Origin of the sequence: Caballeronia pedi (assembly GCF_001544915.2) — a bacterium.
Taxonomy (GTDB): domain Bacteria; phylum Pseudomonadota; class Gammaproteobacteria; order Burkholderiales; family Burkholderiaceae; genus Caballeronia; species Caballeronia pedi.
In genome coordinates this window covers 1-55,758 of the sequence record NZ_FCOE02000020.1, presented here as the reverse complement: position 1 = coordinate 55,758, position 55,758 = coordinate 1, and the positions used below count along the sequence as shown (strand labels likewise).

The 55,758-nt window shown below is 64.8% G+C and carries 55 protein-coding genes (1 of these 55 only partly in view); 27 read left to right on the top strand and 28 right to left on the bottom strand.

Annotation, left to right across the window (positions count from 1 at the left end; all coding sequences use genetic code 11):
- Positions 1–217 carry the 3' end of a VOC family protein gene (locus AWB80_RS25855; protein ID WP_061177511.1) on the top strand. It extends 257 nt beyond the left edge of the window, so the window shows 217 of its 474 coding nt (coding positions 258–474); its start codon lies off the left edge, out of view; its stop codon occupies positions 215–217.
- A gap of 4 nt (positions 218–221) precedes the next feature.
- Here AWB80_RS25855 and AWB80_RS25850 read toward each other — a convergent pair whose 3' ends face one another.
- Positions 222–1,277 (bottom strand): substrate-binding domain-containing protein, encoded by a 1,056-nt coding sequence (locus tag AWB80_RS25850; protein ID WP_061177510.1) that lies wholly within the window; start codon positions 1,275–1,277, stop codon positions 222–224.
- A gap of 220 nt (positions 1,278–1,497) precedes the next feature.
- Here AWB80_RS25850 and AWB80_RS25845 point away from each other — a divergent pair, with 220 nt between their 5' ends.
- Genes AWB80_RS25845 through AWB80_RS25825 form a run of 5 tightly spaced genes read left to right on the top strand, consistent with a single transcriptional unit; the run spans position 1,498 to position 6,909 of the window.
- A complete protein-coding gene (locus AWB80_RS25845) occupies positions 1,498–2,490 on the top strand; it encodes a substrate-binding domain-containing protein (protein ID WP_061177509.1) in 993 nt (330 codons plus the stop codon).
- Between the two features lie 7 nt (positions 2,491–2,497).
- Complete coding sequence (locus tag AWB80_RS25840; protein ID WP_061177508.1) at positions 2,498–4,015, top strand: sugar ABC transporter ATP-binding protein; 1,518 nt, start codon at positions 2,498–2,500, stop codon at positions 4,013–4,015.
- A complete protein-coding gene (locus tag AWB80_RS25835; protein ID WP_087131604.1) occupies positions 4,008–5,021 on the top strand; it encodes an ABC transporter permease in 1,014 nt (337 codons plus the stop codon). Before AWB80_RS25840 ends, AWB80_RS25835 begins: the two co-directional genes overlap by 8 nt.
- Positions 5,018–6,037, top strand: coding sequence for an ABC transporter permease (locus tag AWB80_RS25830; RefSeq protein ID WP_061177507.1), 1,020 nt, complete (start codon positions 5,018–5,020; stop codon positions 6,035–6,037). The genes AWB80_RS25835 and AWB80_RS25830 overlap by 4 nt, the downstream gene beginning before the upstream one ends.
- Positions 6,034–6,909 (top strand): sugar phosphate isomerase/epimerase family protein, encoded by an 876-nt coding sequence (locus AWB80_RS25825; RefSeq protein WP_061177506.1) that lies wholly within the window; start codon positions 6,034–6,036, stop codon positions 6,907–6,909. Before AWB80_RS25830 ends, AWB80_RS25825 begins: the two co-directional genes overlap by 4 nt.
- Positions 6,910–6,958: 49 nt before the next feature.
- Here AWB80_RS25825 and AWB80_RS25820 read toward each other — a convergent pair whose 3' ends face one another.
- Complete coding sequence (locus AWB80_RS25820; RefSeq protein ID WP_061177505.1) at positions 6,959–8,260, bottom strand: aspartate aminotransferase family protein; 1,302 nt, start codon at positions 8,258–8,260, stop codon at positions 6,959–6,961.
- Between the two features lie 77 nt (positions 8,261–8,337).
- Between AWB80_RS25820 and AWB80_RS25815 the strand changes: the two genes are divergently transcribed.
- The 4 genes from AWB80_RS25815 (at position 8,338) to AWB80_RS25800 (ending at position 10,782) form a co-directional block, all read left to right on the top strand.
- The gene (locus tag AWB80_RS25815) at positions 8,338–9,222 is read left to right on the top strand and encodes a LysR family transcriptional regulator (protein WP_061177504.1); all 885 of its coding nucleotides are present in this window, start codon (positions 8,338–8,340) and stop codon (positions 9,220–9,222) included.
- A gap of 55 nt (positions 9,223–9,277) precedes the next feature.
- The gene (locus tag AWB80_RS25810; protein WP_061177503.1) at positions 9,278–9,775 is read left to right on the top strand and encodes a helix-turn-helix domain-containing protein; all 498 of its coding nucleotides are present in this window, start codon (positions 9,278–9,280) and stop codon (positions 9,773–9,775) included.
- Complete coding sequence (locus AWB80_RS25805) at positions 9,772–10,188, top strand: VOC family protein (RefSeq protein WP_061177502.1); 417 nt, start codon at positions 9,772–9,774, stop codon at positions 10,186–10,188. The genes AWB80_RS25810 and AWB80_RS25805 overlap by 4 nt, the downstream gene beginning before the upstream one ends.
- 75 nt (positions 10,189–10,263) lie before the next feature.
- Positions 10,264–10,782, top strand: coding sequence for an SLATT domain-containing protein (locus AWB80_RS25800; RefSeq protein ID WP_061177501.1), 519 nt, complete (start codon positions 10,264–10,266; stop codon positions 10,780–10,782).
- On the opposite strand, the gene AWB80_RS25795 is transcribed toward AWB80_RS25800, so the two are convergent.
- Complete coding sequence (locus tag AWB80_RS25795; RefSeq protein ID WP_061177500.1) at positions 10,766–11,806, bottom strand: GlxA family transcriptional regulator; 1,041 nt, start codon at positions 11,804–11,806, stop codon at positions 10,766–10,768. The genes AWB80_RS25800 and AWB80_RS25795 overlap by 17 nt on opposite strands.
- A 217-nt stretch (positions 11,807–12,023) precedes the next feature.
- Here AWB80_RS25795 and AWB80_RS25790 point away from each other — a divergent pair, with 217 nt between their 5' ends.
- Positions 12,024–12,983 carry a homocysteine S-methyltransferase family protein gene (locus AWB80_RS25790; protein ID WP_061177570.1) on the top strand — a complete coding sequence of 320 codons (960 nt, stop codon included), beginning with the start codon at positions 12,024–12,026 and terminating at the stop codon, positions 12,981–12,983.
- Positions 12,984–13,016: 33 nt separating this feature from the next.
- On the opposite strand, the gene AWB80_RS25785 is transcribed toward AWB80_RS25790, so the two are convergent.
- Complete coding sequence (locus tag AWB80_RS25785; RefSeq protein WP_061177499.1) at positions 13,017–13,217, bottom strand: hypothetical protein; 201 nt, start codon at positions 13,215–13,217, stop codon at positions 13,017–13,019.
- A 153-nt stretch (positions 13,218–13,370) separates the two neighbouring features.
- On the opposite strand from AWB80_RS25785, the gene AWB80_RS25780 reads away from it, so the two are divergent.
- Positions 13,371–14,147: a sulfite exporter TauE/SafE family protein gene (locus tag AWB80_RS25780; protein ID WP_061177498.1), complete on the top strand. Its 777-nt coding sequence runs from the start codon at positions 13,371–13,373 to the stop codon at positions 14,145–14,147.
- Positions 14,148–14,152: 5 nt separating this feature from the next.
- Here AWB80_RS25780 and AWB80_RS25775 read toward each other — a convergent pair whose 3' ends face one another.
- Genes AWB80_RS25775 through AWB80_RS25755 form a run of 5 tightly spaced genes read right to left on the bottom strand, consistent with a single transcriptional unit; the run spans position 14,153 to position 20,074 of the window.
- Positions 14,153–15,775 carry a rhodanese-like domain-containing protein gene (locus AWB80_RS25775; RefSeq protein WP_061177497.1) on the bottom strand — a complete coding sequence of 541 codons (1,623 nt, stop codon included), beginning with the start codon at positions 15,773–15,775 and terminating at the stop codon, positions 14,153–14,155.
- A gap of 16 nt (positions 15,776–15,791) precedes the next feature.
- Positions 15,792–17,408: a rhodanese-like domain-containing protein gene (locus AWB80_RS25770; protein WP_061177496.1), complete on the bottom strand. Its 1,617-nt coding sequence runs from the start codon at positions 17,406–17,408 to the stop codon at positions 15,792–15,794.
- 7 nt (positions 17,409–17,415) lie between these two features.
- Positions 17,416–18,606, bottom strand: a complete 1,191-nt coding sequence (gene metC / locus AWB80_RS25765) for a cystathionine beta-lyase (protein ID WP_061177495.1) — start codon at positions 18,604–18,606, stop codon at positions 17,416–17,418.
- Entirely contained in the window at positions 18,606–19,232 is a 627-nt protein-coding gene (locus AWB80_RS25760) for a cysteine dioxygenase family protein (RefSeq protein ID WP_061177494.1), read from the bottom strand. Before AWB80_RS25760 ends, metC begins: the two co-directional genes overlap by 1 nt.
- A complete protein-coding gene (locus tag AWB80_RS25755) occupies positions 19,226–20,074 on the bottom strand; it encodes an amino acid ABC transporter ATP-binding protein (RefSeq protein WP_425266884.1) in 849 nt (282 codons plus the stop codon). Before AWB80_RS25755 ends, AWB80_RS25760 begins: the two co-directional genes overlap by 7 nt.
- 211 nt (positions 20,075–20,285) lie before the next feature.
- On the opposite strand from AWB80_RS25755, the gene AWB80_RS25750 reads away from it, so the two are divergent.
- The 4 genes from AWB80_RS25750 to AWB80_RS25735 all read left to right on the top strand — a co-directional run bounded on the left by AWB80_RS25750 (position 20,286) and on the right by AWB80_RS25735 (position 23,694).
- On the top strand, positions 20,286–21,131 hold the full coding sequence (locus tag AWB80_RS25750; protein WP_061177493.1) for a transporter substrate-binding domain-containing protein: 846 nt from the start codon (positions 20,286–20,288) through the stop codon (positions 21,129–21,131).
- Positions 21,089–21,862, top strand: coding sequence for an ABC transporter permease subunit (locus AWB80_RS25745; RefSeq protein ID WP_061177492.1), 774 nt, complete (start codon positions 21,089–21,091; stop codon positions 21,860–21,862). Before AWB80_RS25750 ends, AWB80_RS25745 begins: the two co-directional genes overlap by 43 nt.
- Positions 21,849–22,637, top strand: a complete 789-nt coding sequence (locus AWB80_RS25740) for an amino acid ABC transporter permease (protein ID WP_061177491.1) — start codon at positions 21,849–21,851, stop codon at positions 22,635–22,637. Before AWB80_RS25745 ends, AWB80_RS25740 begins: the two co-directional genes overlap by 14 nt.
- Before the next feature lie 277 nt (positions 22,638–22,914).
- Positions 22,915–23,694: a hypothetical protein gene (locus tag AWB80_RS25735; protein ID WP_061177490.1), complete on the top strand. Its 780-nt coding sequence runs from the start codon at positions 22,915–22,917 to the stop codon at positions 23,692–23,694.
- On the opposite strand, the gene corA is transcribed toward AWB80_RS25735, so the two are convergent.
- From corA to AWB80_RS25715, 4 genes are all read right to left on the bottom strand, one after another.
- Complete coding sequence (gene corA, locus AWB80_RS25730; protein WP_061177489.1) at positions 23,695–24,672, bottom strand: magnesium/cobalt transporter CorA; 978 nt, start codon at positions 24,670–24,672, stop codon at positions 23,695–23,697.
- Between the two features lie 190 nt (positions 24,673–24,862).
- Positions 24,863–25,081 (bottom strand): hypothetical protein, encoded by a 219-nt coding sequence (locus tag AWB80_RS25725; protein ID WP_061177488.1) that lies wholly within the window; start codon positions 25,079–25,081, stop codon positions 24,863–24,865.
- A gap of 262 nt (positions 25,082–25,343) precedes the next feature.
- A complete protein-coding gene (locus AWB80_RS25720; RefSeq protein ID WP_061177487.1) occupies positions 25,344–27,236 on the bottom strand; it encodes a bifunctional diguanylate cyclase/phosphodiesterase in 1,893 nt (630 codons plus the stop codon).
- 108 nt (positions 27,237–27,344) lie between these two features.
- A complete protein-coding gene (locus AWB80_RS25715) occupies positions 27,345–28,187 on the bottom strand; it encodes a DMT family transporter (RefSeq protein ID WP_061177486.1) in 843 nt (280 codons plus the stop codon).
- A 104-nt stretch (positions 28,188–28,291) separates the two neighbouring features.
- Here AWB80_RS25715 and gcvA point away from each other — a divergent pair, with 104 nt between their 5' ends.
- The 4 genes from gcvA to AWB80_RS25695 all read left to right on the top strand — a co-directional run bounded on the left by gcvA (position 28,292) and on the right by AWB80_RS25695 (position 34,138).
- Positions 28,292–29,200: a transcriptional regulator GcvA gene (gene gcvA, locus AWB80_RS25710; protein ID WP_061177485.1), complete on the top strand. Its 909-nt coding sequence runs from the start codon at positions 28,292–28,294 to the stop codon at positions 29,198–29,200.
- A gap of 138 nt (positions 29,201–29,338) precedes the next feature.
- Complete coding sequence (locus AWB80_RS25705) at positions 29,339–31,771, top strand: glucose/quinate/shikimate family membrane-bound PQQ-dependent dehydrogenase (protein WP_061177484.1); 2,433 nt, start codon at positions 29,339–29,341, stop codon at positions 31,769–31,771.
- A gap of 150 nt (positions 31,772–31,921) precedes the next feature.
- Positions 31,922–32,905: a porin gene (locus AWB80_RS25700; protein ID WP_061177568.1), complete on the top strand. Its 984-nt coding sequence runs from the start codon at positions 31,922–31,924 to the stop codon at positions 32,903–32,905.
- 69 nt (positions 32,906–32,974) lie between these two features.
- Entirely contained in the window at positions 32,975–34,138 is a 1,164-nt protein-coding gene (locus tag AWB80_RS25695) for a phytanoyl-CoA dioxygenase family protein (RefSeq protein WP_061177483.1), read from the top strand.
- A gap of 8 nt (positions 34,139–34,146) precedes the next feature.
- Here AWB80_RS25695 and AWB80_RS25690 read toward each other — a convergent pair whose 3' ends face one another.
- Genes AWB80_RS25690 through AWB80_RS25670 form a run of 5 tightly spaced genes read right to left on the bottom strand, consistent with a single transcriptional unit; the run spans position 34,147 to position 39,440 of the window.
- Positions 34,147–34,869, bottom strand: coding sequence for a FadR/GntR family transcriptional regulator (locus AWB80_RS25690; RefSeq protein ID WP_061177482.1), 723 nt, complete (start codon positions 34,867–34,869; stop codon positions 34,147–34,149).
- A gap of 1 nt (position 34,870) precedes the next feature.
- Positions 34,871–35,893, bottom strand: coding sequence for a galactofuranose ABC transporter, permease protein YjfF (gene yjfF / locus AWB80_RS25685; RefSeq protein ID WP_096031990.1), 1,023 nt, complete (start codon positions 35,891–35,893; stop codon positions 34,871–34,873).
- Complete coding sequence (locus AWB80_RS25680; protein ID WP_061177481.1) at positions 35,890–36,948, bottom strand: ABC transporter permease; 1,059 nt, start codon at positions 36,946–36,948, stop codon at positions 35,890–35,892. The genes yjfF and AWB80_RS25680 overlap by 4 nt, the downstream gene beginning before the upstream one ends.
- On the bottom strand, positions 36,941–38,461 hold the full coding sequence (locus AWB80_RS25675) for a sugar ABC transporter ATP-binding protein (RefSeq protein ID WP_061177480.1): 1,521 nt from the start codon (positions 38,459–38,461) through the stop codon (positions 36,941–36,943). The genes AWB80_RS25680 and AWB80_RS25675 overlap by 8 nt, the downstream gene beginning before the upstream one ends.
- Positions 38,462–38,480: 19 nt before the next feature.
- Positions 38,481–39,440, bottom strand: coding sequence for an ABC transporter substrate-binding protein (locus AWB80_RS25670; protein WP_061177479.1), 960 nt, complete (start codon positions 39,438–39,440; stop codon positions 38,481–38,483).
- A 415-nt stretch (positions 39,441–39,855) separates the two neighbouring features.
- Here AWB80_RS25670 and AWB80_RS44090 point away from each other — a divergent pair, with 415 nt between their 5' ends.
- From AWB80_RS44090 to AWB80_RS25650, 4 genes are read left to right on the top strand one after another with little or no spacing between them, the layout of a single operon-like run.
- Complete coding sequence (locus tag AWB80_RS44090) at positions 39,856–40,023, top strand: hypothetical protein (protein WP_160147475.1); 168 nt, start codon at positions 39,856–39,858, stop codon at positions 40,021–40,023.
- A gap of 3 nt (positions 40,024–40,026) precedes the next feature.
- Positions 40,027–40,209, top strand: coding sequence for a DUF6726 family protein (locus tag AWB80_RS25660; protein WP_061177477.1), 183 nt, complete (start codon positions 40,027–40,029; stop codon positions 40,207–40,209).
- Between the two features lies 1 nt (position 40,210).
- Positions 40,211–40,831 (top strand): hypothetical protein, encoded by a 621-nt coding sequence (locus AWB80_RS25655; protein WP_061177476.1) that lies wholly within the window; start codon positions 40,211–40,213, stop codon positions 40,829–40,831.
- A 20-nt stretch (positions 40,832–40,851) separates the two neighbouring features.
- A complete protein-coding gene (locus tag AWB80_RS25650; protein WP_061177475.1) occupies positions 40,852–41,514 on the top strand; it encodes a flagellar basal body L-ring protein FlgH in 663 nt (220 codons plus the stop codon).
- 17 nt (positions 41,515–41,531) lie between these two features.
- Here the strand turns inward: AWB80_RS25650 and AWB80_RS25645 are convergent, their stop codons facing one another.
- The gene (locus AWB80_RS25645; protein ID WP_061177474.1) at positions 41,532–42,281 is read right to left on the bottom strand and encodes a response regulator; all 750 of its coding nucleotides are present in this window, start codon (positions 42,279–42,281) and stop codon (positions 41,532–41,534) included.
- Positions 42,282–42,526: 245 nt separating this feature from the next.
- Here AWB80_RS25645 and AWB80_RS25640 point away from each other — a divergent pair, with 245 nt between their 5' ends.
- The 3 genes from AWB80_RS25640 to AWB80_RS25630 are packed head-to-tail and all read left to right on the top strand — an operon-like array spanning position 42,527 to position 45,458.
- Positions 42,527–43,255, top strand: a complete 729-nt coding sequence (locus AWB80_RS25640; protein WP_061177473.1) for a response regulator — start codon at positions 42,527–42,529, stop codon at positions 43,253–43,255.
- A 5-nt stretch (positions 43,256–43,260) separates the two neighbouring features.
- On the top strand, positions 43,261–44,568 hold the full coding sequence (locus AWB80_RS25635; RefSeq protein ID WP_061177472.1) for an ATP-binding protein: 1,308 nt from the start codon (positions 43,261–43,263) through the stop codon (positions 44,566–44,568).
- A complete protein-coding gene (locus AWB80_RS25630; protein WP_061177471.1) occupies positions 44,565–45,458 on the top strand; it encodes a tyrosine-protein phosphatase in 894 nt (297 codons plus the stop codon). The genes AWB80_RS25635 and AWB80_RS25630 overlap by 4 nt, the downstream gene beginning before the upstream one ends.
- Before the next feature lie 8 nt (positions 45,459–45,466).
- Here the strand turns inward: AWB80_RS25630 and dld are convergent, their stop codons facing one another.
- The 9 genes from dld to AWB80_RS25585 form a co-directional block, all read right to left on the bottom strand.
- Positions 45,467–47,206, bottom strand: a complete 1,740-nt coding sequence (dld, locus tag AWB80_RS25625; protein ID WP_061177470.1) for a D-lactate dehydrogenase — start codon at positions 47,204–47,206, stop codon at positions 45,467–45,469.
- Positions 47,207–47,213: 7 nt separating this feature from the next.
- The gene (locus AWB80_RS25620) at positions 47,214–48,545 is read right to left on the bottom strand and encodes an MFS transporter (protein ID WP_061177566.1); all 1,332 of its coding nucleotides are present in this window, start codon (positions 48,543–48,545) and stop codon (positions 47,214–47,216) included.
- 206 nt (positions 48,546–48,751) lie between these two features.
- Positions 48,752–49,519, bottom strand: a complete 768-nt coding sequence (gene glcC, locus AWB80_RS25615; protein WP_061177469.1) for a transcriptional regulator GlcC — start codon at positions 49,517–49,519, stop codon at positions 48,752–48,754.
- A 209-nt stretch (positions 49,520–49,728) separates the two neighbouring features.
- On the bottom strand, positions 49,729–50,265 hold the full coding sequence (locus AWB80_RS25610; protein WP_087131601.1) for a hypothetical protein: 537 nt from the start codon (positions 50,263–50,265) through the stop codon (positions 49,729–49,731).
- A complete protein-coding gene (locus AWB80_RS25605; RefSeq protein WP_244206725.1) occupies positions 50,262–50,717 on the bottom strand; it encodes a hypothetical protein in 456 nt (151 codons plus the stop codon). The genes AWB80_RS25610 and AWB80_RS25605 overlap by 4 nt, the downstream gene beginning before the upstream one ends.
- 148 nt (positions 50,718–50,865) lie before the next feature.
- A complete protein-coding gene (locus AWB80_RS25600; RefSeq protein WP_061177467.1) occupies positions 50,866–51,129 on the bottom strand; it encodes a hypothetical protein in 264 nt (87 codons plus the stop codon).
- Positions 51,130–51,230: 101 nt separating this feature from the next.
- Positions 51,231–52,310, bottom strand: a complete 1,080-nt coding sequence (locus tag AWB80_RS25595; protein WP_061177466.1) for a lipopolysaccharide biosynthesis protein — start codon at positions 52,308–52,310, stop codon at positions 51,231–51,233.
- 431 nt (positions 52,311–52,741) lie between these two features.
- Positions 52,742–53,719 carry an alpha/beta fold hydrolase gene (locus tag AWB80_RS25590; RefSeq protein ID WP_061177465.1) on the bottom strand — a complete coding sequence of 326 codons (978 nt, stop codon included), beginning with the start codon at positions 53,717–53,719 and terminating at the stop codon, positions 52,742–52,744.
- A gap of 101 nt (positions 53,720–53,820) precedes the next feature.
- Positions 53,821–55,569 carry a tannase/feruloyl esterase family alpha/beta hydrolase gene (locus AWB80_RS25585; protein ID WP_061177464.1) on the bottom strand — a complete coding sequence of 583 codons (1,749 nt, stop codon included), beginning with the start codon at positions 55,567–55,569 and terminating at the stop codon, positions 53,821–53,823.
- Between the last annotated feature and the right edge of the window lie 189 nt (positions 55,570–55,758).

The window sequence follows — 55,758 nt, the reverse complement described above, 5'->3', positions numbered from 1 at the left end:
TCGCTACTGGAACGCGATCATCGGCAATGGCGGCGAAGAAGGGCCGTGCGGCTGGTGCAAGGACCGCTGGGGCTTTTCCTGGCAGATCACGCCGAAGCGCATGCTCCAGATCTTCAACGGCGCCGATCGCGAAGCCGCGCGCCGCGCGATGGACGCGATGATGCAGATGAAGAAAATCGACATCGCCGCGATCGAGCGCGCGGCGGCGGGCGGGTGAACGCTCAGCGGTCGAACTCCTTCGTCTGCTCGGCCTCCTCGTACATCTTGCCGAAGCCGGTCGGCACGATCACCACGGTGCGGTCGGCCGGATCGTGGTGATCGGCCAGCGCGAAAGCTTCGGAAATGATCGTCTGCACGTCCTGACGCAGCATCGTCACGTCGAAGGACAGATGCGCCGCGAACGGGTCCCAGTCGAAGCAGCCGACCACCGCCGATTTCCACGCCTCCGGCGACAGGCTCGACGTGAACTGCACGAGCCCTTCGAACGCGGTGATCGAGTTCATCAGCAAGCCCGAAGGCAGCCGTCCGAGCCTCGCATGACGCGCCGCGAGCGCGCGCTGCGCGGACGCCGCGTTGTAACCGCACGATTCGACGGCATCGGGCGCGGGCGCGATGCGCCGTGCCTCGAACGCGTCGCGAAAGCCCGCGATGCGCATCTCGGTCGCGTATTCGCCCGCTATGCCGCCGAGCAGGATCAGTTCGTCCGGCGATTCGCCGCGCGCGATCAGCTTGTCGATCAGCACGTCGGTGATCGCGCGCGCGCCGCCGCGATTGTCCGACACGACCGACGGCGCGCCGTCGCCGGGCAGATCGACGTTGATCGACGGCACGCCCGCCGCCGCGCATAGCGCATTGAGCGGCGCCGGATTGCGCACCCCGGCGATGAACAGCAACTCGACCCGTTGCGACAGCAGCGTCTCGGTGACACTCACTTCGACCGCCGGATCGCGCTGCGTGCCGACCACGATCGGACACAAGCCGCGGCTACGCGCCTGATCCTCGAAAGTCTGCGCGAGGCCCGCAAAAAAGCGGTTGCGGTAATGCGGCAGGACCATGCCGGCGAGCCCCGATCTCGACAGCCGTAAGCCGCGCGCCTTCATGTTGACGTTGTAGCCGAGCTTGCGCGCGCTCTCCAGAATCCGGTCGGCCGTGGCTTCCTTGATGCGATAACGCGCCCAGGTGCCGTTCAGCACCATGCTCACTGTGGCAGTCGATGATCCCGTCGCCTTCGCGATGTCATAGATCGTCGACTTCCGTCCGGGCTTATTGCTGGCCACCTTGTCTCCTCACTGCATTGTTTTCCCGGACGGTAGCCGTTCCGGAATCAGGAACCGAACTAGGGTTTGTCCGAGTCGACCCTGTTGCTGAATAGATTCAGCATACCCCAACCCGGCGTGCTGAATGGATTTAGCAGCGAATCGATAAAGCCGGCGCATCTGGAATTCCGATCACTCAACTGGGCGCCTGCTCGATGTGCGGACGTCCTTCGGAGGAGACATGTCCAAGCATCTGATTCGCTCGTTGTGCGCAGGCGTGGCCGCATTCGCGCTGGCAGTCGGCATGGCCTCGGCGTCGCCCGACAAGCCGGTCATCGGGGTCGTCGTGAAGATCGGCGGCATTCCCTGGTTCAACGCGATGGACGCCGGCATCAAGAAACGCGGCGAGCAGCTCGGCGTGAAGGCGTTCATGATCGGCCCGACGAGCGCCGATCCCGCGCTGCAGGTGCGCGCGATCGAAGACCTCATCGCGCAGAAGGTCGATGTGATCGGCGTCGTGCCGAACGATGCCGAAGTGCTCGAACCCGTCTTGCAGCGCGCCCGCGCGGCCGGCATCAAGGTCATCACGCACGAGTCGCCGAAGCAGAAGAACGCGGACTGGGACTTCGAACTCGCGTCGGTGAAGGGCTTCGGCGAGGCGTACGCAAAGCGGCTCGGCGAAGCGCTCGGCGGCAAGGGCGAATACGCGGTGTTCGTCGGCTCGCTGACGGTGCCGCTGCACAACGCATGGGCCGATGCGGCCATCGCGTACATCAAGGCCAACTATCCGGGCATGACGCTGGTCGGCGACCGTTACGGCGTCGCGGAAGACGTCGATGCATCGCGCAAGACCGCGCTCGACCTGATGCGCGCGCATCCGAACCTGAAGGCGATACTCGCGTTCGGCAGCCAGGGGCCGATCGGCGCCGCGCGCGCGGTGCAGGAAAAGCAGATGAAGGGCAAGGTGCTCGTGCTCGGTCCGTTCTCGCCGGGGCAAGGCCGCCGCCTCGTTCACGACGGCGTGCTGACCGGCGGCTATATGTGGAATCCCGCGCAGGCCGGCGAAGTGTTCGTGACGCTCGGCACGATGGTCGCGAAGGGCCAGCCGATCAAGGACGGCACCAATATTCCGGGTCTCGGCGTCGTGCATCCCGATGGTCATAACCTGATCGTCGATCAACTGGTCGACCTCAACGAGAAGACCGTCGACGAACTCGCGAAATCGGGCCTCTGAGCGCTCCATGATGCAAGCCGCCGCCGTTGCCCCTGAGCGCACGCCCTTGCTTCAGCTCGACAACATCTCCAAGGTGTTCGGCGGCGTGAAGGCGCTCAAGAGCGTGCAGTTCGATGTCATGCCCGGCGAAGTGCTCTGCCTCGCCGGCGAGAACGGCTGCGGCAAGAGCACGATCATCAAGATCATCAACGGCGTGTATCAGCCCGAGCCGGGCGCGGTGATGCTGATGGACGGCGTGTCGATCGAAGGCCTCGATCCGGCGAAGGCGCGCGAGCTCGGCATTCAGGTGATCTGGCAGGACCTCGCGCTCTTTCCCGAGATGACCGTGGCGGAGAACATCGCGTTCGAGCAGAACCTCGGCGGCCGTCCGCGCTTCGTCAACTACGGGAAGATGAAAGAGGCGGCGCGCAGGATTCTCGCGCGGCTCGGCGTCGGCATCGATCTGAACCGGCCGGTGCGTTCGCTGTCGATCGCGCAGAGGCAGATCGTCGCGATCGCGCGGGCGCTCGTGCGCGATGCGCGCCTCGTGTTCATGGACGAGCCGACGGCGTCGCTGAGCCATGCGGAAACCGAAGCCTTGCTCGCGATCGTGCGTCGCCTGTCGGCGGATGGTATCGCGGTGGTGTTCGTCAGTCATCGGCTCGCGGAAGTGCTCGAAGTCTGCACGCGCGTGACCGTGCTGCGCGATGGTCAGTACGTCGGCACGTTTCCGACCGAAGGGATGACGCAAACCCGTCTCACGGAACTGATGACGGGCCGCACCTTCGATTACGCGGTGCGCAAGACGGATCTCTCATCGGCGCCGGTGGTGCTGGACGTGCAGGGCTTGTCGCGCGGGCGCGAGTACGCGGACATTTCGCTCACGATCAGGAAGGGCGAGATTCTCGGCATGACGGGACGCCTCGGCGCGGGACGCACGGAGCTTGCGTTGTCGCTGTTCGGCATGACGCGCCCGCGCGCGGGCTCGATTCGCATCGAAGGCAAGGCAATCGCGCTGCGCTCGAATCGCGATGCGATCCGCAAGGGCATCGCGTATGTGTCCGAGGACCGGCTTTCGCTCGGACTGGTGCAGCCGCAGTCGATCGGCGACAACACGATCGCCGCCGTGCTCGATCATCTGCTCGACGCCACGCATCTCATTTCCTCGCGCAAGCGCCACGATCTGATCACGGACTGGATCGCGCAACTCGCCGTGAAGATCGGCAAAGCGGACGATGCCGTATCGACATTATCGGGCGGCAATCAGCAGCGCATCGTGCTCGCCAAATGGCTGGCGACCAATCCTCGGCTGCTGATTCTGGATTCGCCGACCGTCGGCGTCGATGTGGGCGCGCGCGCCGGCATCTTCGCGATCATTCACAAGCTGGCGGCGCTCGGCATGGCGATTCTGCTGATCTCCGACGAAATCCCCGAGGTCTATTTCAACTCGGACCGCATCCTGCATATGCGCGATGGCCGCATCGTCGGCGAATACGTGCCGGGCGCGACGACCATGGAACATATCGAGCGAGACGTTCATGCCTGATCTGCGCAAATTCGGGATCGGTTCGATCGAGGCGTTGCTGATCCTCGTCATCGTCGTGATGATGATCGGGCTGAGCCTCACGACATCGACCTTTCTGACGCTGTCGAATCTGTTCGATCTGCTCAATCAAAGCTCCGTCAACATCATCTTCGCGGTGGGCTTGCTGGTCGTGCTGATCGCGGGCGGCATCGATATTTCGTTCGCGGTCGGCGCGTCGGTCGTGCAGTATCTGACCGCGCTGACCGTCATGCGCCTGGGCGGCGGCAACTGGGCGCTCGGCTTCGTCGTCGCGGCGTGCTTCGGTTTTCTGCTCGGCGCGGTCAATGCGACCATCATCTATCGCTTCAAAATCGTGTCGATTGTCGTGACGATCGCCACGTTCAACGTATTCTTCGGAGGCCTGATGTTTCTCACGGGCGGCGTGTCGATCTACGACTTGCCGGACTGGTGGGTCGAGCGCGTATCGATCGTGCATTTCGATACCGCGAGCGGCGCCGCGAATCTCGCGCTGCCCGTCGCGGTGATGGTCGTGATGGTCGCGGCGACGTGGTTCCTGCTGCGCCGCACGACCACCGGCCGTCAGCTCTACGCGATGGGCGACAACCCCGAGGCGGCGCGGCGCGTGGGCGTGAATATCGGCGCGATGCATTACATCGCGTTCGGCTGGCTCGGCATGATGGCGGGCATCGCCGGACTGATGCAGGCGCACTACGTACAGGAAGTGGTGCCCAACGCCATGTACGGCCGCGAACTCGATGTGCTCGCCGCCGTCGTGCTCGGCGGCGCGCGTCTCGGCGGCGGGCGCGGCACGATTCTCGGCGCGATCCTCGGCATCCTGCTCACCGCGATCACCGCGAACGGACTGAACCTGCTCGGCATCTCGCCGTATGCGTTCAAGATGATCATCGGCGCGATCATTCTGGTCGCGATCACATTGTCGAGCGGCGGCTTCGCGAAGCTCGTCGGATCGCGATTCGCGTCGGCTGGCGCCAGGGCATCGTCATGAAAGCGCGATCTTCCGCATCGCTCGTTCCCGCCGATGTCGCCGGCCTGCTCGGCTTTCTCGTCGTCGTGATCGTCGCGATGAGTCTCGCGTCCGATCGCTTTTTCACGGCGAGCACGTTCGTATCGGTCGCGTTCCAGTTGCCCGAACTCGGCTTCTTCACGCTCGCCATGCTGATGCCGCTGATCTCAGGCGGCTTCAACCTCGCGGTCACGTTCACGGCCAATATCTCGGGTCTCGCGATGGCTTACGTGCTGCACACGCACGGCGGCGCGGACGCGGGCGCGCTCGCCGTCGTGCTCGGCATCGCGGCGGCGCTGGCGACCGGCGCGGCATCGGGCTGGGTGATGGGCGCGGTCATCGCGCGGACCGGCGCGAGCCCGATTCTCGTCTCGCTCTCGATGATGATCTTCCTGCGCGGCCTCGGCGAATTCCTCACGCGCGGCGGCGATATCTCCGGCTTTCCGCCGTTCGTGCGCGAGATGGGCAACGGCGTGTTTCTCGGCGTGCCGATTCCGTTGTGGATTTTCATCGGCTGCGCGGTGCTGTGGCATGTCGTGATGACGCGCTCGCGGCTCGGCTTCGCCACCCGCATGATCGGCAGCAATCTTGAGGCGACGCGCTATTCCGGCATTGCGACCACGCGCGCGGTCACGCGCATCTACATGCTGTCCGGGCTGATGTGCGGCGTCGCAGGCGTCGTGATGGCCGCGCAGTTCAACTCGGTGCGCGTGGGGCATGGCGAGGCGTTTCTGCTGATTTCCGTGCTGGCCTGCTTTCTCGGACGCGTCGATCCGTTCGGCGGTTTCGGGCGCGTCGTGCCGGTGGTCATCGCGCTGGTGATTCTTCAGGTGATCGCATCGGGGTTGAATCTGCTCGGCGCGAATCAGCATCTGGCCACCGCGTTGTGGGGCGTGTTCCTGCTGGCGGTGATGCTCATTCGCTGGGCGTGGGCCTACGGCATTTCCAAAACACAGGTCCGCAGGCGCGCGACCGCATCGGAGGGAGTCGCACGATGAACAAGCTTGGCGTACATGCACTGGTATGGGCGGGCGATCTGACGCCGGAATCGACGCGCAAGGTGATCAGCCAGACCAAGGCCGCCGGATTCGATCTGGTCGAGCTTTCGTTGCATGGCCCGAAGGTCATGGACCTGGCGTTCACGCGCGATCTTCTGCAGGAACACGGACTGGATATCGGCTGCTCGCGCGGCCTGACGTTCGACGCGGATGTTTCCAGTGAAGATGCGGCGACCGTCGCGCGCGGCGTCGCGTTGCTGGAGGAGGGCATCACGATTACGTCGGAACTGGGCGGCGGTTATTTTGGCGGCATTCTGTATGGCGCGATGGCGAAGTACTCCGCGCCCGTCACGAAGCAGGGCCGCCGCAATGCGGTGGATTCGCTCAAGCGTATCGCCGAATTCGCGCAGAAGAAGAACGTGACGCTCGGGCTCGAAGTGGTGAATCGCTATGAGAGCAATCTGCTGAACACGGCGTCGCAGGCGCTCGCGCTGATCGACGAAGTGGATGCGCCGAATGTCGTCGTGCATCTCGATACGTATCACATGAATATCGAGGAATCGGATTTCATGCAGCCGGTGCTGGAGTGCGGCAAGCGGCTCGGGTATGTGCATATCGGCGAAAGCAATCGCGGTTATCTCGGGTCGGGCACGATCGATTTTGCGCAGTTTTTCCATGCGCTCGCGATGGTCGGGTATCAGGGCGTGGTGACCTTCGAAAGCTTTTCGTCGACGGTGGTGAACGAACAGTTGTCGAACGCGCTCGCGATCTGGCGCAACCTGTGGGACGACGGGATGGATCTCGCGACGCATGCGCGTGAGTTCATCGCGGGGGGAATCAATGCGGCGGCGAAGGCGCGGGCGCATCATTGAGGCTTGAGGTCGGGCTCTTCCAGCGAAAGCCCGACCCGCCAATCAACCTCTATAGCGACCGCTCGATAGCCTTACCGAGCAAATCAAGCCCGAGATCGATCTCCTCCTCGCTGACAGTAAGCGGCGGCGCGATGCGAAACACGCCCCCCATCCCGGGCAACTGCACGATATTCATGCTGAGGCCCAGATTCATGCACTCGCGCGTGATCTTCGCGCCAAGCCCATCGGCGGGTTCCTTCGTGCGGCGATCCCGAACGATCTCCACGCCGAGCAGCAGACCACGTCCACGCACATCGCCGATGCAGTCGAAGCGCTCCATCAGATCGAGCAGGCCGCGTCTGAGCCGCGCGCTCATCACGTTCGCGCGCGCGACGAGCCCGTCGCGTTCGACCACGTCGAGCACGCGCAGGCCGACGGCCGCCGGCAGCGGATCCGACACGTGCGTCGTGTAGAACAGATAGCCGAGTTCGTGCGCCCGTTCCTCGATCTCCGCCGAGGTCACGACCGCCGCGAGCGGCAAGCCCGCGCCGAGCGTTTTCGATAGCGTGAGGATGTCGGGCGTGACGCCGTCGCGCTGGCACGCGAACATCGTGCCCGTGCGGCCGATGCCGGTCTGCGCTTCGTCGAGGATCAGCAGCATGCCGCGCTCCTCGCACTTGCGCTTCAACGCCGCCATGTAGCCTTCCGGCAACTCGATGATCCCGCCCGAGCTCAGAATCGGCTCCGCGATGAACGCCGCGAGATTGCCGCTCGACTGCCGGTCGATGAGATCGAACGCGTAATCCAGTTCCGCGAGCCAGTCGTACTGGCCGTTGCGCTCGAAGCGCGCGCGATACGCAAACGGCGCGGGAATCGCGAACGAGCCGACCGCCGCCGGACCGACACCCTTGCGCCCCGCGCTATACGTGGCCGACGCGGCATGGCCCGTCATGCCGTGCCACGACTGCGCGAAACCGACGACTTCGTATTTCCCCGTGACGAGCTTCGCCATGCGGATCGCGGCCTCGTTCGACTCCGCGCCGGTGCTGAGCAAAAGCGCGCGATCGAGCCCGGCGGGCGTGATATCGGCGAGACGCGTCGCGAGATCGACGACGGGACGCGACAGCATTCCGCTGAAGAGATGGTCGAGCTTGCCTGCATACTCGCTGATCACCGAGACGATGTCGGGATGGCTGTGGCCGAGCACCGCGCTCATCTGTCCCGACGTGAAATCGAGAATCGCGCGGCCATCGGCGTCGTAGACGAAGCTGCCCTGCGCGCGCTCGATGATCATCGGCTCGAAGGTGCCGCCGTAGCGAATCAGATGCTGCCTGGCGTTGTGCCAAAAAGTTGCGTCGTTGTTCAGGGACACCGTGCTTCTCCTGGCGGATGGTGAGAGGAATTTGCAGTGTAGTCGGCGCTGTGGTTTTATAGAATCGAATAGTTCTAATGCGAGATAGAAGAGGATCTAATATCTTGAGCCTTTCGCTGGAGATCGAATTGCTGCGCTCGTTCGCGGTCATCGCCGAAGTGCGGGCGCTGAGCCGCGCCGCGGAACGCATTGGCCGGACGCAATCTGCGCTCAGCCAGCAGATGAAGCGGCTGGAGGATATCGTCGATCAGCCGCTCTTTCAGCGCACCGGCCGTGGCGTCGTGCTGACGAATCCCGGCGAGCGCCTGCTGGTTCACGCGCAACGCATCCTGCGCCTGCATGACGAAGCCATGGCGGATCTCTGCGGCAAGGGTCTTTCGGGCAGCATCCGCTTCGGCTGTCCGGACGATTACGCCGCCGTTTTTCTGCCGACGTTGCTGCGGCAGTTTTCCAGCCAGCACCCGCATGCGCTGGTGGAAGTCGTGTGCGGCCCGACGCCCCGGCTCGCCGAGCAGTTGAAGAAACGCGCGCTGGATCTCGCGATGCTCTCGCTGCCCGACGACAGCCCCGGCGGCGAGGTCATCCGGCGCGAGCAACTCGTGTGGATCGGCTGCCCGGGGATGGAATCCGCGCACTACGATCCGTTGCCGCTCGCGCTCTCCGACCCGGACACGCTCGATCACATCGCCGCGTGCGAGGCGTTGCGCCGCGTGGGCAAGGCGTATCGCATCGCGTATGCGAGCAGCAGTCTCGCGGGCCTCATCGCGCTGGTGCGCTCGGGTCAGGCTTTCGCGGTCATCACGCAGACTGCGGTGCCGGCGGATCTTTGCGTGCTGAACGCGGATACCGGATTGCCCGCGTTGCCTTGCGTGGGCATATCGCTGAAGTTCGCGCGGGAGCGGCCGTCGCTGTTGACGGCGGCGTTCGCGGAACATATCAGGCTCACGCTGCCGTTGCTGTGAGGGGGGAGCGCGTCCGGATAAACTAGCCGCACACTGTTTTCGCCCTGAACCCCACATGCCGTCTCGCGACCACGCCGAGCAGGACCCCGCACTGCTGCGCCGCCTTCTGCGCGCGAAAGACCGCATGGATGCGTCGTCGCACGAGGACTGGCCGGTCAGGCGCCTCGCCGAAGTCAGCGGCGTCTCGGAAGCCCATTTCGCGCGCTCGTTCAAGCGCGCGTTCGGCCTTCCGCCGCATCGCTATCTGCTGACGCGGCGCATCGAGCAGGCCGTCACGCTGTTGCGCGATACCGATCTTCCCATCACCGACATCGCATTCGTCACCGGCTGGGAAAGCCTCGGCACTTTCGGCCGCATCTTTCGCGACATCACCGGCCGCAGCCCGAGCGCGATGCGCGCCGCATCCCGCAGCGACAACCACGCGATCGATCGCGTGCCCGCCTGCGTGCTGAAGGCCGCGCAGCGCCCCGATCTCAACATCGCAGTTTTGGAGAAGCGGCGGCGCGTCGCGAAAGGTACAGTGCGCCCATCTTCAACGAAGGAGGTCACATGAACCAGGGCATCAGCGTGGCAGGCATCTATGTCGACGATCAGGACGAAGCGCTCGCGTTTTACGTCGACAAGCTCGGCTTCAACGTTCACACCGATGTGCGCAACGGCACCTACCGATGGCTCACCGTGCAGCATCCGGATCAGCCGTCGTTCCAGCTCGGCCTGTTCGCGCCCGGCCCGCCCGTGCACGACGAAGCGACCGCGCAAACCCTGCGCGCGATGGTCGCCAAGGGCGCGATGCCGCCGCTCGTGCTCAATGTCGCCGATTGCCGCGCGAGCTACGAACGGCTGAAAAAGCTCGGCGTGGAATTCACGCAGGAGCCGGTCGATCGCTACGGCAGTGTCGATGCCGGATTCCGCGATCCCGCCGGCAACGGCTGGAAAATGATCCAGGCGGCGCGCAACGAGAGCTAAGACGCCGTCCCATCGGGACGCGATCTGTCCGCGTTCGCGGCAAAGATGAGGTCTGTTCGCACAGCGTTTAAGAACATGACCGATACGTCCCGACCACCGCAACAAACCGCTACCGCCTTGTACGATCCGCCGCGCGACACGGCCTCGCTCGTGCTGACGTGGATCCGCCGCGCGCGCGAATCGCAGATGCTCCACTACGCGATGGCCGACCGCCTGACGCGCTGCGGCCGGCGTCTGGGCCTCGCCGTCATCGGCATCACGGCGGCGACCGGCACGTCGGCGTTTCTGTCGCTGGTCGCGACGGCGATGTCGCCGGACGTGCGCATCGTCATCGGCATGACGAGTCTGAGCGCCGCCGTGCTCGCCTCCTTGCAGACGTTCTTGCGCTACAGCGAGCGCGCCGAGCTGCATCGCCGCGCGGGCGCGCAGTACGGCGCGGTGCGTCGGCGGCTCGAAGCGATCCACGCCGCCGATCCCTGCGTGCGCGACGCCTGCGTGATCGACGCGGTTCGCGACGAACTCGATCACATCGCGCAGACCGCGCCGCATTTGCCGCGCCGATCGGCGAACGCGGCCCTCAGCGAGTCTCGCTGATGCAGCCGATCGCATCGCGCATCGCGCCGAAACGGCGGCGGTATTGCGCCGGCGTGAGACTCACCTTGCGTCTGAACAGTCGGCTGAAAAAGCCCGCGTCTTCGTAGCCGACTTCATTGGCGATAGCCTCGATCGGCTGACGGTCGGTTTCGAGCATCTGCTTGGCTTCCTCCAGCCGCAGCGTATGCACGTACGCGAGCGGCGACATGCCGGTCGCCTGCTGAAAGCGGCGCTTGAACGAGCGCTCGGGCAGGCCGCTCATCTGCATCATCGCGCCGACAGGCGAGGGCTGCGCATAGTGCTCGGCGATCCACGACTGACACCGCGCGATGACCGCATCTTCTGCCTGGCGCGTGCGCGCGAGCCGCGCGAACGGTTGCTGGCCGACGTCATGCCAGTCGACGAGATTGATGCGCGCCGTCTGCATCGCGGTTTCGATGCCCGCGAGCCGCGCGATCAGATACAGCGCGAGATCGAGCCACGAGGTGCCGCCGCCCGCCATGATGAGCCGCTCACCGTCGCCCGATGCGACGAGCGCGCGATGCGCGCGCACTCTGATCGACGGATATTGCCGTGACATGAAATCGCAATACGCCCAGTGCGTGGTCGCATCGAGGCCGTCGAGCAGGCCCGCTTCCGCGAGCAGAATCGCGCCCGAGCATGCCGTCGCGAGGATCTTGCCCTTCGCGTGGCAACGTCGCAGGCACGCGATTTCATCGTCGAAACGGCCCGCGAGCGGCTCGCCGGGCGGCACCAGCAACTCGGGCACGCAGACGACATCGGCGTCATCGCAGGCGTCGAGCGGCGCGTCCGCCGTGATGCGCACGTTGTTGCCGGCGATGAACGCGCCGCCGTGACGCGACACGACCAGCGGCGCGATCGGCGCGCGCCCCGGCGTGCCCTCGACGATGAGACCCCAGTCGCGTCCCGCCGACATGAACATGTCGTACATGCCGTACACCACCGACGCCGACGTCTCAGGCAGTGCAAGGATGCAGATGCGCACGGGTGATCGCTCGTTCATGGCCGTTTTGTCCGGTTAGTTGCCGAAATGGCTTTGGTGTCGCACGCGCGCGGGTCGTATCGTGGCTCCGTCGCAATGTTATTTAAGTGTAAGGAAGGCCGTCGCGCCAGCGCGCGCCGCAGGAACGGGCGCCGCAGCGCGCGTGTTGTATCTCCTTCTTTCATTGGGCATTGCCGGCGCACTTTCTCGACGTGGACCCAGTTGACGGAGCATGACCATGAGCCAGTACCGCACGCACCTGCCGCAGCTCGACGACGCGCTTTTCATGAGCGACGGCGGCATCGAAACGACCTTGATCTTTCACGATGGCATCGAGCTGCCGTGCTTCGCCGCGTTCGATCTTCTGAAGGACGCCGCGGGCACGGCGCGCCTCGACGCCTATTTCCGGCGCTATGCCGCGCTGGCGAAAAGCGAGGGCGTCGGCCTCGTGCTCGAAGCGCCGACGTGGCGCGCGAATGCGGACTGGGGCCGCAAGCTGGGCTATTCCGATGCCGCGCTCGCGCACGCCAACCGGCAGGCGATCGATCTGCTCGTGCGGGTGCGCGCAGCGTTTGAAACGCCGGACACGCCCATCGTCATCAGCGGATGTCTGGGGCCGCGCGGCGATGCGTATCGCGTCGAGTCGCGCATGAGCCGCGAAGAGGCGCGTGCGTATCACCAGCCGCAGATCGACACGCTCGCGGCAACCGACGCGGACATGATCGCGGCCTTCACGATCACGTATCCGGAAGAGGGCATCGGCGTGATCGACGCGGCGCGTGCGCGCGGCATGCCCGTGGCGATCTCGTTCACGCTCGAAACCGATGGCCGTCTGCCTTCGGGCGATGCACTGCGCGATGTCATCGAGCGCGCGGATGCCGAAACGGACGCGTATGCCGCGTACTACATGATCAATTGCGCGCATCCGTCGCATTTCGAAACCGTGCTCGGCGATGGCGGCGCATGGCGCGACCGCGTGCAGGGCATTCGCGCCAACGCGTCACGGCGCAGTCATGCCGAACTCGACGACGCCGCCGATCTCGACGACGGCGATCCCGACGAACTCGGTGCGCAGTATCGCGCGCTGAACGCGTTGCTGCCGCGCATGAATGTGGTGGGTGGGTGTTGTGGCACGGATCATCGGCATGTGAGCGCGATCTGCGGCGCGATGAAGGGGGCGAGGGCGCAGGTCGCGTGAGGCGTTGCGTCGTGAGGCGGCCGGGCGCGGTGCTCACCGCCCACGGCCCGTCCCCTGCGTCAACCGATACCCCGCGATCAACCCCATGTCGTAGGCATTCTCCAGCGCGCGCACGATATCCAGCGGCTTCACGAGTATGCCTTTCCCAAACGCATCGCCGTGGAAATCTACGTCGAAACAATCGGCGGCGATCTCGCTCAACGTGGTCATTCTTTCATCGGTTAGCAGGCTCATTTTTTCCTCCGATCCGGCATGCGATGCATTCTGGAGGCACTGACTTAGCTCTGTGTTAACCGATTTCCTGTCCCATTTCGTGAGGACAGACAACCCACCGGCAACTCCCTAGACTGCGATCGATCGATTAATCGCTTCAGCGAAGGGAATGTCATGGCCTTCACGCCGGAAACCATCGTCATCGTCATCGTTGCGGGGCTGTTCTGCGGCTTCCTCAACACGGTCGCGTCGTCGGGGTCGGCGGTCTCGCTGCCGGTCCTGATGGCGGTCGGCCTTCATGCGGTCGCAGCCAATGCAACCAATCGCGTGCCGGTCCTCGTCGGCGCGCTCGCCGCAACGGTCGGGCTGGCGCGCGAAGGCGCGATTCCATGGAAACGCGCACTCATCGTTGCCGCTCCGCTCACGCTGGGCGCCGCCGTCGGCGCGCTGCTGAGCGAACTCATGCCGAGCCACGATCTCAGGCTGGCGATCGTGGCCGCGGTGGTCGTCGCGCTCATCCTCGTGCTGACGAAGCTCAAGAACCTGCTGACATCGGCATCCGACAGCGACGTCCGGCTGGACTGGAAACCGATGTCCCTGCTGTTCATTGTCGGTATCTGGACCGGCTTCATCGTGCTGGACTCGGGCACCTACATGTTGCTCGTGCTCGTGCTGACGTGCGGCATCACGCTCGTCGAGGCGAACGCGATCAAGAATCTGGCGACGCTCACCACGACGGTCGTGGCGATGGCGATCTTCGCCGCGCATCAGAGCATCGACTGGAAGACGGGCGGCATCATGGCGCTCGGCAGCGTCGCCGGCGGCCTGCTGGGCGCAAGGCTTGCGATCTCCGAGCAGGCGCGGCGCTGGATCGTGGGACTGCTCGTCGTGGTGATCGTCGGCGAGCTGATCCATCTGGGGATGGGGTATTACGCGACCATCGTCTCCTGATCCGCTCAGATCACGAAGAACCCATGCGTGCCGTCGCTTTCCAGTTGCGCGACGAGCCCGTATTCCCAGTCGAGATACGCCTGCATCGCCTCGCGCGCATTGTCTACGCCTTCATACGGACGGCGATAGCGATCGATGCGCGGCGACGCGAGCCTCGCTTCGCCGCTTTCGGTCGGCAAGCCGGCGCGGCTCCAGGCCGCATTGCCGCCTTCTAGGACGTGAACGGGCTGGCGCGTCAACGCCGCGACATCGGCGGCCGCGTAGGACGCGAGCGCGCTCGTGCCGCATGTGAGCACGTAGCGCTTCGCATCGGGCAGCGTGCGCAAGTCGTCATGAGCGGGCGTGAGATGCGAGCGCAGAATCCAGTGCGCAGCGGGAATGTGCGCCTTCACGTAGCTCGCGCTCGGCGCGAAGTCGAGCAGCACGACGCCGCTCGACGCATCGTCGAGCAATGCCGCGAGTTGCTGCGGCGACAGCGTCGGCGCGGTCGCGGTCGCGGGCGCGGGCCGCTGCGGCTGCCACGCGCCGTTTTCGGTGAGATCGCGCGGCGTGGCATCATCGACGACATAGGTTTCGATGTTCATCTGCGCGAGCCACGACGCCGTCATGTTCGCGCGCACGCCGTCGTCATCGAAGAGCACGACGCGCGCGCCGCGCACCGGCGCGAACATCTCCGTTTCCTGCACGAGCTGGCCGCCCGGCGCGCTGCGCAATCCGCTCGCGTGCGCGGCTTCGTATTCGTCGGGCGTGCGTACATCGAAGCGATACGTCGTGCGTGATACATCGCCGGCCCAGCGCGCGGCTTCATCGAGCGAAGTGCGGCGCACGCCTGCGCGCGTTGCGAGCGCGAGCGCCGCCTCTCGCGAAGCGTCGAGATGGTTCGCGTCGCGTCCCGCGTCCGGATCGAAGCGGCGCGCGCTGCCGTGCTCCAGCGTCTGCCCCGCGAGCGTCCAGCCGATCGTGCCGTTGCGCAGCGCGGCCACCGGATTCGGCAGCCCCGCATTGACGAGCGATTGCGCGCCGATGATGCTGCGCGTCCTGCCCGCGCAATTCACGACGACGCGCGTGGCCGGATCGGGCGCGAGCGCACGCGCGCGCAGCACGAGTTCCGCGCCCGGCACGCTGACGCTGCCGGGAATGTTCATGGTGCGATATTCGTCGAAACGGCGCGCATCGAGCACCACGAGGTCGTCGCCATTCTTCAGCAACGCATCGAGCGCTTCGGCGGAAAGCGAGGGCGTATGGCGCTTCGCTTCGACGAACTCGCCGAACGCCTTGCTCGGCACGTTGACGTCGCGGAAGACTTCGCCGCCCGCGCGAATCCAGCCGTCGAGACCGCCCGCGAGCAGCGCGACATCCGTGAAGCCGAGCTCGGCGAGCTTGTCGGCGGCGCGCGCGGCGAGGCCTTCGCCGTTATCGAGCAGGACGATCGGCGCGTTGCGGCGCGGCAGGCGCGCGTACGCATCGAGTTCGATGCGCGAGAGCGGAAAATTCGCCGCGAAAAGCGGATGACACTGTGCGTGCGGGTCTTCCTCGCGCACGTCGAGCAAGGCGATTTCGCGTTTGGCGAGCAGCGTTTCGCGCACGTCTTCGAACGTGCGCACGGGGTAAGGCTTCTTGTCGGACATGAGTGTGTGATGTTCGTTATGGCTGCGTGAGCAGCGCCGCTTCGCCGACGCGGAATGCGGCCAGTTCGTCGGCCGCGCACTGCGCGATGAGGCCGGTTTCCCACGCGAGATAGGCGCGCGCGGCATCGAGATTGCCTTCGTGACGATCATGCACGAAAAAGAGAAAGTCGATGCGTCGCGCGGGCGTGAGATGCAGTTCAGCGCGATCAACAGCGCCTTTCCACCCGTCGATTCCACTCGCCACGATCGACACATCAGCAAAGCCCGCGTCACGCAGATCATCGGCGACGAGGCGGGCGGCAGGGCGCGCGTTCGGATCGGTGAAGAGCACGATGGGCGTATCGTGCGTCGCTTGCGCATCGCGCAAGGTATCGAAGACGCGTGGACGAATCGTCCAGTGCGAACCCGCAGGCCGCGCGTGTTCATGCGCGGCGCTCGCACGCAGATCGAGCACGATGGATTCATCGGCGACATTCGGATGCGCGCTTGCATCGTCATCGCGTGCGGCCTGTGCCTGCTCGCGCGGCGTAAGGCGCGCGGCGATTTCCGCATCGACGGTGGCGGCCTCGAAGCCCAGTTGCACGAGCCAGTGCGCGACGACCGGCGCGCGAATGCCGTCGTGGTCCACGAGCAGCAGACGCGCATGCCGCACGGCCACGCTCTGATCGGTCGCCTGCACGAGCTGACCGCCGGGAGCGTGTTGCGCGAACGGCAGGCCGTCGCGCGCATATTCTGCCAGCGTGCGCACGTCGAGCAGATAGGTCGTGCGCGTGGCGTCGTCGAGCCATGCGCGCGCGGCGCGTTCATCGAGCGCAGCGACGCCGACGCGCTGCGCGAGCGCTTGCGCACGTGCGCGCGCGTCGGAGCCTGCGGGCAGCGCCTCGGCATGACCGCGCGTGCTGCCATGTTCGAGCTCGAAGCCCGCGAGCGCCCATCCTTGCGTGCCGTTCTCGAGTGCGAACACGTCACGGCGAATACCGAGATTGCGCAAGGTCTGCGCGCCGATGATGCTGCGAGTGCGTCCCGCGCAATGAATCACGATGGTCGTGTCGGGCGAGCCCGCGAATGCGTCGATATGCGCGGCGAGTTCGCCGTTGGGCACGCAGACCGCGCCCGGTATCGCCATCTTGCGGTGCTCCTCGGGCGTGCGCCCGTCGATGAGCGCGATCGGACAGCCGCCGCGTTCCGCGCGCCATCGCTGTAACTGGACGGCACTGACATGCGGCGTGCCGTACTCGCGTTCGACGAGTTCGCCGAACGTCTTCGACGGCACGTTGATGCCGCGAAAGAGCGTATAGCCCGCGCGTTGCCAGGCGCTCGCGCCGCCTTCGAGTATCGCGATGTCGTCGTAACCGCGCTGCCGCAGACGCGCGGCGGCCCGCTGCGCGACGCTCGCGCCTTGCGCGGGCGAGCCGTCGTCGAGCAGAACGATGCGCACGTTCGCACGCGGCAACAGACGCGGCGCATCGAGTTCGAGCCGGCTGAAGGGCAGGGGCGTCGCGAAGAACGGATGGCCTTCGCCGAATTGCCCGGCTTCGCGCACGTCGAGCAGCGCGATCTCGCGGCCGTCGTTGAGCCAGTGGCGCAGCGTGGATGCGTCGATGAAGCGAACAGCGTCGAGGGCTAAGGGCATGGATCGGTCAGGTACAAGTGAGACGAAAGGCGCGGCGCAGATCGTCGATGAGATCGGACGGATGTTCGAGGCCCACATGCAGACGCACGACGGGCGCATCGCTGGCGAAGTCGCTATGCGCGCGCAGCCGCGCCGCGGGTGCGACGAGCGCGAGGCTTTCGAAGCCGCCCCACGATGCGCCATGCGAAAAGAGCCGCAGCGCATCGACGAAGGCGCGTGCATGCGTTACGTCGTGACGCGGCATGAACGCAAACGACACGAGCCCGTTCGCGCCGCGAAAATCGCGCTGCCATAGCGCATGATTCGGATCGTCCGGCAATGCGGGATGAAACACGCGCGCGACCGCGTTCTCGCCTTGCAGATATTGCGCGACCGCGAGCGCATGACGCGCGTGCTGCGCGAGCCGCACGCCGATGGTCCGGATGCCGCGCAACGCGAGATACGCATCGTCCGCGCCGACCGACAAGCCGAGCGCTTCGTGCGTGTCGCGCAGGCGTTGTGCGAGCGCGGCTTCGTTCGTGCTCACCGCGCCCTGCATCAAATCGGAGTGACCGCCGGCGTACTTGGTCGTCGCCTGGATCGACACATGCGCGCCGTATGCGAGCGGCTGATGCAGCCAGCCCGCGCTCCACGTGTTGTCGGCGGCGACGATGAGTCCGTGCTCGCGCGCGAACGCGCCAAAGGCGGGCAGATCGATGATCTCGTACAGAAACGAACCCGGCGATTCGACATACACGAGCCGCGTGTTCGCGCGCAGCGCGTGACGCGGCGGGCCGTCCTGCGCAGCGAAGTAGGTCGCTTCGATGCCGAGCCGCGCGAGCAACGGTTCGATGCGTTCGCGCACCGGCCCATACACGCTGTCCTGAATCAGCACGTGATCGCCCGGCGCGAGCAGCGCCAGAAAGGTGAGCGTGATCGCGGACAAGCCCGATGGCGCGAGCAGCACATGCGCCGCGCCTTCCAGCTCGCCGATGGCCGCTTCGAGCGCACGATGCGTCGCGGTGCCGTGGCGGCCGTAGGTCGCGACATTCTCGCCGTCATGACGCAGCCGATGCAGCCGCTCGTAATCCGCGGCCGAGGCGAAGCGCACGGTGCTCGTGCGCACGACCGGCACGTTGACGGGCGCGGCGCCATCGTCGAAGGTGCCGAGGCCGGCGTGCAGAACACGCGTGGACGGGGCGTGAACGCGCTCGTCCATCAGCCGACCGCCTGCGTCTGCCGATGCAGATGCGTCTGGTTGTAGCGCACGATTCTGCCGTCCTCGAAGCCGAGCCGTCCCGACAGCGTTTCGAGCGGCCTGCCGTACAGATGGAAATGCAGCGTCGGACGCGCGCCCGTCACATGGATGCTGTGGATATCGTCGGGCAGGAAGGCGATCGGCGTGCCGGGCTCGACGAGCACTTCGCGATCGAGTTCGATGCTCGCGCGGTCCGCGTCGCTGCGATCATCGGTGCGGCGATACACGCGGTTCAGCTCGCTGCCTTCTACCGCGACGATCACGGCCCACGTATCGTGGTTATGCGGAATCGTCGTCTTGCCCGGCAACAGCGAGTTCAGATACAGCGCAATGCCGTCGCTGCCGGGATTGACGCGATAACGCGTCGATGTATCGCCGCTCGATGCATCGGGCGGCGGGAAATCGTCGCGCGAGAACAGCTCGGGCCGCGCGGCGAGCGTCTGAAGCGCGTCGGCGATATGCGCGAGCGCAGCGCGCGTGAGGCCGTCGCGTTCGAGGATCGCGTGCGTTTGCGCGATGAGCGATTCGACGCGTTCGTGTCGCTCGGTGACAGGCGTGGTCGATGAAGCGGAGATGTGGGTCACGATGGAATCGAAGCGAGTTTCAGGGATGAACGGGTGCGTCGCGCACGGCTTTGCGTGCTGTCGAGAAAGCGCCGCGTGTGTTCGTCGCGCGGCGCATGAAAGATCTGTTCGGGCGCGCCTTCCTCGACGATCACGCCGCCTTCGGTATAGGCCACGCGATCGCTGATGTCCTCGGCAAAGCGCATTTCATGCGTGACCAGCACGCACGTGAGCCCTTCGTCGACGAGTTCGCCGATAACATTGAGCACTTCGCCGACAGTCTGCGGATCGAGCGCGGAAGTCACTTCGTCGAACAGGATCAGCTCGGGTTGCATCGCCAGCGCGCGTGCGATCGCGACGCGTTGCTGCTGCCCGCCCGACAGTTCGCCGGGATACGCGCCGGCCTTGTCGGCGAGCTGCACTTTCGCGAGCAGCGCGTGCGCGGTGTGTTCGGCTTCGGCGCGACTTGCGCCGAGCACGCGCATCGGCGCGATGGTGAGGTTCTGCAGCGCGCTCAGATGCGGAAACAGGTTGTATTGCTGGAACACGAAACCAATGCGCTTGCGCAGCGCGATCTTCTCGTCATCGCGTTTCAGCGCGCCGACATCGACGCCGCCCACGCGCACTTCGCCGCGCTTGGGCGCGATGAGCCCGTTGATGCAGCGCAGGATAGTCGATTTGCCCGAGCCCGAAGGTCCGATGATCGACACGGCCTGATTGCGGCGCACGGTCAGATCGATGCCGCGCAGCACGGCGGCGTCGCCATACGACAGATGCACGTCGCGCAAGGTGACGAGCGCGGGCGCATCGTGGCCTGAAGAATGAGTGGCGGACAAGGCAGCGCGTCCATGGACGAGTGACATCATGTGGCGGATCGTTGTCGCTGCAAAAAAGGAATGCTCATTCTAGAAACGCGGCAAGCCTTTTCGAACCAAGCAATCGTCACAAGGTTATTCGCGCATGCACGATGCTTTTTTCTTCGCGCGTGCTTTGTAAAGCAGATCAGATTCGTTCCCTGTCCGAAGGCCTTTGCGTACGCTGGCGTGTCCTTTCACTACTCCAGCTTTCGAGGCTTCGATGTCATTCGCCGTTCACCTTCGCTCGCTCGTCCGAACTACTGCGCTATTGCTCGCGGGCATCGGCGCGGCCCATGCCGATGCGACGCTCGACAAGATCAATTCGCGGCATGAACTCGTCGTTGGCGTGATGATCACGGGCGGCCCGTTCGGTTCCATCGATCCGGCGACGCAGAAGCTGCGCGGCTTCAACGTGGACCTCGCGCAGGATCTGGCGAAGCGGCTCGGCGTCGGCGTGCAGCTCGTCTCGGTGCAGCCGTCCACGCGCGTGCAGTTCCTTCAGCAAGGCAAGGTCGATATTCTCGTCGCCAACATGGAGTACACGGAGCAGCGCGGCGAGATTCTCGATCATGTCGCGACGCCGTATTACCAGGTCGGCGGCACGGCGATCACCGCGAATTCGAGCGGCATCACGCGCTGGGAAGACCTGCGCGGCAAGCCCGTGTGCATCTCGCAGGGCAGCAGCTATATCAAGCCGGTCGTCGAACGCTATGGCGCGATTCCGCGTGCGTTCCCCGGCGCGGCCGAGTCATTGCTCGCGCTGAAGGGCGGCAACTGCGTGGCCGCGGTGCACGACGCCGCGCCGCTGCTTTATCCGTTGCAGGCGCGCGATCCGGAATGGCGCAACTATCGCACCTTGCAGCCGGAACTGATTCCGTCACCATCGGTGATCTGGGTGCGGCAGGGCGAGAAGGACATCGCCGCGCGGCTCGATCCGATCGTGCGTGACTGGCATCGCACGGGATGGCTCATCGACGAGGAAGCGAAGAACGGGCTGACGCCGCCTTCGCCCGCGCTCGCGCAATGGCGCACGCAGTATGCGTCGACAGCGGTGTCGTCGAAGTGAATGCGTTCATCGAACGAGCGGCGCATGCCGGACTCGATTACCGCTTTCTGCTCGATCACTACGATCGCGTGTCGTTCATCGATGGCATCGCCTTGAGCATCGGCCTCGTCATGGCGACGCTCGCGGGCAGTGCGCTCGTCGGCGTCGTGCTGCTGGTCGCGTTGCGTTCGCAGAGCGCGTCGATTGCGGGTGTGGCGCGCGGCGTGATCGAACTCACGCGCAACACGCCGACCATCGTGCAGTTGTATTGCGCGTTTCTCGTGCTCAATACGCTGATCACGCAAGCCCTGCACGCGCACGGCGCCGACAATCCGCTCAAGCCGTTTCTGTGGGTCGTCATCGTGCTTTCGATCAACAAGGGCGCGTTTCATGCGGAAGCGTTGCGCGCGGGATTCGGGGCGCTGCCGCGCGAGACGCTCGAAGGCGCGGAATCGCTCGGCTTTTCGCGGCGCGCGCGCTTCTGGAGCATCGAGTTGCCGCTGGCGCTGCGCACGGCGTTGCCCGCGCTCGTCAACAATGCGGTCGAACTGGTGAAGGCGTCGGCGATCGCATCGGCGATCGCGGTCGGCGACATCACGTATCAGTCGATCATGATCTGGACGCAGCGCGACAACGTGCTCGCATTGATGCTGCTGATCCTGCTGTTCTTCTACGCGCTCACGGCGCTCGTCAATGTGTCGGGCCGCTGGATCGAGCGCCGGCTTTCGGTGCCTGGTTATGGGCAGGGTTAAGTTCGATGCGCGGGTTCGCATCGGCTCGGGAGCCTATGCGTGCGCCACCATCATCCTGGCGGCGATGGCGCTCTGGCTGCTCGCGCCGCGCGACATCTCCGGCGCGCAGTTGCTCGCGTCGTTCCTGCGCTGGCTGCCCGCGTTGCTGCGCGGCTTCACGGTGAATGTGGGCGTGAGCCTCGGCGCGCTCGCGCTCGGGACGTTGATCGGCTTGCTCGTCGGCGCGCTGGCGTTGCTGAGCGGCGCGGCGGGACGCATCGCGCGGCTCTGGATTCAGGCCTTTCGCAACGCGCCCTGGCTCGTGTTGATCTTCTTCACGACGTATGTGTTTCCATTCGAGTTCACGATTGCGGGCCACGTCGTGCCGTTTCCCGACTGGCTCAAAGTGATCGCGGCGCTCGCGCTGCCCGCGAGCGCGAACATCGCCGAAGTGTTTCGCGGTGCGGTGCAGTCGATTCCGTCTGCACAATGGGACGCCGCCAGCTCGCTCGCGATGTCGCGCAGACAGATCCTCGTGCTGATCGTGTTGCCGCAGTGCGCGCGCCGCATGTTGCCGCCGTGGATGAACGTGTACGCGATCATCACGATGGGCACGGCGCTGTCATCGCTCGTCGGCATCCACGACGTGCTCGACACCGCGCAGATCGCGAGCACGACGGTCGCGCATTCGAGCTTCACCGTGCTCATGTACATGAGCACGCTCGCGATGTTCTTTGCCTATTGCTATCCCGTGACGCTCGCGACGCGCGTGTTCGAGCGCCGTCTGCACGCCTGAGCGACCCGATTCCACTGATGATTGAGCGCCCCTTCGTAGGGGTGGTTTCCGCTTCCGAAACGATGCCCGGTGTGCTACGGTGATTCGTATGTATTACTTGCGACCGGGCGATCGCTGATTGTCGATCGGCCTTCCGAAATGATTCGGATGGAGTGTGACAATGGACCAGCGAGGCGGTGGCTCGCCGCTTTACTCAGTCATCTGCCCCCGATGCGAAACCCTGTCCTCAGTCGATGAGCCCGCGTGCCCGTTTTGCGGTGCGGACCGGCATGGAGCCGTGCTGACCAAGGGGGCCGAAACGGCGGTGCGTGCGGTCGAGGCGGCGCGCGGCGTGACGCGCCATTTCCGGGACTTCGGCGAGAAGCGCCGCGCGGAGCGGATCAGGCGCCCGCGCGAATACGAAGCGCGTTTGCCCGCGCCCGAGAGCGGTGGCGCAGCCGTGCTCGATACGCAACGCGTGTCGAATTCCGTGCTGGCCACGGTGGTGATGGGCGCCGTCGTGATCGGCGCGTGCTTTCTGGTACGCGCGTATTTCGAGCAACACACATCGACGCTACGCGCGAACGCGTTGCCTGTCGCGGTCGTGGGCGCGGTTCGACCGGCGCCGCCGAAGGTCGAAGCGGCCGCCGACAAGCTCGTCGAGAGCCGTCCGGTTGCTGTCGCCGCGCAGGCTCCGGTCGTATCGGCGTCGCCATTGATTGCAGTGGCCGCGTCGAGCAAGGACAGCGTGACCGAAAAGGTCGTTCCCGCACGTTCGGTCGAAAAGAAGAAAGCGCCGGCGGTACGCGCGCAGCGCACGCAGAAGGTCGCCGCCAAACCGGCCGCCGTGTGCTCGCACAAGTCCGATCGTACGTGCGCGAAAAACACGCAACGCGTCGCTGCTGCGAAAGTCGAGCCGAAGCAGAAGCAGGCGAGCAAGCAGCCCCTGCGTCGCACGGAAGTCGCGCGAGCGAAGCCCGCGACGAAGGAAATCCAGAAAGTGGCGGCGATTCCCGCGCCCACGAAACCCGCCATGGTCTCCGACGGTAGCTGGAAGCCCAGCACGAAGAAGAACTGATCAGATCCACTTCGCCTTGCGAAACCATCGAAAGAGCAAGGTGTCGATGGTGACGATCGCCGCGATCACGACCGGATAGCCAAACTGCGTATGCAACTCCGGCATGTGCTCGAAGTTCATGCCGTAGATCCCGGCGATCATGGTCGGCACCGCGAACATCGCTGCGAATGTCCCGAGGCGCTTGGTGATTTCGCTGTCGGCCAGCGCGATCATGCCGAGGTTGACCTGGATCGCGGTGATCACCATCTCGCGGCGTCCCTCGATCGCGCCGACGATCCGTTCCAGATGAACGTAGACATCCTTGAAGTACGCGGTCATGCCTTCGCAGATGCCCGGCACGCGCCCGCCGGTCAGCTTGCCCACGCCTTCGAGCAGCGGTCCGATGTGATGCCGCAACACGACGAGCCGCCGCTTGAAACGGTACAGATCCTCGATCAGTTCGCGTGACTGTCGGTTTTCATGACGCGCGAAAATGCGGTCTTCGAGCACTTCGAGTTCGGCGGTAAGTGTCTCCAGCACGGCGAAATAGCCATCGACGATGTCATCCATCAACGCATAGAGCACGAACGCGGAGCCTTGGCGGAGCAGCGGCGGTTCGCTTTCGCAGCGCTCGCGCACACGCTTGAAGCCGCGCGTCGCGCGCATGCGTACCGAGAGCACGTAGTTTCTGCCGACGAATACATCCACTTCGCCGAACAGCAGACTGCCGTCTTCCTGTTGCTCGACGGTGTGCATCACCGCGAACAGCGAGTCGCCATATTCCTCGATCTTCGGCCATTGATGATGCGCGCGCACATCTTCTACGGCGAGTTCGTGCAGATCGAATTCCTCTTTCATCGCTTCGAGTTCGGCAGGATCGGGGTCCTTGAGCGCGACCCAGACGAAGCATTCCGGCTTCTGCACATAGTCGCTGATCGCTTCGACGGTGATGTCGCCGAGCTTACGGCCATCCTGATAGGCAACGCAGGCAACCAGCATGATCGATCTCCTTGCAGCGGAGGCGTTGATCGGATGCGTGTCTTAAGGATCGACGCCGATATGCATCGTGCATTGGGTCAGCCGACTTTTTGATGACATCGCGCGCGGCACGTTTCTGGCGCCGCGCGGATTTGAAGGAAGAGGTCGATAAGGCCGCGCTTCGCGCGAGACGCGAAGCGCGTGGTGAAGGTTACTTCGCGGCCTGCCAGTGTTCCTCGACACCCTTGTCGGTGATACGCACCTTCGCGAGCAGAGGCGAATAGCCGCGCAGCTTGATCTCGTCGACGGCGAGGCGCTCCGAGCGATAAACCTGCTGCGTGATCCTCGTGCCGTCATGGAATTCGAGCGCATAGCCGTCGATGGGCCCCCATTGGCCCTTCGGCATCGGTTCGATATAAACATTCTGCATCGCGTTTCTCCAGCTTGATTGGAAAGCATCGGGCGGTTCGCCGCGGCGAACGTGCACCTCTTGTACAAGAGGTTAGCGAAGAAACGGCCGCCGGCCGCATCGGCATGTGGCCGCGCGCACCAAATAAAAACCGATACGAATCAATCAGCTAGAGCGACGCTCCCATGATGAGAAAGACGATCCTCCGATGTGCAACCCGCGTCGTGCTGCCATGCAGCGTGAATTTTCGGGAAACGGACCTCAATTCCGTATCGTGAAATTTTCATGACGTGAGCGCGGATGCGTCGGCGGTCAGCACCGACGCAAAGCGAAAGCCGTTTCGCCCCTTGCGCTTCGCTTCGTACATCGCGCGATCCGCGTCGGCGAGGATGGCGTCGGCGGTGGTATCGAAACCCGCCGCGCACATCGCGATACCGACGCTGGTTCCGAGCAGCGCCTCGCCGCCGCCGATTTCGAAGGGCCGGCCGATCGCGCGGCAGATATCCTGCGCGATCCGGCTGCAGGCGCTCGACGACGCGACGCCGCGTGCGAGCAGCACGAATTCATCGCCGGCGAGACGGCAGACGAGATCGCCCGCGCGCGTGGTCTTTTTCAGGCGCGCCGCCACTTGTCGCAACAGTGCGTCGCCGGCGTCGTGGCCGTGCTGATCGTTGACGTTCTTGAAGCCGTCGAGATCCATGAAGAAGAGCGCGAAAGGCTGCTCTTCGTCGCGGGCGGCAGCGATGGAAAGCGCGAGCTGCTCGGCGAGCGCGCGGCGGTTCGGCAGGCCGGTCAGCGCATCGAGCATGACCTCGGAGCGCATCTGGTTCTCGCGCCGCTTGGTCTCGGTGATGTCCTGCGACATGATGTAGAAGCCGACGACTTCGTCGCGCCGGCACTCCGGGACGTAGGTCGCGTTCCAGACCCGGCCGGGCGCGGCCTCATAGACAATATCCTCGTGCGTCACGCGTTCGCCCGCGAGCGCGCGGCGGAACCACGGCAGGCAACGCTCGAAGGTCGCCGCGCCGATCGTGTCGCGCACGGTCTCGCCGCGCAGCGCGGCCGGATCGACGCCGAATACTTCGCGATACACCTGGTTGTTGAAGCGGTAGCGCAGGTCCGTATCGACGTGCGCGATCAGCACAGGCAGGTTGTCCGTGATGGTCTGCAAGGCCGTGCGGCTGCTGGTGAGTTCGCAGGTGCGTTCGAGCACGCGGCGCTCCAGTTCCTGACGGTAATCGCGCAGTACGGCTTCGCTGTGCTTGCGGCTCGTGATGTCCTGCATCGTGCTGACGAAGTGCAGCGGCAGGCCGCGATCGTCGCGGATCAGCGCGACGGACAGATCGATCCACACCGTGCCGCCGTCACGACGGCGATAGCGTTTTTCGAGCGTATAGGTTTTTCGCGCGCCATCGAGCAGATCGTCGACGAGTTGCAGATCGGCGGGAAGGTCCGCTTCTGCGGTGATCTGCTGGAAGGTCATCGCGACGAGTTCGTCGGCGCTATAGCCGGTGATTTCACACAGCTTCGGATTGACTTCGACGAAGCGGCCGTCCAGATCGACGATCGCCTTGCCCGTCGGCGTCTGCTGGAAGATCGCGTGAAAGCGCGACTCGGACAGGCGCAGCTTGCGGCGGTCGACTTCCTGCACCTCGCGGGTTTCACGCGCGGCCTCGCGTTGCACGATCTCGCGTTCCAGCGTGGCCGCGAGATCGCACAGCGCGGCTTGTGCGGCGGCGCTCAGCTTTCTGGGCTTCGTATCGACCGCGCACAGCGCGCCGAGCACGAAGCCCGCGGACGAGCGCAGCGGCGCGCCCGCATAGAAACGGATATGCGGCGCGCCCGTGACATGCGGATTGCCCGCGAAGCGCGCGTCTTCGTGCGTGTCCTCGATGAGCAGCAGCCGTTCGGAATGGAGCGCGTAGGCGCAGAACGACACATCGCGCGAGGTCTCGCAGACGTCCAGCCCGACGCGCGACTTGAACCACTGACGATGTTCATCGACGAGCGACACCAGCGCGATAGGCACCTGCAACAGCTCGGCGACGACGCGCGTTACGCGGTCGAACACGTCTTCGTGGGGCGTATCGAGCAGATCGAGACTGCGCAGCAATTGCAGTCGCTTCGCTTCATCGGCGGGCAAGGGCGCCGCGTGCCATTCGGGTACGGGTTGCAAGGTTCGTCTCGACTCTATGGGTTACGCGAGGAATGTATCGAACCTCATGCAATCCCGATTCGTCGATCAGGGCACGGCTTGCGCCCCAATTCACGGCATGAACGGACCCTAAAGCCCGAGGCAGACTGCGCCCGCCGCGACGACCACGCACGCGAGCCAGCGTTTCGCGTTGACTGTCTCGCGCAGGAACACGCGTCCGATGAGCGCCGCGAACACGACGCTCGTTTCGCGCAACGCCGACACCGCGCCCATCGCGCCCGACTGCATCGCCCAGATCACGATGCCATACGCGGCGATCGACACGAGTCCGCCCGCGAGCGACGAGCCCACGGCCATCGGCGTCGCCTTCACGGGCATCCAGAGCGCCGGCAGGCCGCGTTTCGCGATGAAGATCACCGGCATGAACCAGTAGAACATGAACATCCACGCGGTATAGGACAGCGCTTCGCCATCGGATGCCCGCACGCCGATGCCGTCGATCACCGTATAGACCGCGATGGTCACGCCCGTCGTCAGCGCGGCGAGCGCGCCCGCGCGCGATACGTGGCCGCCTTGCAGCGCGAGCGCCATGATGCCGCCGGAAATCAGGACGATGCCGAACGCGTGCATCGGACCGATCGCCTCGTGCGCGAACAGGGCCGCGCCGAGCGTGACGAGCATCGGCGAGGAGCCGCGCGCGATCGGATACGCCTGCGCGAGATCCCCACGTCGATACGACCGCACCAGGCTCACGTTATAGACGATGTGCACGAGCCCCGATGCGACGATGTACGGCCACGCGGCCCTGGCCGGCAACGGCAGATACCACACCACGAGCGCGGAGAAGACCCCGATGGCGATGCTCATCCACGTCATCGACAGGAACCGGTCGCGATTGCCGTGCAGCATCGCGTTCCAGCTTGCGTGGAGCACCGCTGCAAAAAGGACGACACCGCCGGTGTAGGTGAACATGCGTTTTATGTCGGTTGTGTGACGGATAGTTCATAGAATATCTAACTTGTGGGTCGCTCACAAACCATATAATTTGCGTTGTCGCGTTAGAAAATCTATGACGAATGAGACCGGCATTGCCTTCGCTCAACGCGCTGCGCGCCTTCGAGGCGGCGGGGCGGCTCGGCAGCTTCAAGGAAGCGGCGGCGGAACTGCACGTGACGCACGGCGCGATCAGCCAGCAGGTGCGCCTGCTTGAGGCATGGCTCGGCGCGCCCTTGTTCGAGCGCCATAACCGGCGCGTGGTGCTGACGCCTGCCGCGCGGGCCTATCTCGCGGAAATCGCTCCGCTGTTCGATCAGCTTGCGCAGGCCACCGCGCGCTATGGCCTGTCCGAGGCCGTCGCGCGCACGCTGAACGTCAATGCGCCCGCGACCTTCACCTTGCGCTGGCTCGTGCCGAGGCTGGAGAAATTCCGTGCGCGCCGTCCCGATGTGGAAGTGCGGGTCGAGACGTCGAACGAGCCGGTCGAGAGCCTCAAGGACAGCTACGACATCGTGATCCGGGGCGGTCCGGACACGTTCTATGGCTACGCGATGCGGCCTTTTCTGGAAGAGAAGCGCTTGCCCGTGTGCAGTCCCGCGCTGTTGCGGCGCGTGCCTTTGCGAACGCCTGAAGACTTGCGGCGGCATACGTTGCTGCATACGTCGAGCCTGCCGCGCGTGTGGCCGGACTGGCTGGCGCAGGTGGACATGCCCGCGTTGATGCCTTCGGCGGCGCTCACTTTCGACCACTTCTATCTGACCTTGCAGGCGGCTGTCGATGGCCTGGGCATCGCGATGGGACCGACCGCGCTCGTCGCCGACGATCTCGCGTCAGGCCGTCTCGTCGCGCCGTTCGACGGACCGCGTCTGCCGTCGCGGAGCTACTGCACCTATGTCGCCGATGAAAAGATCGCAGACGATCTGATCGTGCAGTTTCGCGCGTGGCTGGAGCGCGAAGGCGCGGCCTTTGCGAGCGAGCCAGGCGTGTGAGCAGCAGCCTCTTCCGTGGGGCGAATCCGGCAGACGTTTAACTATCCAGTTAGAATATAGTGGTTTACGCTGATGCCCCCGCGGGTTTTCGCCCTGCGCGCGCGGCTGATTCGCACGCCACATTCCTGGAGAAGATTGATGTCTACGAGTGAAGCCCGTCTTTCAGCCACGCTGAGAGCCGGGTGTATTTTGCTGGGCCTCGCATTGCTGGCCACCGGTCTGTTCTTCGTCGCCGGCGGCGCGAAGCTCGCGCTGCTGCACGGCAGCCTCTATTTCGTGGTCGCGGGTGCGGTCATCGTCGTGTCGGCGGTGCAGTTCATGCGGGCGAAGTCATCGGCGGTGCTCGTGTACGCGGTGGCCTTCGCCGGCACGCTGATCTGGGCGCCGCTCGACGCCGGTATCGACTTCTGGCCGCTGGTGTCGCGGCTGATGCTGCCGGCCGGCTTCATGGTGCTCGCGCTGCTCGCGTGGCCTGCGTTGCGCAGGCATGAGACGGGCGAAGCCGCGTCGAAGCGTGCGTACGCTCTTGCCGGCGTCATCGCGCTCGCGATGCTCGTCGCCTTCGTGCAGATGTTCCAGCCGCATCCGCCTGTCGCGTTCGACGGCACGGCCGCGCCGCTCGTGCCCGTCGCGAAGGGCGATGCGCAGAAGGACTGGAGCAGCTACGGCAACACGCCCGGCGGCAGCCGCTTCGTCGCGCTCGATCAGATCACGCGCGATAACGTGCAGAACCTTCAGGTCGCGTGGGCGTTCCATACGGGCGACATCCCCGACAGTCCCACCGGCAACGGCGCGGAAGATCAGCAGACGCCGCTGCAGATCGGCGATCGCATCTACATGTGCACGCCGCACAACAACGTGATCGCCGTCGATGCGGACAGCGGCAAGCAAATCTGGAAGCGAGAAATCGACGCGCACGCGCAGGTGTGGAACCGTTGCCGCGGCCTCGCCTATTTCGACGCGACCCGGCCGTTGGCGCAACCTTCCGTGGCGGGCTCGACGTCCGTGACGCCGGTTTCCGTCGCGGCGGACGCAAGCTGCCAGCGCCGCTTGCTGATGAACACGATCGACGCGCGCCTCGTCGCGATCGACGCCGATACGGGCGCGCTGTGCGAAGGCTTCGGCGAGCATGGCTTCGTCGACCTGAAAGCGGGCCTCGGCGCGGCGGAAGATCCGAAGTATCAGCTCACCTCCGCGCCGACGCTCGCGGGCACGACCGTCGTCGTGGGCGGGCGCGTGGCGGACAACGTGCAGACCGACATGCCGGGCGGCGTGCTGCGCGGCTTCGACGTGATCACCGGCGAGATGCGCTGGGCCTTCGATCCGGGCCGCGACTATCCCAACGCGCGCCTGCAGCCAGGTCAGACGTACGCACGCAGCACGCCGAACTCCTGGGCGCCGATGTCCTACGACCCCGCGATGAACACCGTCTTCATCCCGATGGGCAGTTCGTCGGTGGACTTGTGGGGCGGCACGCGCACGCCGCTGGATCATCGCTACGCGACGTCGATCCTCGCGCTCGACGCGACCACCGGCAAGGAAAAGTGGGTGTACCAGACGGTTCACAACGACCTGTGGGACTTCGATGTGCCGATGCAGCCGAGCCTCATCGACTTCCCGGCGAAAGACGGATCGACGAAACCGGCTGTCGTATTCGGCACCAAGTCCGGCCAGATCTTCGTGCTCGACCGCATGACCGGCAAGCCGCTCACGCGCGTCGAGGAACGCCCGGTGAAAACCGGCACGATCCCGAACGAGCAATACTCGGCCACGCAGCCGTTCTCTGCCGGCATGCCGACGATCGGCGCGAACAAGCTGAAGGAATCGGACATGTGGGGCGCGACGCCGTTCGATCAGCTGGCGTGCCGCATCGGCTTCAAGTCGATGCGCTACGACGGCCTTTTCACCGCGCCCGACACGGACGTCTCACTGAGCTTTCCGGGTTCGCTCGGCGGCATGAACTGGGGCAGCCTGTCGACGGACCCGAACCATCACGTGATCTTCGTGAACGACATGCGCCTCGGTCTCTGGGTGCAGATGATCCCGCAAAAGACCGACAGCGCGCCCGCGAGCAACGGCGGCGAAGCGGTCAACACGGGCATGGGCGCGGTGCCGCTGAAGGGCACGCCGTATGCCGTGAACAAGAACCGCTTCATGTCGCCGCTGGGCATTCCGTGCCAGAAACCGCCGTTCGGCACGCTCTCCGCCGTCGATCTGAAGACGCGCAAGCTCCTGTGGCAAGTGCCGGTCGGCACCGTGCAGGACACGGGCCCGTTCGGCTTCAAGATGCGGATGAAGATGCCCATCGGCATGCCGACGCTCGGCGGCACGCTTGCAACGCAGGGCGGGCTCGTGTTCATCGCGGGCACGCAGGATTACTATCTGCGCGCGTTCGACAGCGCCACGGGCAAGGAAGTGTGGAAAGCGCGTCTGCCCGTGGGCAGCCAGGGCGGTCCGATGAGCTACGTCTCGCCGAAGACCGGCCGGCAGTACGTGCTGATCTCGGCGGGCGGCGCGCGTCAGTCGCCCGACCGCGGCGATTACGTCATCGCGTATGCGTTGAAGCCCTGATCGCCGCCTGGACGATTATCATGGCGGGCGGCGGCACGGGCGTGCATGCCGCCGCTTCATTCGACCCGTCCCCTGACCGATGTTTTCATGCGTCTGACATACCCTTTCGATCGCCGCACGGCGAAGCGCGCACGCCTGCTGGTCCTGTCGATGATGTGCGGCATCGGCGTAACGGCCGCGCATGCGCAAAGCGCCGTCACGCTGTACGGCACGATCGACACCAGCATCGAAGTGACGAATCCCGGTTCCTCGTGGACGCCGCGCATGGATTCGGGCGCATATCGCGGTTCGCGCTTCGGCTTGCGCGGCTACGAGCAATGGAGTTCCGATACGCGTCTGCTGTTCGATCTCGAAAGCGGCTTCAGTTCGGCGGACGGCAGCTTCGCCACGGCCAACACCATTTTCAACCGGCAGGCGTGGATCGGCCTAGGCGCGCCGTGGGGCGAATTGCGCATGGGCCGTCAGTACTCGCCGATCTACATTCCGTTCAAGGGCGGCCTCGACGCCTTCGGCGCGGGCACGATCGCGTCGGGTCTCAACAATCTCTCGAAGATCACGCCGTATACGGATAACGGCATCGCGTACCTGTCGCCAGACTTTCACGGCTTCACGACGACGCTCATGGTCGCATTGCGCGACAGCGGCGACGGCAACGGTCTATCCGGCAACTACGAGACATTCGCGTATCACAACGGGCCGTTTCGCATTTCCTATGCACATCAGCAGACGCAGGGCGACACCGGCTTGCGCGCGAATCTCGGCGGCGTGTCGTACCAGATCGGCAAGACGACGGCCTTCGTGTCGTACTTCAATGGCGATGGCGGATCGCCGCGCTATCACAACGACGGCATCGCGCTATCGATGCGTTATGCCGTGACGCCGCGCCTGCGCGCATCGCTCGGCTACGCGTACGCGCGCGACCGCTCGGGCGGCGACAACGATGCGGACCAGTTCAGCGTCGCGTGCGAGTACGACCTTTCGCCGAAGGTACTGCTCTACGCGAGCGGCGCGATGCTGCGCAATCACGGCGACGCGACCTTCACGCTGCGCGGCGTGAATGTCGTCGGGTTGCCGGCGGCGTATCCGGGCGCGCCGGTTCGCGGCGTGCAGGTCGGCATGATCGAGCGATTCTGACGGACGTGACCGTCACGGCTTGTCGAGGCTTCGCGCGAACGGCTATGCTTGTCGAAAACGGAGCGAGACATGAACGTGACGAACGTGTACCGGGAGAGCGACTGCTCGCTCGATGAATTCTCCGCGCTGCTCGAACGGGACACCGTGCCAAGGCAGGCACTAGCCGCCGATATCCAGCAGCGGATTCCCCTCTACGATTGCGCCGCGCTGCGCGAAGCCTTGAACGATCCGCCGAAGCGCGCGGCATTGCAGGCGGAATGGGCGACGGTGCTTCGCGACGGCGCGGGCGTATTCGTGCTCAAGGCGGCCTATGCGGATGTCGCGCCGGTCGACGAGGCCACCGCGACCTTCGAATCGATCATCCGTAAAGAGCGCGCGCAGGGAACGAGCGGCGCGGATCACTTTGCGAAGGCGGGCGCGAACGATCGCATCTGGAACGCGCAGGAAAAGCTCTGCCTCGAAGCGCCGCGCGTGTTCGCGCGCTACTTCGCGAATCCGTTCATCGAGTGTGCGGCGCAAGCGTGGCTCGGGCCGGCTTTCCAGATGACGTCGCAGGTCAACGTCGTGCGCCCGGGCGGAGAGGCGCAGCAGGCGCACCGCGACTATCACCTCGGTTTCCAGACCGCCGATGAAGTGCAGCGCTATCCGGCGCATGTCCACGCGATGTCGCCCTTTCTCACGCTGCAGGGCGCGGTCGCGCACAGCGACATGCCCGTCGAAAGCGGGCCGACCAAACTGCTGCCGTATTCGCAACGCTATGCGCAAGGCTATCTCGCATGGCGTCGCGCGGATTTTCGCGAGCACTTCGAGGCGCATTACGTGCAACTGCCGCTCGAAAAAGGCGATGCGCTCTTCTTCAGCCCGGCGCTCTTTCATGCGGCGGGCGCGAACCGCACGCGCGACGTGCAGCGCATGGCGAATCTGCTGCAAGTGTCGTCGGCATACGGACGGGCGATGGAAACGCTCGATCGAGCCCGCATGTGCGAAGCCGTCTATCCGGTGTTGCTCGATGAAAAATCCACGGGACGCATGAACGACGCCGAACTCGATGCGGTCATCGCGTCCTGCGCGGAAGGTTATGCATTCCCGACGAATCTCGATCGCGATCCGCCCTTAGGCGGTCTTGCGCCGAAGAGCCAGCAGGCGCTGTTGCGTCAGGCGCTCGATGAAGCATGGTCCGTCGATGCGCTGGCGAACGCGTTGAGAGACAACGCGTGGCGTCGCAGCACGTAGGCAAGCCGCTATTCCTGATACACCGCCGACAGCACGCTTTGCGCGTCGGCGAGTGCATTGTCGAGCTGCACGAGACTCGCATGACGCGCGCCGAGCGGATCGCGATTCGCGATCGCGGTGAGTATCGCCTTGTGCCGTGGCAATGACAGCGCGTGCGTATCGGGATGACGGCTCGTCAGCTTGATCGACTCCGACAACGCGAGCGACAGCATGTGCCCGATGTACATCAGCATGTCGTTATGCGTGGCCGTCATGATCGCGCGATGAAACTCCAGATCCGGCGCAAGCAATGCATCCGGCGTGTCCGCGAGCGACATGCGCTCATAGGCGGCGCGGATGTTCGCGAGATCGTCAGGCGTCGCGTTCGATGCGGCGAGCGCGGCGGCAGCAGGCTCGACGATCCTGCGCACCACGAGCAGCGACTGAAAGAACTCGCCTTCGTGCACGCTGTTGATGGTCCAGAACAGCACATCGGGGTCGAGCGTGTGCCATTCATCGCGCGGACGCACGACGCTGCCCAGACGCGGCTTCGACAGCACCAGTCCCTTCGCGACCAGCACGCGCGTCGCTTCGCGCAGCACCGGGCGGCTCACGCCGTAGGCTTCGCACAGCTTCGCTTCGGCGGGCAGGCGGTCGCCCGGTTTGAGCCTGCCGCTCACGATCTCGATGCCCAGCTCCTGCACGATGCGCGCGTGCATGCTCTTGCGGGGCTGTAGATGGCGGTAGTCCATGTCAGCGCTTCGTCGCGGTGCGTTCGCCGAACGCGCGCTGCGACAGACAGAACACGAGCAGCAGCGCGCCGACCGCGATCTTGGTCCACCAAGAACTGAGCGAGCCGTCGAACGAAATCAGCGTCTGGATGATGCCGAGCAGAAGCACGCCGAACAGCGTGCCGATCACATAGCCGACGCCGCCCGTCAACAGCGTCCCGCCGATCACGACAGACGCGATCGCGTCGAGTTCGAGACCCATCGCATGCAGGCCGTAGCCGGAGAGCATGTAGAACGTGAACAGCACGCCGCCGAGCGCCGAGCAGAAACCCGACAACGCGTAGGCGCCGATGGTCGCCGCATTCACCGGCAAGCCCATCAGCAGCGCGGAATGAGGATTGCCGCCGACCGCATAGAGGGTGCGCCCGAACGGCGTGTAATGCGCGACGAATACCGCCAGCGCAAGCACGACGAGCGCGATCACCGCGCCGAGCGACAGCGACGCGCCGCTCATCACGGGGATGCGAATCTGCGAAACCATTGCGTACCACGGGTCCGTGATGCTGATCGAATCGATGCTGATCAGATAGCAGAGCCCGCGCGCGAGAAACATGCCCGCGAGCGTGACGATGAAAGGCTGCAGGCGAAAGCGCGCGATCAGCCAGCCCATCAGCGTGCCGAACGCGGTGCCCATCGCGAGCACGAGCGGTATCACGACGAGCGGATGCCAGCCCGCTTTCTCGACCAGCGCGGCGGACACCATCGTCGTGAGCGCGATCACCGATCCCACCGACAGATCGATCCCGCCCGACAGAATGACGAACGTCTCACCCACCGCGACGACAATCAGAAACGCGTTGTCGATCAGCAGATTGAGGAAGACCTGCGGCGAGAAGAAGCCGGTGTACATCACCGAGCCGAGCACGGAGATCACGATGAACAGCGACACCGTCGCGGCAAGCGGCAGGTAGCGGCTGCGTACTGTCTTGCGCGGCGGCGCGTCGTTCTTGCGCTGATGCGTGAGCGTAGGCAAGCGCGAATTCATCGCCGCACCTCGCGATCCGCGAGCGCGGGACGGCGCGCGAATTTCGCGACCGTCGCACGGAATTCGCCCGATTGCAGCATCATCACCGCGAACACGACGATGGCCTTCACCACGAGATTGACCTCCGGCGGCACGCCGAGCGAATAGATCAGATACGTGAGCGTCTGAATGATGAGCGCGCCGATCACGCTGCCCGCGAGCGTGAAGCGGCCGCCGGTCAGCGCGGTGCCGCCGAGCGTCACGGCGAGAATCGCATCGAGTTCGAGCAGCAGGCCCGCGTTGTTGCCGTCCGCGCTCTTGACGTTCGAACTGATGAGGATGCCCGCGACGCCCGCGCACAGGCCGCTGAACGCATACGCGCCGAGCGTGAGCCGTCGCGCCTGCACGCCCGCGACGCGCGCGGCGGTCGGATTGATGCCGATCGCCTGCAGGAACAGCCCGAGCGCGGTGCGCGTGATCGCGAGCCAGAGCAGCGCGAACACGAGAGCTACGATCAGTATCGACACCGGCACGCCGAGCAGATAGCCGCCGCCGAAGAAGAAGTAGGGCGAGTAGTAGATCGTGATGATCTGGCCGCTCGTGATGAGCTGCGCGATGCCGCGTCCCGCGACCATGAGAATGAGCGTCGCGATGATCGGCTGCATGCCCGCGCGCGCGACCAGCAAGCCGTTCCACAGCCCGCACAGCAACGCGACGCCGAGCGCGGCCACGATCACGACGGGCAACGGAAAGCGCGTCACATTGCCGGAGATGGAGCCGCCGATCGCCCACGCGGCGACCGCGCCCGCGATGGCGACGACCGCGCCCACGGAGATATCGATGCCGCGCGTCGCGATCACGATGGTCATGCCGAGCGCGACGACCGCGAGCGGCGCGGCGCGATTGAGGATATCGATGAGGCTGCCGTACAGATGATGATCGCGCCATTCGACATGCAGGAAGCCCGGATTGAACGCCGCGTTCAACGCGAGCAGCAGCGCGAGCGTGACGATCGGCCAGCCGAGCCGGTGCTCCATCATCGAGCGGAGCTTGCCGCGTCGCACGGTATCATCCATGTTCGGCTCCGATCATTTCGCATACCGTATCTTCACTCGTGCCCGCCGGAAGTTCGCCGACCTTGCGACGATCGCGCAACACGACGATGCGGTTGGCGACGCGCACCACCTCCGAGATTTCCGACGAGATGAAGAGCACCGCCATGCCGGTCGAGGCGAGCCTGAGTATCTCGTCCATGATTTCCTGCTTCGCGGCGACATCGATGCCGCGCGTGGGCTCGTCGAGGATCAGCAGGCGCGGTTCGGTCGCGAGCCAGCGCGCGATCAGCGCCTTTTGCTGATTGCCGCCGGAGAGCAGGCCGATCGGCATGTCGAGCGTCGCGGCCTTGATGCCGAGCGCGCGCACGAAGCGTTCGGCGAGCGCGTTCTGTTCGGCGCGCGTGAGGCAGCGTCGCGCGCCCATGCGCGCCTGCAACGCGAGCGCGATGTTCTCGCGCAGCGACAGCTCCGCGACGATGCCATCCGCCTTGCGCTCCTCCGGGCAGAACGCAATGCCGTGCCGGATCGCCTGCGCGGGCGTCGCGAAGGAAACCGGCGCGCCGTCCATGCGCAGTTCGCCTTCGTCGGGCTTCTCCAGGCCGAACAGCAGCTTCGCGAGTTCGGTGCGCCCGGAGCCGAGCAGCCCCGCGACGCCGACCACTTCGCCCGCGCGCACGCGCAGATCGAGCGGCTGCAACTGGCCTTTCTGCCCGAGACGTACCGCGTCGAGCAGGGCGTCGTCGGTGGCGTGCGCTTCGGTGTCGTCGGGCGGCGGCTGGCGCGCCTGCGCGGCGGCGAGTTCGCGGCCGAGCATCGCCGCGATGAGCGCCTGCGTGCCGAGTTCGTTCGCGCGCCATTCGCCCACGCGCCGGCTGTTGCGCAGCACCGTGATGCGGTCCGAGATCGCGTAGACCTGATTCAGAAAGTGCGTGACGAAGAGAATCGCGAGACCTTGTTCGCGCAGACGGCGCAGCACCTCGAAGAGGCGGCGCACTTCGTCGTCGTCGAGCGAGGAGGTCGGTTCGTCGAGAATCAATACTTTCGACGACAGCTTCAGCGCCCGCGCGATCGCGACCATCTGCTGCACCGCGACCGAATAGCTCGTCAGCACGCGCGTCACGTCGATATCGAGCCCGATGCGCCCGAGCAGTTCGCGCGCCTGCCGGTTCGTCGCTTCCCAGTCGATGCGAAAGCCTGAGAGCGCGCCGCGTCGCGGAAAGTAGCCGGCGAAGATGTTCTCCGCCACGGAGAGGTTCGGGCAGAGATTCACTTCCTGATAGACCGTGCTGATGCCGAGCTTCTGCGCGGCGAGCGGCGAGTCGGGGCGAATCGCGCGGCCGTCGAGCAGAATCTCGCCGGCGTCGAGGTTCACGACGCCAGTCAGCACCTTGATGAGCGTCGACTTGCCCGCGCCGTTCTGGCCCATCAGCGCGTGAACCTCGCCCGGATAAAGGGTGAGGTTCACGTCCTGCAGCGCATGGACGCCGGCGAAGCGCTTGTCGATGCCGCGCAGCTCCAGTACGGGCGAAGTCATCGGAGATCAGTATTTGCGCTCAGTACTTTCGATTAGGGAATTCCTTCGCCGCGACCTCCATCGGGAAGATGCCTTCCTGTGTGACGATGCGCTTGGGCACGGACTTGCCGGCCTTGATGTCCTTCACGACCGACATCAACTGCGGCCCGAGCAGCGGACTGCATTCGACCGACACATTGAGCTTGCCCGCCATCATGGCTTCGAATGCGCCTTTCACGCCATCGACGGAAATGATGATGATGTCCTTGCCCGGCTTCATGCCGGCTTCCTCGATCGCCTGGATCGCGCCGATCGCCATGTCGTCGTTGTGCGCGTAGAGCACGTTGATCTTCTTGCCCTCGGCCTTGAGGAAAGCCTCCATCACTTCCTTGCCCTTCGCGCGCGTGAAGTCGCCGGTCTGCGAGCGGATGATCTTGAACTTCGGATCGGACTTGATGATTTCCTCGAAGCCCTTCTTGCGATCGATCGCGGGCGCCGAGCCGACCGTGCCCTGCAATTCGACGATATTGATCGGCCCCGCATTGCCCTTTTCCTTCTCGACCAGCCAGCGGCCCGCCTTGCGGCCTTCCTCGGTGAAGTCCGAGCCGATGAAGGTGACGTAGAGCGTGTCGTCCTTGCTGCTGATCGCGCGGTCGGTGAGCACGACGGGAATCTTCGCGTTCTTCGCTTCGACGAGCACGGTATCCCAGCCCGTTTCGACGACCGGCGAGAACGCGATCACATCGACCTTCTGCGCGATGTACGAGCGGATCGCCTTGATCTGGTTTTCCTGCTTCTGCTGCGCGTCGGAGAATTTCAGGTCGATGCCGGCTTCCTGCGCGCTGGACTTGATCGACTGGGTGTTGGCGGTGCGCCATTCGCTCTCCGCGCCGACCTGCGCGAAGCCGAGCACGATGGGCTTTTGCGCGAAGGCGGGGAGCGGAAGCATTGCGCCGAGCGGCGCGGCGGCCATCGCAACTAACACGGTGCGGCGTTTCATGACAGTGGTTCCTCCATCCGTTGGTTTTTAACCTGTCTTGTTCGAATGATTCTGGAATAACCTGTTAATTCGTTGTTCTATTGATCCCGTCGCCATACCACCAATTCCGGTATTTGGGTTTTCCACTGTCGATTCTGCGGGCGGCGAGATAGATTGACTATATGAGGCTATCCGGCCACTTTTTATTCACGTTAACCCGCTTTTTGCGCCGAAACAGTCATACCATCTCGCGCCGCGCGCTGCGCCGCAGCATCGACGAATTCGAGCGTCGGGAAGAACTGGTAACGACCGCGTAACGCCTCGTAAGCACTCGCGAAAAGCGCGTTTTTTTCGCGCGATCGTCAATATGCGCGCTCACGGAAGATCGCTCACGTTGCAATTCGCAACGGTTCTTCATCTTCAAGGAGCGCGCAGCATGAACGTCACCGGCCCGAGCACATCCCACGCGACGCAAGCGGCGTCGCACACGTTGCCCATCAAGCGCAGCACCGATACCCCGAGCGTCGAAACCGGTAACGCGAACGCCAAGACCGCGCCGGTCAATCCGGCGCACCTCGGCAATCACGTCGATACGACGGCGTGAATCATGGCGACATCCTTGCGTTTCGCGCTCGTGTGCGTGGCCGTGGCGGCGTGCCCGTTCCTGCTCGATGGCTGCGCGCTCGCCGCGCTGCCGTGCCGCGTGACATCGGCCGCGCTGAAGATCGTGCCGGTCGTGGGCCATGCCGCGTCCACGCCCTTCGATGCGTGCGCAACAGCCATCGACTGACATGAAGCGAACCTTCATCCGTGGCGCGCTCTGCGCTTGCATGGCGATGCCCGTGCTCGCCGCGGCGCAGAAGCCTTTCGATTTTCGCGGCCTGCCGCTCGGCATTTCGCTCGATGCGTTCCGTCGGGACGAGCCCGCGCGCGCGACGCCGCCCGGCAGCGTCGCCGTGTGCGATACGGATCTCGAAGCGGCCTCGCTCGGCATGGTGCTGCGCGACACGCACAGCCTGTCGATCGCGTGCAAGTGGGCGCATCGCACGCAGGCGGGATGGAGCGCGTCGCAGGCCGTCGTCGACGGCGCGCCTTCGCGCGATCACGTGTTGCGCTTCGCGGCGATGCCGGGCGATGCGTCGCCGCGGTTGTATCGCATGGCGTTCGTGATCGATGCGCGCGTGGTCGATGACTTCACCGAGGCGCTGTCGTCGAAGTTCGGCCGCAGCCGCGTCGAACGCGCGAACGGCTACAGGACGCGAACGTGGGAGAACGCGACGAGTTCGATCACGCTGGAAGCAAACGGCGCGGCGGCCTCGGCGCATGTGATCTATCGCCTGAAGGCCTACGAATCGTGGCTGCGCGAAACGACCGACCGATGGCGTCTTGCCTCGGTGCAGGACACGCCCTGAATCAAAGGAGAGGATTGTTCATGAAACTGGCGTCATTGCCCTGCTCGGCGTTGGTGCTCGCGCTCGCCGCGTGCTCGTCGTCGCGCTCCATCGTGGAGATGCCGACGTATGCGCCGGCCGTCGCGCAACCGGTCAACGTCAACACGCTGGGCGCGATCTATCAGGCGGGGAGTTCAGTCTCGCTCTATGAAACAGCGCGCGCGCAGCGAGTCGGCGACGTGCTGACGATCCGCCTCGCGGAGTCGTATCAGGGCAGCAATTCCGCCGACGCCAGCGCGAGCCGCGCAAGCAGCATCAGCGCCGAGGCCGCGGACAAATCGAGCGGCGCGGCGGCGCGGCTCGCGCGTCTGTTCAACGTCGGCTCGGCGAATACGTCGTTCAAGGGCAACGGCAGCACCAGCAATCTGTCGGCGATGAGCGGCACGCTCGCGGTGTCGGTGATCGGCACCTTGCCGGGCGGCAATCTGGTGGTCGCGGGCGACAAGATCATCGCGATGAGCGGCAATCAGGACCAGTTGCGCTTCTCGGGCATCGTCAATCCGAAGGATATCGAGGCGGGCAATTACGTCGCGTCGAACAAGGTGGCCAATGCGCGCATCGAACAGGCGGGCGTCGGCATGCTCGCCGATTCGACGACGATGGGCTGGCTGCAACGTCTCTTCATGAGCGTGCTGACCTTCTGACGATGCCGACGCGCGCCTCAGACCTCCGCGTGCGCCGCGATGCGCCCGGCCGCAGTCGGATCGCCGTGCGGCACGAAGATATAGCCCTGGCCCCAGACGGTCTGCACATAGCGCGGCTCGGACGGATCGATTTCGAGCAGACGGCGCAGACGCCAAATGGCGACATCGAGACTGCGATCGCGATGCGCGCCGTTGCCGCGCAGCTTCTCGTTCAGTTGCGCGCGCGTGAGCACGACCATCGCGTTCTTGACGAGCGTCTTGAGCAGCGCGAATTCGCCCGAGCGCAGCGCGATGCGCTCGCCGTCGCGGCGCAGTTCGCGCGCGCCGAAGTCCATTTCGAACGGCCCGAAACGATACGCCGGCCGCATCTCGGGCGCGCCCGCCGCAAACGCCGACGCGCTCTCGCGACGCCGCAGGATCGAGCGGATGCGCGCGAGCAGCTCGCGCGTATCGAAGGGCTTGCCGAGGTAATCGTCCGCGCCGAGTTCGAGTCCGATCACGCGGTCGAGCACGTCGGAACGCGCCGTCAGCAGGATCACGGGAATATCGTCGTGGGCGTTGCGCAATTCGCGCAACGCGCTGATGCCATCCTTGCCGGGCATCATCACGTCGAGCACGATCATCGAAGGACGCTCGGCCTGCACGCGGCGTCTCAGATCGGCGCCGTCGCTCAGAACCGACACGTCGAAGCCGTGCTGCTGCAGATAGTCGCGAACGTGATCGCGCACCACGGGGTCGTCGTCGACCATCAGTACATGTGGAGTCATGCAGGGATTCTAAGCGCCGCGCGGATGCGCTCGCGACGGTCGAGAACTTTCCATTTCTTTCCGTTACGGCGTGTTTCATCGCGCGATGCGCGGACGAATCGCGTGTGTGCGTGGCTTCGCGCGGGAATCGCACGCGCGTGCTACGCGCTGTCGCAGCCTGCGAAAACGCCCTCCGTAAGAATCCGTAATGTCGCGCGGCGCGTGCAATGCGCGGGTTGGGAATAACCTCCGAATAGAATTTTGGGATGTCCATATCGGTTCTCATCGTCGACGACGACTCCGCGGTGCGCGACCTGCTGCGCCAATTCTTTAACGCACGAGGCATCGACGTGTCCGTGCTGCACGACGGCGGCGGCCTGCGTCGGCGGCTGGAGCTCGAACGTCCGTCCATCGTCGTGCTCGACATCATGATGCCGGACACGGATGGCCTGCGCGCGCTGCGCGATCTGCGCGCGGCGGGCGAGGACATTCCCGTGATCTTCGTCACGGGCTGCGACAGCGTTCCACAGAAGATCGCAGGGCTGCAATCGGGCGCGGACGACTATCTCGCCAAGCCTTTCGATCCGCGTGAGCTGCTCGCGCGCATCGAAGCGGTGCTGCGGCGGCGCGCGAGTGCGCCGAGCCGTCCCGAGCCCGCGCCGCGCGAACGCTTCGGCCGCTTCGAAGTGGACTTCGTGACGCGCTCGCTGCTGCGCGGCGGCGAACGCATCGCATTGCGCGACAGCGAGTTCGCGTTGCTCAAGGTATTCATCAAGCATCCGTACAAGGTGCTTTCGCGTGTGCTGATCCACGATCTCGTGCATCGCGACGATCTGGCTTTTCGCGATCGCGGGCTCGATGTGCCGATCTGGCGTCTGCGCCGCATCATCGAGGACGATCCGTCGAATCCGCGTCACGTGCAGACCGTGCGCGGACAAGGTTACGTGTTCGTGCCCGACACCGATGGCCCGACATCGAACCGGTTCGGGACCTAGCCGCGATGCGTCTGGGTCTCTGGCAGGCCGCGCGCGCGCCGCGCGGTTTCATCGACACGCTGTTCGGCCGCATGGCGCTCGTGTCCGTGTGCGTGCTGCTCGCGCTGCAAGGCGGCTGGTTCGCGATTCTCCACGTGCAGGGTCCGCACCGCGAAGCCGATGGCTACGCGCGCGCATTGCTGATCGTGCTGGAGGCCGCGCACAACGATGTCGCGCTCGGCGGGCGGCTGATGCGCGAAACGCGCGTGCATATCGTGCCGGTGTGGAACATGCCCGAGCCGCTCACCTTGCGCGATGCCCGCAAGACGCGCCACGCGCATCTCGCGCGTCAGATCGCCGATGGCTTGCCGGAGGGTTCGCAGATCGCCGTCGATATCGATGCGCGCAACAAGTCGCGGCTCTGGGTGCGCTATCCGTCGAGCAATGTGTGGATCGTCACGCCGATCGACTTGCCGCCGCCCGCGCCGTTCATGACGGAGGCGGTCGTGCTGCTCGCCGGCGCGCTGGTGCTCTCGCTCTTCGCGACGTGGCAGTTGCAGCGGCCGCTCGCGCGTGTCGCGCAGGCGGCGCGCCGTTTCGGGAGCGGCGAGCGCCCGGTTCCCGTCGATGAAAACGGTCCGCGTGAATTGCGCGAACTGATCGGCGCGTTCAACCAGATGATGAAGAAGCTCATCGATACGGACGACGATCGCGCCGTGATGCTCGCGGGCATCGCGCACGATCTGAAGGCGCCGCTCACGCGCCTCTCGCTGCGCGCGAGCGTGCTTGCCAAGGACGAGCGCGAGCGCGCGCATTTCCTGCGCGATATCGATTCGATGACGCGCATCGTTCAGCAGTTCCTCGAATTCGCGGGCCGCTCGACTTCGGAAAGCAGCGATACCGGCGTCGATGCGTTCATCGCGGAGCAGTTCGCGTCGCCCGAAGACGGCGATGAGCCTTTGTTCGCGCTGTCGCTCGATGCGGGCGAGGCGTTCAGGTTGCCGCGCACGTTCATCGACCGGCTGATGACCAATCTCGTCGACAACGCGCTGGAGCATGGCGAACCGCCCGTCGAGATCCGCACCGCGCGGCAGGGCGGCGAATGGCTGATCGAAGTGCGCGACCACGGCCCCGGCATTCCCGACGAGCGCCTCGACGACGTATTGCGGCCGTTCGTGCGGCTCGATCCCGCGCGCAGCGGCAACGGACATTGCGGACTCGGGCTCACCATCGTCGAGCGTCTCGCGCGCGAGCAGCGTGGCCGCTGTGAGATCGGCAATGCCGACGGCGGCGGGCTGATCGTGCGCATCGTCATTCCCTTTGAAGAAACATGATGCCTGCTTCGTCCACGCATGCGGCGCCCATGTCGCGCCGCGCCTTCATTCGTGGCGGCGCGCGCGTCGCGCTGCTTTCGACCACGTTCGGCGCGGGCGCGTTGCTGTCGGCATGCGGCGGCGCCAGCGACGATCAGGCGGTGACGGCGACGCCGACACTTGCTTCGATAGAAAACTTCCGCGATGTGGCGGGCATGGGCGAAGGCTATCCAACCGTCGATGGAAACCGGCTGCGGCGCGGCGTGTTCTATCGCTCGGGCGCGCTCACGCCCGATGACGCGGACGCGGTTGCGCTCGCGCGGCTGTCGTTGCGCGCGGTGCATGATCTTCGCGTGGTGAGCGAGACCGCGCTTGCGCCGGATCGCGTGCCGGCGAACGCCGTGCGTGAGACGCATGAAGTCGCGCCGATCGACGCCGCGGCGGCGATGCCTCGCGACGCGGCGGCCGCGAGCGCGTGGATGATCGGGCAGCAACGTCAGCTCGTTACGGACCCGGTCGCGCGCTTGCAGTTCGGGGCGCTGCTGACGCGGCTTGCGCGCGTTGCGGGGCCGCAGGTGATTCACGGCACGGCGGGCAAGGATCGCACCGGCTGGGCGGCGGCGCTGTTGCTCGCCATCGCCGATGTGCCGCTCGACGTGATCATTCAGGATTATCTGTTGACCAACACGGCGGCACAGGCGCATATCGACGCACGCGTGAAGGCGCATGCGGCGCGGATTGGGACGGATGTGCTGACGGTCGCGCCGCTTTATCAGGCGCAGAGCGCGACGCTCGAAGCGGCGTTCGAGGAGATGCATCGCGAGTTCGGCACGTTGAGCAATTATCTGGCGCAGGGTTTGTCGATGAGCAATGCGGACGTGGCGATGTTGCGGGTGAAGTTGATTGCGTAGAGAGGCGTTCAAGCCTCGCCCGCACGCTCCCGATACGCCGCGAACTTCGACATCTTCCCGATTCCCGGATTGAAGCAATTGCACGGATCGAGCTCTTCGTAGAACGCCGCAAGCTGTGGCTTCGCCTCATAAAGATGCCCCACGTTGTGCTCGGCGGGATACTCTGCGCCACGCTCATCGAGCAATTCGAGCATTTCGTGTTCCAGCGCCATGCAGTCGTTGCCTTTGGTAACGATGTAGTCCTGATGAAACACATGACACAGAAAGTGCCCGTAATACAGCTTTAGCACGATAGGGCGCTCGATCTTCTCTGGCAGCTTCTCGAACCACTCGCGGTCGTCGCGCCGTAACGCGATATCGAGCGCGACGATATCCTCGACCTCGCGATGATGCACCGCGCGATAGCGCACCGCCGCGCTCGCCGCCGCGAACCGATGCAGGAACGCCTTGCGGCCTTCTTCCTCGCTGCATTCGAAATATGCGCCGCCGCCGCTCGCAAAGCGCGTCGACAGAAACGCGCGCGCTTCGTCGATGCCTGCTGCGGGCACCTTCAGCATCAGATGATGCTCGTACTCTTCGCGATACGTCGCGAGACGTGCGGGAAGATGATCCGGCAAGCGGTCGCTGACCCACTGCAGCACGCGATCGCTCAGATGCTTCGGCATGAAGCCGAGACGCTCGAACCACGCGTCGCAACGCGTCTTCAGACTGAAGAAGAGCGGCAGCCGGTCCGTGCCGAACTTGTCGACGATGACGAAGAGGTCCTTGCCGTATTTCCTTGCGACATCGAACGCATCGCGATGAAGGTATTCGCCCGCGATCGGCAGATGCGTGAAATTAGCGAGCGCGTGGCGGCGGATGTCCGTCAGCACGCTCGTGTCATTGGTGCCTATATAGAACACCTTCGCGCCTTGCTCGGCCGCGAACGTGTCGAGGCGCACCGCGAAGGTCATCACCTTGCCGGCGGAGCCCGACGCTTCGAAGAGCCGGCGCGGATCGGCGTTGAAGCGCGCGGGCGTGGGCGCATCGATATCGCGGACATGGGTCGCGTAGTCGTGATCCGATGCCGCTGCGCCTTCGCGAACATCGGCATCGGTGAATGCGCCGTTTTCGATGCGCGACAGGATCTCTTCGGGCGTGCCGCCGAGTTCGATGCCAAGATGATTCACGAGGCGCGGCACGCCCGTTGCATCGACGGCGGCGAACACCGCCATCTCCGTATAGGCCGGTCCGCGATGCACGAGCGAGCCGCCCGAGTTGTTGCTGATGCCGCCCAGCACCGACGCGCCGATGCACGACGAGCCGATCACCGAATGCGGCTCGCGTCCGAGCGGCTTCAACGCACGTTCGAGCTGATCGAGCGTCGTGCCGCCGATGCAGACCGCCTGCGTCCCGTCCTTGATCAGATGGACATGCTTGATCCGCGCCGTGCTGACGATGACGACATCGCGATCATAGTCGTCGCCATCGGGCGTCGAGCCGCCGGTGAGGCCCGTGTTCGACGCCTGCGTGATGACGATCGTGCGCGCCGCGACGCATGCGACGAGCACGCGCCATTGCTCGACGAGCGTGCCGGGGCGCACCACCGCCAGCACGCGGCCGGTGCCGAAACGGTAGCCGGTGCGGTAGCGGCGCGTCGGGGCATCGCCGGTGAGTACGTTGCGCGCGCCGACGATATCGCCGAGCGACGCGAGCAGGCTTCTGCGCGATTCGCCGAAGGCAAGGGCGGAAGGAGCGATGACGGACATGGCGGCCTCAAGCGCGGTGCGGTTCCGAAGACGACGATTCCGCCGCCGACGCTGCCGTTGCGCGCTGCGTGAGCGTGAGGATCGCGCCGACGACGAGCGCCCCGGCGACGACGATCAGCCCCGCGTTCGTGCTGTGCGTGACGTCCTTCATCCAGCCGATGATCGACGGGCTGACGAAGCCGGCGAGATTGCCGATCGAATTGATCATCGCGATGCCGGCTGCTGCGGCGGCGCCCGTGAGCACGCTGCTCGGATAGGTCCAGAACACCGGCATCATCGACAACACACCCGCCGTGCCGACCGACAGCGTGATCAGTGCGAGCGCGAGGTTGCCCGTATGGAGCGTGCTTGCATAGAAGCCCGCTGCGGCCGCGACGCCCGCCAAAGCGAGATGCCAGCGCCGTTCGTTGCGACGGTCCGAACTGCGCGCGACGAAAATCATCGACACGATCGCGACCGCATAAGGAATCGCCGTGAACAGGCCGACGTCGAGCGCGTTCTTGACGCCCGCCGTCTTGATGAGCGTCGGCAGATAGAAGCTCACGCCGTAGAGGCCCATCATGCAGCAGAAGTAGATCGCGGCGAGACGCCACACACGTCCGTTCGACACCACGCTCCTCAGCGAATGATCCGCGCCGGCCGGTTCATCGCGTGCGATGTTGGCTTCGAGAAGCTGCTTCTCCTGCTCGTTCAGCCACGACGCCGCGCGAATCCCGTTCGGCAGCATGAACAGCGTGAGGATGCCGAGCACGAGCGACGGAAGCGCTTCGAGCAGAAAGAGCCACTGCCAGTTCGACAGTCCGTGGACGCCGTTGAAAGCCTGCATGATCCAGCCCGACAGCGGACCGCCGACCACGCCCGCCACCGGAATGCCGATCATGAAGAGCGCGTTCATGCGGCCGCGTCGCGAAGACGGATACCAGTAAGTCAGATAGAGCACGATGCCGGGAAAGAACCCGGCTTCGGCGACACCGAGCAGAAAGCGCAAGGTGTAGAACATTGCCGGCGTCTTGACGAACAGCGACGCGGCCGACACCAGCGCCCACGTCACCATGATGCGGCTGATCCACACGCGCGCGCCCACGCGATGCAGCAGGATGTTGCTCGGCACTTCGAACAGGAAGTAGCCGATGAAGAAAATCCCCGCGCCGAGCCCGTACACCGACTCGCTGAACTTCAGGTCGCTCAGCATTTGTAGCTTCGCGAAGCCGACATTGACGCGATCCAGATAGGCCGCGACATAGCAGATGAAAAGAAAGGGCAGGAGACGCCAGGTCACTTTCGCGTAGGTCGCGGTTTCTGACTCGGCGGCGGCGGGAGTTGGGGTGTGCGGGTTCATCGAGAAGTCTCCTGAATCGTGCGGCTTGTCGCCGCTACTGGCTTTGATGGAGCGCATTGTTCCGTGCCAGTAAGAGACTGTCGAGACGTCGAACCACTGGTCCTACCACTTCTTTTTGTCGTGCCAGGAGGCGTTTTCCGCGCGAATCAATGGCGGCGAGGGCGCGCCGGCTTGTGCACGTCCGTGCGCTCACGCGCGGCGCGAGATCACTGCCAGCCCTTCAGACGCAGCGTCGCGCGCACCAGACGCTGCTCTTCCGCCTCGATTTCCCGCATGCAGGCGGTTGTCGTGGTGATATGCGTGCTCGCGGCCTTGCGCGCCTGCTCCGGCTGCTTGCCCAGCACGGCCTTGTAGAGACGCGCGTGCTGTTTGTCGATGACGCGCTTTTGCGCCTCGCGATGGTAGAGGTTATTGACCGACGCGAAGACCGAACTCAGCAGCAGATCCGTGAGCGAACTCAGCGTATGCACGAGCACCGGATTGTGCGATGCCTCGCTGATCGACAGATGAAAGTTGTAGTCGAGCCGCGCACGGGTCGATTCGGCCACGTCGCTCTCGTTGGCCGCGAGCATTTCCTCGTATCGGCGCGTGATGAGCGCGAAATCCGCCTGCGTGCCGCGCAGCGCGGCAAGACGCGCGGATTCGGCTTCGAGCATTTCGCGCACTTCGAAAATGTCGTAGAGCGTGCGTGGCTGGGAGCCGAGCAGATGCATCATCGGCGTGAGCGCGGGTTGCGTGGTCAGCGCGGCGACGAACGAGCCGCGTCCATGCGAGGTTTCGATGATCCCGCGCGTACGCAGCACCTTCAGTCCCTCCCGCACGGCGGATCGCGACACGCCGAGTTTTGCGGTGAGGCGCCGTTCGGAAGGCAGCGCCTGACCGGGCTTCAGCACGCCGTCGACGATCAGCCCTTCGATGCGTCCCGCGACGGCGTCGGCGATCTGCAGCGCGTCTTCCTGGCTCTCGTCATGCATGGTATGCCTCACTGGTCCGACCACTTTGCGAACTTTAGCATTGCCCGCCGATAACGGAAAAGCCTTCGCATGACCCCCAAAAAAAGACGGCCCGCCAGAAGGACACCGGCGAGCCGCAAGAGGGATCGGTCAACAACAGCAACAGCGTGGGCAGATTAGCATTGCTTTCACGCGCGCGATCGCATCGGAAAGATGCGGTAAGGAAAGCGTCAGGGCGTGCGCGCCACCACCATGCGGTCGACCAGCGCGTCAAGCTTCTGCCGCGCGCTCGCGAAACGATCTATGTTCAGACCATTCGTGTCGTAGCGCGCGGTCACGAGAATCTGCCCTTGCCGCAGCAGCGTCAGATCGATCGCCGACAGATACGACATCGGCTCGCTGCTGAACGCGCGCTTGTCCCAGCGCGTGGTCGCGTTATACACGAGCATCGCCTCGCAACCGGGCGGCGACGTGCCGGGGTTATAGACCATCGAGTTGACGCCGCGTCGCTGCAATGCGACTTGCAGACCGGGCACGAAGTCGCCGGTCGCGACCGTCTGATTCAGCTCGATGCACACGGATTGCAGTGCGGCGGGCGCGCCCGTCACCGAAGTCGGCGACGAATAACTCGATGCGACCGTGAAGCCCGCCTGCACCAGAGAGCCCGCTGCATCGGCGGCCGTGATCAGGGTCCAGGTGCAGCCGGAGAGTGCGCCAGCGCCGACAGCGAGGAGCGCGCGCGCGATGAGCCTTCCAATCACATTCACCGCACGATGCGCAGGCGTAAGGTGTTCGGCGCTTCGATCGTCGCGGTCATCGTCGTCACGCGCTTGTCAGTGGTGTCGCGCAGCGCGAAATGCTGACGCGTCGCGGTGTTCACGTCGTGACGCACATCGGGAAAGCAGGCAGCGATATCCGCGCCCAGTTCCTGCAACGGATCGGCGACGATGCCATCCGCGCCCCAGTGCGCGCGCCAGCGGCAGTCATAGGTATGGGCGCTGCTCTTGCATGTGCCTTGACCAGGCGAACCGGCGGGCAGCAGGGCGCGGTCTTTGGCGAGCGTGTCGAAAGCGTGTGCATCGACGATGGTCTTCAGCGCGGAACAGACGTCCGGAAGATCCTCGGCGGAGGCGGACAGCATCGGCACGAAGAGCGCCACGGCGACGAGCGCGCGGCGCAGGGAGAGCAAGTTGGGAGTGCGTGAGAGGTGTGCTTGCATGGCTTGGCGTAGTGTCGAGGGAAGAGGCGGTCTGTCGTGTGCAGACAGCGCGCATCGAGATCTTCCCGCGCCGCGCCGCGATTCGATATGCGGAGCAAAGCGCCAATCCGGCAAGTTATTTCCAGGTATTAATTTGCGAGTGCCGTCATCAAACGAACAACGACACGATGCCGCCGATCGTCACGGCCGCTGCGACCCATTTGCCTGCGGTGTAGAAGCCGTTCGTATCGGTCGCCTGCACTTCGGGACGTTCGAGGCCGAGCGCGCCATATGCGAAGGATTTCACCGACGACGGTGCATCGGTCGGTTGTGAGGTGGCGTCATCGGTCGTGGCGTCGGCAGGGGCAGGCCGGCGCGATTCAGGCGCGTCGGCGTTCGTGTAGGCAGTCGTCGTCGCACTGTTGATCTGCATGGATTCCCTCGTCGTTATCCGGTTCTCGCAAAACCGCGATAACGGCGAGTGCGCGCGCCTGCTTTAAAGCGCGCGCCTTTCCGTTTCTTACCGCCGATGCCTTACATCGGGTGGTTCTGCACGAAATCCTTGTACGCCCAGTAAGCGGCCTTCTTCGTGATGCCGTCGCCCTCGGCGAGTCCATAAGCGCCTTCGCTGTCGTCGTAGAGCTGGAACGCTTGAATCGACTGGATGTTGTACTTCGACGCGACACTCGCGAATTGCGCCATCATCGTGTTGCCCGTCATGTAGCTGGCGATCTGGTTGTACGAGCCGTAATCCGGACGCACGCCGAACTCGTTGATCCAGATCGGCTTGCCCATGTCGTGCAGCGTCTGCAGCACGTCGTGGCAGCCCGTGCCGCCGCATGCGTGGGTGATGTCGCCCTGGCTCGAATACCAGTGCCACGAGGTGACGTCCCAACTCACGGTCGGATGGCCCCAGGTGCCGTCGGGCTGCGAGCCGTCGGCGAGCATCTGGAAGAAGGCGGTGTGCAGCCATGTGCCACCGAGCACGATCTTCGCGTTGCCGTCGACCGACTTCACGCCCGCGATCATGCCGCGAATCACGCCGCGCGCGAGCATGTACGACCAGTTGTTGTACTGATACCAGACGGTGCCGTCGACATTGCCATTGAGCGCCTTCGCCTCCAGTTCGTTGCCGACCTCGTAGTACGTGTAGCGATAGCTGTTCGCGGTCTGCTGGCCGAGCTTGTAGCCGGCGTTGTAGGCGTCGCTTTCGCTGTTGTAGTTGAGCGTCAGGAGCATCACCGGATACACCATCACGCCGCCGTCGGCCATCGTCTTGGCGATGCCGGCAAGCATGTTCGCCGATGTCTGGCTGTAGACGTCGTTTCGATAGATCGTTGCGCCCAGTTCCTGGAGTTGCGCAAGCTGTGTCTGCGGACTCGTGAAGTCGTATGCGCCGCCATTGGTGTTATGGCCGTTCATGCCGTAGAAGATCGAGCCGTTCCCGCTTGCTGCCTTTGCAGTGGACTTCGGCAGCGCGGCGCTCTTGCCGGTCGCGGCGGTATCGGCGGCGCTGTCACTGTCGCCGCCGCCGCCGCATGCGGAGAGCATCGCGCTCATCAGGACTGCCGTGGCGATAAAGCCGCCGAACGAGGAGAAGGATCGATTCTTCATATAAATTAGGATGACGAAAATAATGGTGCGATCTCGCGAAGACGAGAGTGTGCCTTTCCCGGCGATGGACGAGACGATGCGAACACCGGGCCGCGCGCAAGCGCTTCCGATGACTTCGCGAAAGATCTTTAGTGATCCGAATGACCGGCCGCAGTTGAAGAAAGGCGGCCGGCGCGATGAGCGGCGAGCGCTCGATGACCATGGGTCATCGGTAACATGTGCAGCGAGTGTGTTTCGACGAAGTCAAAATTTCTGACTTGAGGGCGATTGATTTCTTACCCGCGGCCAAGTAGTCGCCGGGCTTGAATCAGCGAGGAAAGGTTACTTTGTTCTGATGTAGAAGTAAACCGGACAGCAGAAAAAACATCTTGCCTGTGCCGGGATATGGGGAACGGTCTGTACTGTTTTAATTCGTTCCGCAGCAACGGCTTCTACGTTGAGGGCGCAATGCGCCATGTCTTCGGATCACGTACTGCATCGACCACTTGCCGGATCGCGGCGATGACCAGGTCCGGCTGATCCTGATGAATGTCGTGACCGCTCTGCTTCGCGACGACGACTTTCGCGTCGGGCGTCATCGTTGCCAGATCGTCGCGCAGCTTGCTCATGATCGCTTCCATCCTGTCGGCCGGCCATCCGGCAAACGGCGCGGGAAACGGAATGCCATGGCCGAGGATGAAGAGCGGTATCGGGCGCATCGGTGCGCGTGCTCTCGCTTCGCGCACCTGACGGGTCGAAGCGTCGTCGGCGAGCGGCGCGGTCCACCACTGTTCCGCTTCGGGATACGCGTCGAGCAACTCCTGATTTTTCACGGTGAGCGCTTCGAACGTTTTCCATTGCGCGGGCGGCAGCGCTTCTTGAAAGCGCAGCCAGACGTTCTCGGGCGTCGTGTCGATCAGCACCATGCCGACGACATCATCGGGATACGTGCTGGCATACAGGCGTGCGATGAGACCACCCGCCGAGTGACCGACGAGCACATACGGACCGGGTATCTTCGCGGCCGCGAGCAGGGCGTGCAGATCGTTCACCTTGTCGCGCGTCGTGCGCGGCTGATGCACTGGCGTGCTGCGGCTGGGCACGAACAGCGGACCGTTCGGCTCGCGGTTCGGATCGACTTCGCGCAGTGTGCCGGGGCGGTCATAGGCGCATACCCGTGTGAAGGCGGCGACGCCAGGCAGCACCATCGTCCGCGCGCCTGCGGGCTGCAGTTTGTCGCGGCTCCAGACATCGCCCCGGCTGAGCGCGCCCGCTTCTAGAATCACCGTGGGACCCCCATGACCGCGACATTCCAGATGGAGCGCGCGCCCGCCGATATCGACCGTTCCGGCAAAATCATCGTTCGACGCAGCCGATGCCTGCGTGACAACAGCCAGCACGAACGTCCCGACGATGCGATGGCGGAACACGACGTCCTCCTTGACGAATCGTCGGACCGAGGCCCGCTTCGACCTATGTCGCTACGATTCGATCATGATAGTGCGCAGACGCCGCGCGCGCTCCCAACGCGTTACGGCGCCGCCACGCCCTGCGTCTTGGGGCTATACGTCGTATAGAACGACGAGCCCGCCCAGGCAGGCGCCGGATCGTTATACAGCGGTGCGCCCTGGCTCCAGTTCGCGCCGTCATGCCAGTCGCCGTTGCCGCTGAACTTCGCGACCGCCGGATACGGATACACCGGACGCGATGCCGTCACCTTGCTCGTCGTCGCATCGGTCTGATAGGTCATCACGGCATTGGGCGCGGCGCTCTGTTCGACCCAGCCGGTGATCTGCGAAACCAGATCGATGTTCGGGAAGCCTTCGCCGCCACCGCAATGACCCACGCCCGGCACCAGATACAGGCGCGAGAATTCATTCGCGCTCGCTTCGCCCATCGTGTCCTTCACGGCCTGGTAGTAGCGGATCGTGAAGAGCGGCGAAATGTGCTGATCGGCCCAGCCGTGCCACAGAATCAGCTTGCCGCCCGCGTTCTTGAATGCCGACAAATCGGGACTCGTCGCATCGTTGAGCGCGTGGTTCGTCTGCAGATAGCTCGGGTAGAAACTGGCGTCGTGATAACCGAAGGTATCGATGTTCGGCATCGTCGGCGAGCCGGTGAAGATCAGGTTGTACGCGCCGGTCACGATCATGTAGCTGAAGATGCTCGACACGGGCACGGGCGCGTCCGTCGAGTTCGACGTCGGTACTTCGACGCCGATCCAGTTCGCCTCCGAGCCATACAGCGGCGAGCCGCCGAGCATCAGCGTGCCGGTGTTCGCATCGGTCGGGCCGCTATAGAGCTTCTTCGCGGTGTCGACTTCGGCGGCCGTCAGGCAGTTACTCGTGCTCGACGCGCTGGCCGCGCACTGAATCGTCGCGGGATCGAAATGACAGGTGCGCGGATCGGCGATGAGGCCATCGGCCACGCCCGCCTGACCGCCGCACGCGGCGACGACCGCCTTGTGCAGCACCTGAGCCTTGTCGGCGTACAGCACGGCCTTGCCGGCGCTCGTGCCCGTCGTGCTGTTCGATTCGACGTTCCAGCCGTGATACAGCGAGTTCTGAATCTGGAAATGCGCGGCGGGTGCGCCCGCGACGATGCCGTTGTAATCCGACGGATAACGTTGCGCGGCCATCAGCGCCTCGCGGCCGCCATCGGAGCAACCGACGAAGTACGAATATTTCTGTTCCTGACCGTAGTAAGTCTTGATCAGTTTCTTCGCCGCCAGCGTCGTGATGTGCTGGCCGCGATAAGCGAAGTCGGCCTGCTTTTGCGGATCGGTGGACCATGTGGCGTCCTGTCCGGAATGGCCCATGTCGGTCGCCGCCGTGACAAAACCGCCTTGCTGCACGAGCGGGCACGTGTAGCTGAAGCTGAACGAGGTTTGCTTGGTCGGATCACTCAGGTTGCCGCACAAGCCGCCGCAGCCGAGTTCAGCGAAGCGCTGCGTCCACGAGTCGACCGGCAGCGCGACTTCGAAGGTGTTCGATGGGGCGAGCGTGCCTTTCACCGTGCAGAAGTTCACGCTTGCGCCGTTGACGGTCGCGGCGGTGACCGTGGCTGAGCTGATCGTGCTGCCCGCGCCGCCGATGTCGGTGATATCCGTCGATGCCAGCTTCGAACAGTCGACGACCGGCTTCACGACGGCCAGTGGCGTTTTGGAGGTGCTGTCGCTGCTTGTGGCGTCGCTGCCGCTGCCGCCGCACGCAGTGACGACAACTGTCACGATGCATGCAGCCAATACGGCAAGCAGCCACCTGGATTCCAGAGCTCTCATTGGTTATCTCCCTGACTTCATTTCGATCGCGTACAACAGAGCCTCGCCCGCGCATCGCTGCGCAGGCGAAGAAAGATAAAACTCGATGATTCGTAATCCGAATCAGAAACGATGGATGATACCCACGCCCGCCGCGAACATGCTGCGCGATGCCGACGGCGCGCTCTGGAAGCCGTCGCCGATGGTCGC

Bases quoted from the DNA above. Each gene is read 5' to 3' on its own strand.
- AWB80_RS25715 (WP_061177486.1), bottom strand. From the start codon at position 28,187: ATGTTCACCTACACCGGCGGTGTCGTCCTTTTTGCAGCGGTGCTCCAC.
- AWB80_RS25595 (WP_061177466.1), bottom strand. From the start codon at position 52,310: ATGAAGAATCGATCCTTCTCCTCGTTCGGCGGCTTTATCGCCACGGCA.
- AWB80_RS25630 (WP_061177471.1), top strand. From the start codon at position 44,565: ATGATGCCTGCTTCGTCCACGCATGCGGCGCCCATGTCGCGCCGCGCC.
- yjfF (WP_096031990.1), bottom strand. From the start codon at position 35,893: ATGAATTCGCGCTTGCCTACGCTCACGCATCAGCGCAAGAACGACGCG.
- AWB80_RS25700 (WP_061177568.1), top strand. From the start codon at position 31,922: ATGATGTGCGGCATCGGCGTAACGGCCGCGCATGCGCAAAGCGCCGTC.
- AWB80_RS25800 (WP_061177501.1), top strand. From the start codon at position 10,264: ATGACCGATACGTCCCGACCACCGCAACAAACCGCTACCGCCTTGTAC.
- AWB80_RS25825 (WP_061177506.1), top strand. From the start codon at position 6,034: ATGAACAAGCTTGGCGTACATGCACTGGTATGGGCGGGCGATCTGACG.
- AWB80_RS25775 (WP_061177497.1), bottom strand. From the start codon at position 15,775: ATGTCCGACAAGAAGCCTTACCCCGTGCGCACGTTCGAAGACGTGCGC.
- AWB80_RS25750 (WP_061177493.1), top strand. From the start codon at position 20,286: ATGTCATTCGCCGTTCACCTTCGCTCGCTCGTCCGAACTACTGCGCTA.
- corA (WP_061177489.1), bottom strand. From the start codon at position 24,672: ATGCTGGTTGCCTGCGTTGCCTATCAGGATGGCCGTAAGCTCGGCGAC.
- AWB80_RS25835 (WP_087131604.1), top strand. From the start codon at position 4,008: ATGCCTGATCTGCGCAAATTCGGGATCGGTTCGATCGAGGCGTTGCTG.
- AWB80_RS25755 (WP_425266884.1), bottom strand. From the start codon at position 20,074: ATGATGTCACTCGTCCATGGACGCGCTGCCTTGTCCGCCACTCATTCT.
- AWB80_RS25725 (WP_061177488.1), bottom strand. From the start codon at position 25,081: ATGCAGAATGTTTATATCGAACCGATGCCGAAGGGCCAATGGGGGCCC.
- AWB80_RS25635 (WP_061177472.1), top strand. From the start codon at position 43,261: ATGCGTCTGGGTCTCTGGCAGGCCGCGCGCGCGCCGCGCGGTTTCATC.
- glcC (WP_061177469.1), bottom strand. From the start codon at position 49,519: ATGCATGACGAGAGCCAGGAAGACGCGCTGCAGATCGCCGACGCCGTC.
- dld (WP_061177470.1), bottom strand. From the start codon at position 47,206: ATGTCCGTCATCGCTCCTTCCGCCCTTGCCTTCGGCGAATCGCGCAGA.
- AWB80_RS25780 (WP_061177498.1), top strand. From the start codon at position 13,371: ATGGCCTTCACGCCGGAAACCATCGTCATCGTCATCGTTGCGGGGCTG.
- AWB80_RS25650 (WP_061177475.1), top strand. From the start codon at position 40,852: ATGAAACTGGCGTCATTGCCCTGCTCGGCGTTGGTGCTCGCGCTCGCC.
- AWB80_RS25600 (WP_061177467.1), bottom strand. From the start codon at position 51,129: ATGCAGATCAACAGTGCGACGACGACTGCCTACACGAACGCCGACGCG.
- AWB80_RS25645 (WP_061177474.1), bottom strand. From the start codon at position 42,281: ATGACTCCACATGTACTGATGGTCGACGACGACCCCGTGGTGCGCGAT.
- AWB80_RS25680 (WP_061177481.1), bottom strand. From the start codon at position 36,948: ATGGATGATACCGTGCGACGCGGCAAGCTCCGCTCGATGATGGAGCAC.
- AWB80_RS25840 (WP_061177508.1), top strand. From the start codon at position 2,498: ATGATGCAAGCCGCCGCCGTTGCCCCTGAGCGCACGCCCTTGCTTCAG.
- AWB80_RS25640 (WP_061177473.1), top strand. From the start codon at position 42,527: ATGTCCATATCGGTTCTCATCGTCGACGACGACTCCGCGGTGCGCGAC.
- gcvA (WP_061177485.1), top strand. From the start codon at position 28,292: ATGAGACCGGCATTGCCTTCGCTCAACGCGCTGCGCGCCTTCGAGGCG.
- AWB80_RS25830 (WP_061177507.1), top strand. From the start codon at position 5,018: ATGAAAGCGCGATCTTCCGCATCGCTCGTTCCCGCCGATGTCGCCGGC.
- AWB80_RS25620 (WP_061177566.1), bottom strand. From the start codon at position 48,545: ATGAACCCGCACACCCCAACTCCCGCCGCCGCCGAGTCAGAAACCGCG.
- AWB80_RS25805 (WP_061177502.1), top strand. From the start codon at position 9,772: ATGAACCAGGGCATCAGCGTGGCAGGCATCTATGTCGACGATCAGGAC.
- AWB80_RS25690 (WP_061177482.1), bottom strand. From the start codon at position 34,869: ATGGACTACCGCCATCTACAGCCCCGCAAGAGCATGCACGCGCGCATC.
- AWB80_RS25770 (WP_061177496.1), bottom strand. From the start codon at position 17,408: ATGCCCTTAGCCCTCGACGCTGTTCGCTTCATCGACGCATCCACGCTG.
- AWB80_RS25745 (WP_061177492.1), top strand. From the start codon at position 21,089: ATGGCGCACGCAGTATGCGTCGACAGCGGTGTCGTCGAAGTGAATGCG.
- AWB80_RS44090 (WP_160147475.1), top strand. From the start codon at position 39,856: ATGAACGTCACCGGCCCGAGCACATCCCACGCGACGCAAGCGGCGTCG.
- AWB80_RS25785 (WP_061177499.1), bottom strand. From the start codon at position 13,217: ATGAGCCTGCTAACCGATGAAAGAATGACCACGTTGAGCGAGATCGCC.
- AWB80_RS25810 (WP_061177503.1), top strand. From the start codon at position 9,278: ATGCCGTCTCGCGACCACGCCGAGCAGGACCCCGCACTGCTGCGCCGC.
- AWB80_RS25790 (WP_061177570.1), top strand. From the start codon at position 12,024: ATGAGCCAGTACCGCACGCACCTGCCGCAGCTCGACGACGCGCTTTTC.
- AWB80_RS25815 (WP_061177504.1), top strand. From the start codon at position 8,338: ATGCGAGATAGAAGAGGATCTAATATCTTGAGCCTTTCGCTGGAGATC.
- metC (WP_061177495.1), bottom strand. From the start codon at position 18,606: ATGGACGAGCGCGTTCACGCCCCGTCCACGCGTGTTCTGCACGCCGGC.
- AWB80_RS25675 (WP_061177480.1), bottom strand. From the start codon at position 38,461: ATGACTTCGCCCGTACTGGAGCTGCGCGGCATCGACAAGCGCTTCGCC.
- AWB80_RS25670 (WP_061177479.1), bottom strand. From the start codon at position 39,440: ATGAAACGCCGCACCGTGTTAGTTGCGATGGCCGCCGCGCCGCTCGGC.
- AWB80_RS25740 (WP_061177491.1), top strand. From the start codon at position 21,849: ATGGGCAGGGTTAAGTTCGATGCGCGGGTTCGCATCGGCTCGGGAGCC.
- AWB80_RS25585 (WP_061177464.1), bottom strand. From the start codon at position 55,569: ATGAGAGCTCTGGAATCCAGGTGGCTGCTTGCCGTATTGGCTGCATGC.
- AWB80_RS25705 (WP_061177484.1), top strand. From the start codon at position 29,339: ATGTCTACGAGTGAAGCCCGTCTTTCAGCCACGCTGAGAGCCGGGTGT.
- AWB80_RS25845 (WP_061177509.1), top strand. From the start codon at position 1,498: ATGTCCAAGCATCTGATTCGCTCGTTGTGCGCAGGCGTGGCCGCATTC.
- AWB80_RS25795 (WP_061177500.1), bottom strand. From the start codon at position 11,806: ATGAACGAGCGATCACCCGTGCGCATCTGCATCCTTGCACTGCCTGAG.
- AWB80_RS25695 (WP_061177483.1), top strand. From the start codon at position 32,975: ATGAACGTGACGAACGTGTACCGGGAGAGCGACTGCTCGCTCGATGAA.
- AWB80_RS25655 (WP_061177476.1), top strand. From the start codon at position 40,211: ATGAAGCGAACCTTCATCCGTGGCGCGCTCTGCGCTTGCATGGCGATG.
- AWB80_RS25605 (WP_244206725.1), bottom strand. From the start codon at position 50,717: ATGCAAGCACACCTCTCACGCACTCCCAACTTGCTCTCCCTGCGCCGC.
- AWB80_RS25660 (WP_061177477.1), top strand. From the start codon at position 40,027: ATGGCGACATCCTTGCGTTTCGCGCTCGTGTGCGTGGCCGTGGCGGCG.